This is a genomic window from Pontibacter coccineus, assembly GCF_030546575.1.
In the GTDB taxonomy this organism is placed as follows: Bacteria; Bacteroidota; Bacteroidia; order Cytophagales; family Hymenobacteraceae; genus Pontibacter; species Pontibacter coccineus.
The window spans coordinates 173,014-219,668 of record NZ_JAUOTN010000010.1; the positions used below are offsets into that span (position 1 = coordinate 173,014).

Annotated in this window: 41 protein-coding genes and 1 pseudogene (1 of these 42 running past the window's edge); 26 read left to right on the forward strand and 16 right to left on the reverse strand. The window is 53.1% G+C overall.

Features of this window, described 5'->3' with window-relative positions:
• Both Q4E40_RS19355 and Q4E40_RS19360 read right to left on the reverse strand, forming a co-directional pair.
• Positions 1-718 carry the 5' end (the start) of a M61 family metallopeptidase gene (locus Q4E40_RS19355; protein WP_303414643.1) on the reverse strand. It extends 1,085 nt beyond the left edge of the window, so 718 of the gene's 1,803 nt are visible here — the first part of the coding sequence; it begins with the start codon at positions 716-718; its stop codon lies beyond the left edge, outside the window.
• Positions 719-819: 101 nt separating this feature from the next.
• Positions 820-1,233, reverse strand: coding sequence for a hypothetical protein (locus tag Q4E40_RS19360; RefSeq protein ID WP_303414645.1), 414 nt, complete (start codon positions 1,231-1,233; stop codon positions 820-822).
• 267 nt (positions 1,234-1,500) lie between these two features.
• Here Q4E40_RS19360 and Q4E40_RS19365 point away from each other — a divergent pair, with 267 nt between their 5' ends.
• The 3 genes from Q4E40_RS19365 (at position 1,501) to Q4E40_RS19375 (ending at position 3,691) form a co-directional block, all read left to right on the forward strand.
• On the forward strand, positions 1,501-2,115 hold the full coding sequence (locus tag Q4E40_RS19365; RefSeq protein WP_303414648.1) for a C40 family peptidase: 615 nt from the start codon (positions 1,501-1,503) through the stop codon (positions 2,113-2,115).
• A gap of 100 nt (positions 2,116-2,215) precedes the next feature.
• Positions 2,216-2,590 carry a hypothetical protein gene (locus Q4E40_RS19370; protein WP_303414650.1) on the forward strand — a complete coding sequence of 125 codons (375 nt, stop codon included), beginning with the start codon at positions 2,216-2,218 and terminating at the stop codon, positions 2,588-2,590.
• Between the two features lie 669 nt (positions 2,591-3,259).
• Positions 3,260-3,691 (forward strand): DUF2147 domain-containing protein, encoded by a 432-nt coding sequence (locus Q4E40_RS19375; RefSeq protein WP_303414653.1) that lies wholly within the window; start codon positions 3,260-3,262, stop codon positions 3,689-3,691.
• Positions 3,692-3,816: 125 nt separating this feature from the next.
• On the opposite strand, the gene Q4E40_RS19380 is transcribed toward Q4E40_RS19375, so the two are convergent.
• Entirely contained in the window at positions 3,817-4,284 is a 468-nt protein-coding gene (locus tag Q4E40_RS19380) for a hypothetical protein (protein WP_303414655.1), read from the reverse strand.
• Positions 4,285-4,582: 298 nt separating this feature from the next.
• Here Q4E40_RS19380 and Q4E40_RS19385 point away from each other — a divergent pair, with 298 nt between their 5' ends.
• Complete coding sequence (locus tag Q4E40_RS19385; protein ID WP_303414658.1) at positions 4,583-6,772, forward strand: T9SS type B sorting domain-containing protein; 2,190 nt, start codon at positions 4,583-4,585, stop codon at positions 6,770-6,772.
• Between the two features lie 5 nt (positions 6,773-6,777).
• On the opposite strand, the gene Q4E40_RS19390 is transcribed toward Q4E40_RS19385, so the two are convergent.
• Positions 6,778-7,404: a cytochrome c oxidase subunit 3 gene (locus tag Q4E40_RS19390; protein ID WP_303414661.1), complete on the reverse strand. Its 627-nt coding sequence runs from the start codon at positions 7,402-7,404 to the stop codon at positions 6,778-6,780.
• A gap of 295 nt (positions 7,405-7,699) precedes the next feature.
• Here Q4E40_RS19390 and Q4E40_RS19395 point away from each other — a divergent pair, with 295 nt between their 5' ends.
• The 10 genes from Q4E40_RS19395 (at position 7,700) to Q4E40_RS19440 (ending at position 18,743) form a co-directional block, all read left to right on the forward strand.
• Positions 7,700-8,263, forward strand: a complete 564-nt coding sequence (locus tag Q4E40_RS19395; RefSeq protein ID WP_303414663.1) for a hypothetical protein — start codon at positions 7,700-7,702, stop codon at positions 8,261-8,263.
• A gap of 13 nt (positions 8,264-8,276) precedes the next feature.
• The gene (locus Q4E40_RS19400) at positions 8,277-10,628 is read left to right on the forward strand and encodes a patatin-like phospholipase family protein (RefSeq protein ID WP_303414666.1); all 2,352 of its coding nucleotides are present in this window, start codon (positions 8,277-8,279) and stop codon (positions 10,626-10,628) included.
• 124 nt (positions 10,629-10,752) lie between these two features.
• Entirely contained in the window at positions 10,753-11,247 is a 495-nt protein-coding gene (locus Q4E40_RS19405) for a DUF4920 domain-containing protein (RefSeq protein WP_303414670.1), read from the forward strand.
• Positions 11,248-11,490: 243 nt separating this feature from the next.
• On the forward strand, positions 11,491-13,503 hold the full coding sequence (gene ligA / locus Q4E40_RS19410) for an NAD-dependent DNA ligase LigA (protein WP_303414672.1): 2,013 nt from the start codon (positions 11,491-11,493) through the stop codon (positions 13,501-13,503).
• Between the two features lie 413 nt (positions 13,504-13,916).
• Positions 13,917-14,930 (forward strand): sensor histidine kinase, encoded by a 1,014-nt coding sequence (locus Q4E40_RS19415; RefSeq protein ID WP_303414674.1) that lies wholly within the window; start codon positions 13,917-13,919, stop codon positions 14,928-14,930.
• 4 nt (positions 14,931-14,934) lie between these two features.
• On the forward strand, positions 14,935-15,672 hold the full coding sequence (locus tag Q4E40_RS19420) for a LytR/AlgR family response regulator transcription factor (protein WP_303414676.1): 738 nt from the start codon (positions 14,935-14,937) through the stop codon (positions 15,670-15,672).
• Positions 15,673-15,853: 181 nt separating this feature from the next.
• Positions 15,854-16,723 (forward strand): 4-hydroxy-tetrahydrodipicolinate synthase, encoded by an 870-nt coding sequence (gene dapA, locus Q4E40_RS19425; RefSeq protein ID WP_303414679.1) that lies wholly within the window; start codon positions 15,854-15,856, stop codon positions 16,721-16,723.
• 124 nt (positions 16,724-16,847) lie between these two features.
• Positions 16,848-17,741 carry a hypothetical protein gene (locus Q4E40_RS19430; RefSeq protein WP_303414681.1) on the forward strand — a complete coding sequence of 298 codons (894 nt, stop codon included), beginning with the start codon at positions 16,848-16,850 and terminating at the stop codon, positions 17,739-17,741.
• A 42-nt stretch (positions 17,742-17,783) separates the two neighbouring features.
• A complete protein-coding gene (locus Q4E40_RS19435; RefSeq protein ID WP_303414683.1) occupies positions 17,784-18,287 on the forward strand; it encodes a hypothetical protein in 504 nt (167 codons plus the stop codon).
• A gap of 9 nt (positions 18,288-18,296) precedes the next feature.
• Complete coding sequence (locus Q4E40_RS19440) at positions 18,297-18,743, forward strand: DUF421 domain-containing protein (protein ID WP_303414685.1); 447 nt, start codon at positions 18,297-18,299, stop codon at positions 18,741-18,743.
• Between the two features lie 80 nt (positions 18,744-18,823).
• Here Q4E40_RS19440 and Q4E40_RS19445 read toward each other — a convergent pair whose 3' ends face one another.
• The 3 genes from Q4E40_RS19445 to Q4E40_RS19455 form a co-directional block, all read right to left on the reverse strand.
• The gene (locus Q4E40_RS19445; protein ID WP_303414687.1) at positions 18,824-19,369 is read right to left on the reverse strand and encodes an SRPBCC family protein; all 546 of its coding nucleotides are present in this window, start codon (positions 19,367-19,369) and stop codon (positions 18,824-18,826) included.
• A gap of 203 nt (positions 19,370-19,572) precedes the next feature.
• Complete coding sequence (locus tag Q4E40_RS19450; protein WP_303414689.1) at positions 19,573-20,103, reverse strand: hypothetical protein; 531 nt, start codon at positions 20,101-20,103, stop codon at positions 19,573-19,575.
• Between the two features lie 62 nt (positions 20,104-20,165).
• The gene (locus Q4E40_RS19455; RefSeq protein WP_303414691.1) at positions 20,166-20,849 is read right to left on the reverse strand and encodes a hypothetical protein; all 684 of its coding nucleotides are present in this window, start codon (positions 20,847-20,849) and stop codon (positions 20,166-20,168) included.
• Between the two features lie 131 nt (positions 20,850-20,980).
• Here Q4E40_RS19455 and Q4E40_RS19460 point away from each other — a divergent pair, with 131 nt between their 5' ends.
• The 4 genes from Q4E40_RS19460 to Q4E40_RS19475 all read left to right on the forward strand — a co-directional run bounded on the left by Q4E40_RS19460 (position 20,981) and on the right by Q4E40_RS19475 (position 24,855).
• Positions 20,981-21,649, forward strand: a complete 669-nt coding sequence (locus Q4E40_RS19460) for a hypothetical protein (RefSeq protein ID WP_303414694.1) — start codon at positions 20,981-20,983, stop codon at positions 21,647-21,649.
• 63 nt (positions 21,650-21,712) lie between these two features.
• A complete protein-coding gene (locus Q4E40_RS19465; RefSeq protein WP_303414696.1) occupies positions 21,713-21,958 on the forward strand; it encodes a hypothetical protein in 246 nt (81 codons plus the stop codon).
• A gap of 146 nt (positions 21,959-22,104) precedes the next feature.
• Complete coding sequence (locus tag Q4E40_RS19470; protein ID WP_303414698.1) at positions 22,105-23,484, forward strand: NAD(P)/FAD-dependent oxidoreductase; 1,380 nt, start codon at positions 22,105-22,107, stop codon at positions 23,482-23,484.
• 15 nt (positions 23,485-23,499) lie between these two features.
• A complete protein-coding gene (locus Q4E40_RS19475; RefSeq protein ID WP_303414701.1) occupies positions 23,500-24,855 on the forward strand; it encodes a 4Fe-4S binding protein in 1,356 nt (451 codons plus the stop codon).
• Between the two features lie 631 nt (positions 24,856-25,486).
• Here Q4E40_RS19475 and Q4E40_RS19480 read toward each other — a convergent pair.
• Both Q4E40_RS19480 and Q4E40_RS19485 read right to left on the reverse strand, forming a co-directional pair.
• Positions 25,487-25,732 (reverse strand): hypothetical protein, encoded by a 246-nt coding sequence (locus Q4E40_RS19480; RefSeq protein WP_007652719.1) that lies wholly within the window; start codon positions 25,730-25,732, stop codon positions 25,487-25,489.
• Between the two features lie 365 nt (positions 25,733-26,097).
• On the reverse strand, positions 26,098-31,908 hold the full coding sequence (locus Q4E40_RS19485) for a carboxypeptidase-like regulatory domain-containing protein (RefSeq protein ID WP_303414705.1): 5,811 nt from the start codon (positions 31,906-31,908) through the stop codon (positions 26,098-26,100).
• Between the two features lie 425 nt (positions 31,909-32,333).
• Here Q4E40_RS19485 and Q4E40_RS19490 point away from each other — a divergent pair, with 425 nt between their 5' ends.
• Positions 32,334-32,693, forward strand: a complete 360-nt coding sequence (locus Q4E40_RS19490; protein ID WP_303414707.1) for an STAS domain-containing protein — start codon at positions 32,334-32,336, stop codon at positions 32,691-32,693.
• An 83-nt stretch (positions 32,694-32,776) separates the two neighbouring features.
• Here Q4E40_RS19490 and Q4E40_RS19495 read toward each other — a convergent pair.
• From Q4E40_RS19495 to Q4E40_RS19515, 5 genes and pseudogenes are all read right to left on the reverse strand, one after another.
• A pseudogene (locus Q4E40_RS19495) lies at positions 32,777-33,929 on the reverse strand (iron-containing alcohol dehydrogenase).
• Positions 33,930-33,946: 17 nt separating this feature from the next.
• Positions 33,947-34,963 (reverse strand): NADP-dependent oxidoreductase, encoded by a 1,017-nt coding sequence (locus Q4E40_RS19500; RefSeq protein ID WP_303414709.1) that lies wholly within the window; start codon positions 34,961-34,963, stop codon positions 33,947-33,949.
• Between the two features lie 145 nt (positions 34,964-35,108).
• Entirely contained in the window at positions 35,109-35,789 is a 681-nt protein-coding gene (locus Q4E40_RS19505; protein WP_303414712.1) for a TetR/AcrR family transcriptional regulator, read from the reverse strand.
• Positions 35,764-36,435 (reverse strand): carbonic anhydrase family protein, encoded by a 672-nt coding sequence (locus Q4E40_RS19510; RefSeq protein ID WP_303414715.1) that lies wholly within the window; start codon positions 36,433-36,435, stop codon positions 35,764-35,766. Before Q4E40_RS19510 ends, Q4E40_RS19505 begins: the two co-directional genes overlap by 26 nt.
• Positions 36,436-36,586: 151 nt before the next feature.
• A complete protein-coding gene (locus tag Q4E40_RS19515) occupies positions 36,587-36,796 on the reverse strand; it encodes a hypothetical protein (RefSeq protein ID WP_303414716.1) in 210 nt (69 codons plus the stop codon).
• Between the two features lie 314 nt (positions 36,797-37,110).
• On the opposite strand from Q4E40_RS19515, the gene Q4E40_RS19520 reads away from it, so the two are divergent.
• Positions 37,111-38,361: a pyridoxal phosphate-dependent decarboxylase family protein gene (locus Q4E40_RS19520; RefSeq protein ID WP_303414718.1), complete on the forward strand. Its 1,251-nt coding sequence runs from the start codon at positions 37,111-37,113 to the stop codon at positions 38,359-38,361.
• A 129-nt stretch (positions 38,362-38,490) separates the two neighbouring features.
• Here the strand turns inward: Q4E40_RS19520 and Q4E40_RS19525 are convergent, their stop codons facing one another.
• A complete protein-coding gene (locus Q4E40_RS19525) occupies positions 38,491-39,738 on the reverse strand; it encodes a pyridoxal phosphate-dependent aminotransferase (protein WP_303414720.1) in 1,248 nt (415 codons plus the stop codon).
• A 185-nt stretch (positions 39,739-39,923) separates the two neighbouring features.
• Positions 39,924-40,712, reverse strand: coding sequence for a zinc metalloprotease (locus Q4E40_RS19530; protein ID WP_303414723.1), 789 nt, complete (start codon positions 40,710-40,712; stop codon positions 39,924-39,926).
• Between the two features lie 319 nt (positions 40,713-41,031).
• On the opposite strand from Q4E40_RS19530, the gene Q4E40_RS19535 reads away from it, so the two are divergent.
• From Q4E40_RS19535 to Q4E40_RS19560, 6 genes are all read left to right on the forward strand, one after another.
• Complete coding sequence (locus Q4E40_RS19535) at positions 41,032-41,502, forward strand: LexA family protein (protein ID WP_303414726.1); 471 nt, start codon at positions 41,032-41,034, stop codon at positions 41,500-41,502.
• Positions 41,495-42,769: a Y-family DNA polymerase gene (locus Q4E40_RS19540; RefSeq protein ID WP_303414729.1), complete on the forward strand. Its 1,275-nt coding sequence runs from the start codon at positions 41,495-41,497 to the stop codon at positions 42,767-42,769. The genes Q4E40_RS19535 and Q4E40_RS19540 overlap by 8 nt, the downstream gene beginning before the upstream one ends.
• Before the next feature lie 40 nt (positions 42,770-42,809).
• Entirely contained in the window at positions 42,810-43,871 is a 1,062-nt protein-coding gene (locus Q4E40_RS19545) for a PA0069 family radical SAM protein (RefSeq protein ID WP_303414732.1), read from the forward strand.
• 191 nt (positions 43,872-44,062) lie between these two features.
• Positions 44,063-44,854 (forward strand): FRG domain-containing protein, encoded by a 792-nt coding sequence (locus Q4E40_RS19550; protein WP_303414735.1) that lies wholly within the window; start codon positions 44,063-44,065, stop codon positions 44,852-44,854.
• 92 nt (positions 44,855-44,946) lie between these two features.
• Positions 44,947-46,056, forward strand: a complete 1,110-nt coding sequence (locus Q4E40_RS19555; RefSeq protein ID WP_303414737.1) for a hypothetical protein — start codon at positions 44,947-44,949, stop codon at positions 46,054-46,056.
• 39 nt (positions 46,057-46,095) lie between these two features.
• Positions 46,096-46,560: a hypothetical protein gene (locus Q4E40_RS19560; RefSeq protein WP_303414739.1), complete on the forward strand. Its 465-nt coding sequence runs from the start codon at positions 46,096-46,098 to the stop codon at positions 46,558-46,560.
• Positions 46,561-46,655 lie beyond the last annotated feature (95 nt).

Genomic DNA, 46,655 nt, shown 5'->3' on the forward strand with positions numbered 1-46,655 from the left:
CCATCATGCCGATGCACTCCTCCACTACCTTTTTCATGTCGGCCAGCAGGCGCTCCCGCTCGTAATTGCCTTCGCCGTACATGGCTACTTCATGGGGCACTCCACCCGCTTCAAAGCGAAGCACCTCGTGGTTGCCTATCTCCAGCGGAGAGTCGGCCAGTACGTCGTAGTCAGGGAAGGTATAGGTAAAGTTGCCGGTGCTTTTCAGGCCGGTAGATACCGTTTTCCAATCTTTATAAGGCTGCACCACAAGCGTGCCCTGCTGCTTTTGAAAGCCCTCCGGATACATGAACATGCTGGTACCGTTCACGTAGCCATGCGAGGCGTCCAGGAAGCTGGTACGCACGCTCATCTCGAAGGCGTATACCTTGTAGCGCACCCGCACGGCATCGGCCTTGTTGCTGTATACACGCCAGGTGTTCTTGTTGATCTTCTCGTGGCGCAGTTCCTTGCCCGATTTGTCAGTGGCCTGAAAGCCCTCCTCGTTTTTGGAGAATTCACGCACCAGGTATGAGCCCGGGGCCCACACAGGCATTTTATAATCGATGTATTTTTCCCGGTCACCGCTCAACTCTACCCCTACCTCAAAGTAATGGGTATGCGGCTCCGGCATCGACAAGGTATAGCGGAGGTCAGCGGCAAATGCCGGGAGAAGGGTCAGGAAAAAGAAGCAACTGGATAAGAGAAGGTATAGAATAGACTGCCTGGGGTGAAACATGCGGATTAGTTGGATTAATGATTAAAAGCTTGGCGGCATTTTACGACAAAAAGCCTGCTTTTCAAAATCCGCATGGTTCAGGTATAGCCTGGCAGTATGGCTTAGGCACACTCCGACTGGCGATGGTCGAGCCATTCGATGGCACCCTGCACGTCGCAAAAAGTATTCATGATGATGAAGGAATTATAGCTTTTGAGCCCCAGCAAGCCCGATTCTCTGATCATGTCGCCGTAACAGCGCTCGTCTACCACCAGGGCCACATGGTTTCCCGTACCCAGGTGCATCATGATCTGCGGAAAAATCTGTACCTGCAGCCAGGTTTCCTCTTCTTCGCTGAGCTTACCAATGCTGCGAAGGTCAAATAACCACAACTTGATCCGGTGATCTCTGGCAAATTGCAGTGCCTTAAGCAACCCTCCCCTAAAATCCTGTGCCTGCATGTTGCGGTCGAACCTCAACTCCAACCGGTCTGCTACAAAGCTTACTTCACAGGTACCCGCCTTAAACAATTCCATCCTTTCAAGCGTTAGATCTGTTGCAATATTATATATTTTGTGATAATTTTTAATATAATTATACCAAAATAATTTCATATAGAGGTAGTATTTAGACAAACGGCCCAAATCAGCTGATTAACGGCCACAAATTGCCTGTTAAATTTTTCCGGACTAGCTGACTATTATCAAGTTATGCAGCGTTTGCACGGCTGTTGTTATTAAGTATCCGGGAATTCTGGCACGATATTTCCATAGTAGTTGTTATTAAACCTAAGCCCTACCACTATGAAAAAGATATTTGCCTTAATGCTTGCCCCGGTCGTGTTGCTGTTGATGCTCATGTCAGCGGATGGCGAGCAGGCGGCTTCCCCTTCCGAAGATACAAACCAGGTACATTTTGCGAGCCTGAAAACAGATAATCCGGCATCTGAAAGTAAGTCTGCCAGACTTGACAAGCGCGGCGCAGTAGCTAAAGACGATGCTAAAAAAGGTTGGATAAACGCCAGTGGCACAACCTCAACAGACTCAATGATCGCCTATGCCCTGACACTGATGGGAACCCCTTATAAGTATGGCGGCACAAGCGATAGCGGTTTTGACTGCTCTGGTTTTACATCGCATGTGTTTCAGGAATTTGGTGTGCCTGTTTCACGCTCCTCCACCACACAGTCAGAGGATGGTATACCGGTAACGAGAGATGAGGCCCGGCCAGGAGACTTGGTTATATTTACGGGTACCAACCCACAGGTAAGGGAGCCAGGTCATGTCGGCATCGTTATTTCTGAGCCAGGGGACACCATCAGTTTTGTGCACTCCTCTTCCAATGGCGGCGTTAAGATCAGCCAGGTGGAAGGCACAGGCTATGAGGTTCGCTTTCTGGATATTAGACGTGTCCTGTAAGGTATAGGCCAAACATAAAGTCCCGGTACTTACGTAAGATACACTATATAGCCCGACTGGCATCTGCTGGTCGGGCAATTTTCCGCTAAAAGAAATGAATATGGTGCACCCTTACATAACCAACTCCATTAATGCCCTGGTATTGATCATCGCCGGTGTTGCAGCCTATTTTTTATCTCCCTCGCAGCCGCTCATGGCCTTGCTGGCTCCTATGTTAGGGATATTACTGCTTGCCACCACCTATCACCTAAAGCGCCATAATCGGTTTGTATTTCACACGGTTACAGCCCTGACCTTGTTGGCCGGCTTTCTGCTGATAGTGCAGATTGATCCAGAAAACTTTGTGTGGGATGCCAGGCACGTTCTCATCTTGCTGATGGGTATAAGCTGCTTTTTAGCCGTATTCTCCTATGTTGCTTCTTTCTTAAGGGAACGTCGTCTGCGCAACAATACCATCTACAAAGACGATCTGTAGGCCGTGTGGGCTTCTGGCAAACAGACTACGGAGGCGGGCAAAAAGAAAAAGCGCTTGGTGTAGCCCGTCAAGTTACACCAAGCGCCTTAAGAATCCTTCAAATCTTAACAAGCGGCGCCCTGTTTTGCAGCAGCACCATCACTCAAGACCAAAGGTAATATTTACTGCGTAAGCAGTAGATACTCACTGCTTACTAAGCCAGCTCACCGTTAAGGTGAACACTATTACCAAGGCTTACTAAGACGACTGATGGATTAGACATAGCACCTCCTTTCTCTTTAGTCCGACATAAACCATGTGCCGCTACTTGTAGTAGGCATAACACAAGGCCGCAGCACTCGCCGCTTTCACTGATTGTATAAAGTTAAAATAACGCCGATAAGTTCACAAGGTTCCGCACTTATTTTGTCATCTTTTCTTTTCGAAGCATACCTGGCAACACCTAAGCGCCATACGCTGTGAGTAAGTCGCTCAAAATAAAGCTAGTGCAGAATCAGCAAAGGCTACGATCAGGTATGGAAAATCTTAACACCTCCTGTCATTCCTGCTGATCAATAATGTATTGATGCACTGTCCTGGATTAAAAACCGACCCGGGCCGTATTTTAGTTGAAAAATGAATTATTTTAGCTATATTTCGTTACTAATCTTATCAAACAAAAACTAAATCATGAAAAAGCACCTGCTAACCCTTGTCGCCCTTATGCTGTTTTCTACTGTAGCGTGGGCACAGAAACTTTCTCCTGTTGGCATCTGGACCAATGAAGAGGGAAAAGCTCGTTTCGAGATTTACCAGTCAGGCAATAAACTGCATGGTAAGATCATACAATTGAAAGAGCCACTCAGAAATGGGAAACCAAAGCTGGACGAAAACAACCCGGACAAGAAGCTGCGCAACAGACCCCTGCAGGGCATGGTATTCATGAAGGACTTTAAGTACGACGACGGCAACAAATGGGACGACGGCACCATCTACGACCCGGAAAGCGGCAAAACTTACTCATGCTACATGAAAATGACGGGCAAAGACAAGATGGAAGTAAAAGGATACATCGGTATTTCCCTCATCGGCAGAACGCAGAACTGGACGCGTGTAGAATAAGCGCTACACCCTGGTATATAAAACAGAAAAGGTTGGCCCTAAAGCCAACCTTTTCTGTTTTCAACCCTTTACTGCTTTATTAAACTGTTTTTTGCGCAAAAGGTTTACTATACTGCTGGTTAGTATTAAAATACCTGCAGCACTTTGTAGGTTTTATCACGAAAATCAAAGCTTTCACCACTCGTTTTACCTTCCATCGCCTTGTAAAGCGGCGACAGACCTGAGATGGCGAAGAATGATTCCCCGTCGATTTTGATCTCGCCCAGGCTCACTCCGATGAAATAGTTCTGGAGCTCGGTCATCACCACCGCTCCAAACGACACTTCCTTGTTCTCCTTGGTAGAATTCACCCGTTTCAGTACCCCCATGGTGGTGATCAGTTCGTCCAGCTGCCGCGCATACATGTCGCGCTGTATCTGGCAGGCCTCCCTGAAGGATTCGAATTTGTCCTCAATGGCGCCGTGGTGCTCGTTGGCACTCTCCTGCGCCTCGTCCATGGCCTCTTTTGCTGCCTGAATTTGCATGTTCAAGAGTTTGGTCGACTCCTGCAGCAGTTTTTTCTTCAGTTCAAGTTCTTGTGTTAGCGTCATCATGGTATATACATTATCCGGTAAACGATCGATTTTGAAGGGTATTAAATAGCTCTCTGTCTGCTTAACTTCTTTGAGCTTGGAATGTTTTAGTCACGTATAAACAGCAATATTTTGACTCAGGATTGAAATATTTAGCCGATTCCCAGATGCCATATAACGGGAAACCTACCTGAATGTTGGATGCAAATCATATAAAATTTTGGGCTATATAGCGAAGTATCAAGATTTACTGTAACTTATACCCACTATCAGTGCTGTATTACCGGAATTTGAAGCAAATCCCTAAACGCTGCCTTACATGAAACACGCTTTACTTCTTTTGATATGCCTCCTGATGGTTTGCCTGCAGGCAAAAGCCACACATATTGTAGGTGGCGAACTGGAGATAGAGCATCGCTCAGGCTATACCTACCGCATCACGATGAACCTCTATTTTGATGACGTGAACGGCACACCCGGCGCACGGGACCCCTCAGCCAATATCCGGATCTTTGATAAGCAGACCAACCGCTTTATGATGGACGTGCAGCTGCCGCTGCGCAGCGATACCTTCGTCAACTACACCGATATCGCCTGCACGATCGGGGAGCTGCGCACCCGCCGCATTGTGTACTCCCAGGACGTTGTCTTGTCCCCCAACCTGTTCAATAACCCGCAAGGTTACTACATGGCCTGGGAGCGCTGCTGCCGCAACCGCACCATCAACAACATCGTGATGCCAGACGCGGCCGGCCAGGTCTTCTACATGGAGTTTCCACCTGTCACCAAAAACGGAACGCCCTTTGTCAATTCCTCACCCCGCCTGTTTCCGCCGCTGAGCGACTATGCCTGCGCCAACGAACTGTTCTACTACGACTTTAGCGGTACTGACGCCGACGGCGACTCGCTGGTGTATGACATGGTGACACCACTTAATGGTTATGCCACTCCAGACCCAACCAATGCCGCCCCGATTGCAAAACCTGCCCCCTACCCTGAGGTCAAGTGGCTACCTGGTTATAACCGCGATAATCAGATACAGGGCTCCCCGCCGATCATTATAGAAAAGCAGACGGGTCGCCTGACGGTCCGCCCGGATCGTGTAGGCCTCTTTGTGTTTGCTGTGCGCGTGCAGGAATTTCGCAAAGGCGTGAAGCTCGGGGAAGTGCGGCGCGATTTTCAGCTGCTCGTAAAGGATTGTCCGCGAAACGATAGTCCTGTCGTGCAGGCGAAAGTAAACGGCCAGACCACCAATTATAAACAAGGTGAGGTGATCCGGATCAACCCGACAGATGCCCGCTGCCTGAATGTGGAGTTCACAGACCCGGACCCTAACTCCAGAATTACGCTTTATGCACGTCCTGTTAACTTCAGCAGTGATCTGTATACCTTTACTGGTATAACCACAGGCATCGTAAATGGCCCTGGCGGACAGAAATCGCTGACGGCGAACGTCTGCTTTGATGAATGCTTTGACACCGAGGGGAAGGTTTTCAAACTAAACCTGATCGTGAGAGACAATGGCTGCAGCCTGCCAAGGCAGGACACGCTGCAGGTGAGTTTCGTCATTGACCCGATCCCCAACGAGCCACCCTCCATTCAGCTCTCACGCCCTGACAAAGTGTATACAGTGAGGGAAGGCGATGTGATTGACTTTAACGTGCTCGGATTTGACACCGACAACGACGAGGTAACCATTTCAGCCAGAGGGCTGAATTTCGATATCAACTCTGTTCCCATCAGCTTCCGGAGCAGCACCGGTATCGGTCGGGTGCAGTCCCCCTTCAAGTGGCCCATAGACTGCGAAACGCTCGCGCAAGACTCCTATCAAATAGAATTCACGGCCACGTCCATGGTATGCGGAAAGGAGTTGACAAAGACAGAAGTGATTGAGGTCAGGACGGACTACCCGAATCAAGTGCCGGTTTTGACAACCGACAAACAGGTACTGGTATTTGAGCTGGATCTGAACGAACCGTTTGAGGCCAACTTTACGGGCACTGACCTGGACAAGCACTTGCTGAGCATGCAGGCGCGCGGCCAGAATTTCGACCTGGCCAGCATGGGCATGGTCTTCACGTCCACCGGGGGAGCAGGCACTGCGACGGGCAAGTTTAATTGGACGGCTAACTGCGATGCTTTTCAGGAGGGTGTGCTACGGGTTGACTTCATATTAGAGGAGGATGCCTGTGCTCCTTCCCCAATGCAGCAGCTCACAATGGAGTTTAAAGTGAAGGTGCCGGAGTACAAGAATTTCACCCCGCCCAATATTTTTACGCCCAACGCGGATGGTCTGAATGATTTCTTTGAGATACCAGGTATGCCAGCCGATGTTTGCACAAGCTCTTTCCAGCACATTCGCATTTACAACCGCTGGGGCAAAGAGGTATTTTCAAGCACAGCGCACAACTTCAAATGGGATGGAAAGGACGTAAATGACGGCGTGTATTACTACGTGATCGATTACGGGGCTGACAAGTTCAAAGGCTCCGTGACGCTGGTGCGCTAGTGCGCTTAGGCCATGAAGAGGATCACCAGGTATAGCGTGAGCCAGAGCGCTCCCAGAAAGTGCCAGTAGGTGTTGAGCATGGCCAGTTGCAGGCGACGGTACGGGTCACGGATGAAGATCAGGCTGCGTACCCCGTCGTTGGCCATATGGGCCGTTTTGATCAGCAGGAAAGCCAAAAAGATCATACCACCCAGCAGGTGCAGCAGGTGCAGCGCTGTGATCAGGTATAGGTAACTACCTGAGGCTTTGCCGGTAAAGTAAGCGCCAGAAATTGTCAACTCTCGCCAGCCCAGAATCTGCGCCCCGATAAAGGCCACTCCCAGCATGAAAGTGAGGGCCAGGTAGCGGGTCATTTTACGGAGCTTGTCTTTTTTGTAAATGCGGGGGACCTTGCTGATCGTGTAACTGCTGAAAAGCAAGATCAGGGTGCTGACGCTGAAAAACTTTGGAAGGGAAAACTGTTCGCTACCGAAACCACCTGTCCGAACAAAAGCAACCATCAGCACAAAGAACAGCACACCTATACCGACCATGCTCAGGTATAGCAGCATCCGGATCGGGTGCAGATGCTCGATCTTGCCAAACGCTGAGCCCTGGCGTGCGCCTACCTTATTCTTTCTGTCCTGGTTCATGTCGAGTCATCTCCCCGAGCATTCCCGGCTTATGGCTGCGGGCCTCCTCTGTTCAAGTTGAATTGCGGGTAATTTATCTTATTCTGTATACCAACTCAGGGGGGTTATAGTTTTGTAAAAGCTTCACAAAAAATAAGATTTAGCGGTCTAATTTACTGTCCGGACCTGGTTTGGTCTGTGCGGGGTAGGGCGCCGCTTGTTTCAGGAAGGCTCCAAGTGATAAAAGCTTTGCAGCCGCTTTACCTTTCACTGCTGATTTGCGTTAGCAGGAGTACACGCAACGACAAGCCCTATTATGATTAAATTGCTACTGCCTGTACTTTGGTTTTTACTGATGGCCGCACCGGCGCACGCGCAGCAGTACCGCATACCTTATACAGCCAATAACAGTATGCAGATCAGCCTGGAGGGGGAGCGTAGTACGTACGATTTTCAATCAGCCAAGATGCTGGTGCGCTACAATCAGAATACCCGGAAAATCGAGTGCCTCCTGCCCATCGAGAACCTGCTGCCAGCCAACGACTCCAGCCCCGTATCCATGGTGCAGGACATCTTTTTTGCTTCCCGCTACCCGGAGCTGTATATTGAGATCGAAGCCCCGATCGAGCAGATAAATGCCGGCAGCCGCGGTAAGCAGACACTTAACAGCAGGGTTTTCATCACCATACAAGGTATCATCAAAGAAATGGTTGTCCCGGTCATTATCACGCCCGATCGTAACGCGATCACCTTTAGTACCAGCTTTGAGCTGATGCTGCAGGACATGCGCCTGCGGGTACCCGCCCGCTATACGCCCAGGCTGACAGGGCGCATGCTGTTTACCATACACAGCGCGCGCTGGGCTGACCTCAGAAACTGATAAAACACAAACTATGCGCCTATTGCAGGCTGCCCGCCTTTTATTACTGGTGCAGGTATACCGAAACGCCCTTCTATACCTGCTGCTTTTGGCCCTGCTGTTAGGTGGAGTCCAGGAAAGTTACGCCCAGAAAGTGGCGCTCGTGCTTAGCGGTGGCGGCGCCAAAGGGATAGCGCATGTGGGCGTGCTCAAGGCCCTGGAAGAGAACAACATCCCGATCGATTACATTGTGGGCACCTCCATGGGCGGCATCGTCGGGGCGCTGTACGCGGCCGGCTATTCTCCCGCCGAGATCGAATACCTGATCCACACCGAGGCGTTCCAGGCCTGGGCCACCGGCAAGCCGGAGCAGAACTATACCTACAACTTCGCCTCACCTGACCCCAACCCGGCCCTGCTCAAACTCCATGTGGCGCTGGACTCTGCTTTTCAGGCCAAGCTCACGTCGAACCTTGTGAACGACGCTTCGCTCAACTTTGCCCTGGCACAGCTCCTCTCCCAGCCTGCCGCCCACGCCGACTATGACTTCGACAAGCTGATGGTGCCCTACCGCTGCGTTGCCGCCGACATCTTCACCCAGCAACAGGTCATCCTGCGCAAAGGACAGCTGGCCGATGCCGTGCGGGCCACCCTCACCGTACCGCTCTTCTATAAACCCATCCGGATTGAGAAGCGCCTGTTGTTTGACGGTGGACTCTACAACAACTTCCCGGTGGATGTGGCCCGCAAAGACTTCAATCCGGACATCATCATCGGGGTAAACGTGTCGTCCAAAACCTACAGCGAGTACCCCTACGACAACGATGACTTTGACCTGGCTTATACCTTGCTCTATGCCATGATGTCGAACTCGGACTCCACGGCGCTTACAGAGAAGGACGTATACTTGCAGCCTGACCTGGGTAGCCTCAATTCACTGGATTTCAAAAACGTAGAGGATTTTTTCGCGGCTGGGTATAAGGTGACCAATGACAACATGGATCAGATCCAGGAGAAAATAAAGCGCAGGGTAAGTGCCGAAGCGCTTGGTGCCAAACGGGAGAAATTCAGAGGCGGCTTTCAGCCCCACGCTTTCCGCAGTGTGAAGATCCAGGGGTTGAAAAAAAATCAGCAGGACTTTGTACAGCGCTTCTTCAGGAGCTCAAAGGAAGAGGGCTATACCATGCAGGACGTCAAAACAGGCTACTACCGGCTGGCCGCCATCGACAACTTCCGCAGCCTGTACCCGACCATGCGCTACGATACCAAGGCCAAGTCCTATGACCTGCTCCTGAACGTGAAGAAAGAAGACGGCCTGAAAATAGCGTTGGGCGGTGTGATAGCCTCGCGCCCGATCGACAACATCTATGCCGGTGTGGAGTACAGTGTGCTCGGTCGGCAGCTCTATACCTTTGCCGGAAGTTTCCAGACAGGCCGGTTTTACCAGGGCGCGCAGCTGCGCACCCGCATCGACGTGCCCGCCAGTCTGCCCTATTACATCGAGCCCGCTTTCACATACAATCACTGGAATTTCCTTTCCACCACCGGTTTGCTGCTGGAGCGCAACAATCTGCCCTTACTCGAGCAGACCGACCGGAATTTTGGCCTCAACATGGGCTTTACCAACACTTACAAAGGCAGGCTGGTGCTCAGCGCGGCCTATGCGCAGCACATCGACAGGTATAGCAACCGCCTGGAGATACAGCGCTCTGACACCCTGGACCGCACCGCCACGAGTGGCCTAACAGTGGGCGCCATTTTCAGACGCGGTGGGCTCAACCGAAAACAGTATCCTTCCGGCGGGCGCTCATTTACAGCCACGGGCCGCATGGTAAACGCGACGGAAAGGTATAGACCCGGCTCAACGTCTAACGAATCGCAGAACCTTTCAACAGATCACAGCTGGTTTTATGGCCGGCTGCTTTTTGAGGACTTTCTGGGCAATGGCAGTCACCGTTTCGGCTACAGGCTGGAAGGCGTGATCTCGACACAGCCCTTTTTCAGCAACTATCGCTCTACGCTCACCATTGCTCCTGCCTTCTACCCCCTTTCCGATAGCCGCACCCTTTTTCTGGACCGCTTTCGGGCACACGAATTTGTGGCAGGAGGCCTGCAATACGTCTACCTGATCACGCCCCGGCTGGAGGCACGCACAGAGGGTTATCTGTTCCAGCCATACCGCCCGATCCTGCAGGATGACAGGCAGCAGGCCTACTATGGGAAACGGCTGACAGGTACCGGTGTGGCCGCCACAGCCGCGGTGGTTTACCATGGTATATTGGGCCCGGCGGCGCTGAGCCTGAACTATTACAACGACAAAACCAAAGAGTGGGGCGTGCTCTTTCACCTGGGTTTCCTGCTGTTTCAGAATAGAGCTTTGGAGTAGACCGGGACAAATAAGTTGCCTGTATAGCTTGGTATACCTGCTTTTTGGCGTTGTCCGATTGCAGCTCTTTTGCACCTGATTAATAATCTCTATATTTGGCTGACACAAAAAAGCCTATCCCTTCATGAAAAAACTATTCGCCTTGCTATTGACTGCTGCCGTGCTGCAGGCCTGCTCCCAGAACGACACCACATCTGAAGGTAAGGAAACCACAGAAACCGTTGCTGAGGCGAACGCGTACGGTGCTTCCTTCGAAGAACAAAACGTACTCTCAGCCGGCCAAATGCAGGAAGCCGTGAACGGAAGCGATTCCATACAGGCCACCGTAGCTGCCGAAATCGTGGAAAGTTGCCAGTCAAAGGGTTGCTGGATGGATGTGAAGCTGGAAGATGGCAGCACTATGAAAGTTACCTTCCGTGATTATGGTTTCTTCCTGCCGGTAGAGGATCTGTCAGGCAAGACGGCAGTGTTCACAGGTATGGCCAAACATGAAGTGATCTCAGTGGAAGACCAGCGTCACTTTGCCGAGGATGCCGGAAAATCAGGCGAAGAGATTGCCGCCATTACCCAGCCGAGAGAAGAATTGCGCTTTGTGGCCGACGGCGTGAAATTGAAGTAAGCATATACGTTATACCTTTACCTGAGCGGCTGTTCTTCCGGAACCGCCGCTTTTTTATTTTGCGCCGCCTATACCTATACCTAACCAAAACGCTTTGTCTCCTGCCAGGTGCTTTGAGCCGGATTATCTTCTACCTGAATCCTGCACTTGTAATTTATCAGACTCCGGCGCAGGTATATGCGCATTGTATCTTGGCAAGCTGCGGTCCGTTCTTTATTTTTACAGACCAAACAGAACTACCCTATGGACTTAGCATACGATCCGGCCACTGAGATTCAGGAGCTCACCCAACGCATCAACTACCTCAACTACCAATACTACCAGAACAGCGTTTCCGAAGTATCTGACTACGATTTTGATATGATGCTCGAGCGGCTGCAGCAACTGGAGCAGCAGCACCCGGAACTGCGCCAGCCGAACTCCCCAACGCAGCGCGTGGGCGGCACGGTGACCAAGAGCTTCAAGACGGTATACCACAAATTCCCGATGCTCTCGCTGAGCAACACGTACTCGGAGGAAGACCTGCGGGAATTTGACAAGCGTGTGCGGAAGATCGTGGGTGATGAAGTGGAGTATGTGTGTGAGCAGAAGTTCGACGGTGTGGCCATCAGCCTGACCTACGAGAACGGCGAGTTTGTGCAGGGCGCCACCCGCGGCGACGGTACCCGTGGCGATGATATCACCGCCAACGTGCGCACGATACGCGACATCCCGCTGCAGGTACACGGCAAAGATTTCCCGGAGAGTTTTGAGGTGCGGGGCGAGGTTTTCCTGCCCCTGCAGGTGTTTGAGCAGCTCAATGCCGACCGCGAAGAATCAGGCGAGCAATTGCTGGCCAACCCGCGTAACGCTGCCTCCGGCACGCTCAAGCAGCAGGACTCCGCTATTGTGGCCAGCCGCAAACTGGGCTGTTTCTCCTACGGTTTCATGAGTTCCTCCAGCCCTTTTGACACGCATTCCGAAAGTTTGCAGGCCATCCAGAAATGGGGCTTTAAGGTATCAGACACGTGGCGCAAATGCAACTCCATCGACACCGTGCTTGACTATATCAACGAGTGGGAACAAAAACGCCACGAGCTGCCGATTGCAACCGACGGTGTGGTGGTGAAAGTGAACAGCTATGTCCTGCAGGAAGAGCTCGGCTATACCTCCAAGAGTCCGCGCTGGGCGATTGCCTATAAGTACCCGGCCATGAGCGCCATGAGCCGTTTGCTTGAAATCCAGTACCAGATCGGCCGTACCGGGGCCGTTACGCCTGTGGCCATCATGGAGCCCGTGCTGTTGGCCGGAACCGTCGTAAAACGCGCCTCCGTGCACAATGCCAACGAGATCCAGCGCCTCGACCTGCGCCTGGGCGACATCGTGCACGTAGAGAAAGGCGGCGAAATCATACCCAAGATCACCGGCGTTGACGTCAGCCAGCGCCCTGCCGACTCGCTGCCGATCATTTACCCGACCCACTGCCCGGCTTGCGGCTCTGAACTGGTGCGCGCCGAAGGCGAGGCGAACTTCTACTGCCCGAACAAGGAAGGCTGCGCCCCGCAGATACAGGCCAAACTGGAGCACTTCATCTCCCGCAAAGCCATGAACATCGACGAGCTCGGCCCGAGAACCATTGAGCAGCTTTATAAAGCCGGTTTTGTGCACAACGTGGCCGACCTCTATGACATTACCTTTGAGCAACTGGTCAACCTGGAGCGAATGGGTGAGAAATCGGCCAACAACATCCTCAACAGCCTGGAAAAGTCGAAGCAGACGCCCTACGACCGTGTCCTGTTTGCGCTGGGCATACGCTACGTGGGCAGCACGGTGGCCAGGAAACTAGCCGAGCGGTTCACGGATATTGAAGCGCTGCGCGGCGCCATGTATGAGGAACTGATCGCCGTGAACGAGATCGGCGACCGTATTGCACAGTCGCTGATCCAGTACTTCAGCAGACCTGAGCACCAGGAACTGATCGAGCGTCTGAAAGCGGCCGGACTGCAATTTAAGGGTGAGAACACGGCACCTGAAATGGAAAGCGACAAGCTGGAAGGCAAGACTTTTGTGATATCGGGGGTGTTTGAGAGTGTGAGCCGCGACGAGTTGCAGCGCATTATTGTCAGCCACGGCGGCAAGGTGGTGAGCTCTATCTCCGCCAAGCTCTCCTACCTGGTGGCGGGCGATAAAATGGGGCCTTCCAAACTCGAGAAAGCCAACAAGCTCGGTATTGCCATCCTCTCCGAAGGCGAGTTCCTGGGCATGGTAAGTCACTAACCCGTAAATATTTACAAAAAATAAGCGCCGGTCTACAAGAGGCCGGCGCTTATTGATTTACAAACAAACAATAAAACAATTAAACTTGGGTATAGGCCGCAAGGCCCGGCTCCCCGACACAGCTATAAAGCCAGAAAGCATGCTGCAAATGGAGCCAATTAAATGGACAAAAAAAAATGAAATAGACGAACAGCCGAAAAGGATATACGAACAACCGTTTCTCTTCCTTTTCAGGTTTGATCTTTTAAAAAGCGTAATTGATGGGGCAGGTTTGCCCTTCCGTATAGTATAGGGCTGTGTTTATATGGAAGCGTCGTAATATTGCTTAACTTCAGCAAAAGACCGATCTTTAAAAGCTTTCACTACCCTTTCCCTGTACAGCCTTGAACTTGACAGCCCTACCACCATTTACCATGAAGAAGCGGTACAAATTAGCCATACACGTGGCAGCCTGGGCATTTTTCGGAGCCTGGGTCTTCTACATACAGTTTCAGCGCGGCCTTACTTTTAACAAGGCGGTTGACTCGCTGGTGGGCCTGAGTTTTGCCATGATGATCTTCTACCTCAACTGGTATGTGCTGATCCCCCGCTTTCTGGCCAGAAACCAGATATTCGGATATCTTGGCGTTGTGCTGCTCACCCTCACGGTGGTCGCGCTGGTCCGCTCTCCGCTCGACTTCTATGTATTCCGGGAGTTTAACCCGGGCATGACGGTGCTCTACTCTTCTGACCGCATCCTCAACTATGTGCTGGCCGGTTTGATCGTCGTGTTCATCAGTTCGGCCCTGAAAGTAACCGGCAACTACATCCGCAACGAGCGGCGCAACAAGGAACTTGAGAACCAGAAACTGGCCGCTGAGCTGAATTTTTTGAAGTCGCAGGTCAACCCGCATTTTCTCTTCAACACGCTCAACAACATCTACTCGCTGGCCTACAAGCAGTCGCCGGAAACGCCGGACGCCATCATGAAGCTCTCGCTCCTGATGCGCTACATGCTCTACGAAAGTAACGACACGCTGGTGAGTCTGGAACGGGAGGTGGAGCATATCCAGAACTTTATCGACCTGCAGAAACTGCGCCTGCGCGAGCAGACCAGCATCCGCCTGAACGTGGAAGGCAACCTGAGCGGAAAACAGATCGCCCCGATGCTGCTGATGACGCTGGTTGAGAATGCGTTTAAGCACGGCTTGGTGAGTCGCAACGAGGTGGGCATCACGCTCAACCTGGTGGTAACCGACGATTGGCTGCAATTCACGACGGTGAACAACAGCAGTACGCACAAAAAAAAGGACTTTGGCGGCATCGGTTTGCAAAATCTAAAGCAACGCCTTAACTTGCTCTACGCTCACCAACACGAACTGACCTTAGAAGATAAAGACGATACATTTTTCGCTTCGCTGAAACTGTATTTCCAACCAAAAAAATAACTCTATGACCATCCGCTGCCTTGCCGTTGACGACGAACCGCTTGCCCTCGACATCATCGAGAGCTATGTGAGCAAACTGCCTTTTCTACAACTCGTGAAAACATGCTCCAGCGCCACGGAGGCCATGCAGGTATTGCAACAAGAGCAGATCGATCTGATGTTCCTAGACATCGAAATGCCCGAGCTGACAGGTATACAGTTTCTGAACATCCTCAAGCACCAGCCGCTCATCATCTTCACGACAGCCTACCCCAACTATGCGCTCGAGGGTTTCAACCACGATGCCGTGGACTACCTCCTCAAACCCATCCCCTTCGACCGTTTCCTGAAAGCCGTTACAAAAGCGCAGGAGCGACTGCAGCGCAGCCAGAAAGCACCGGAAGCACCCACAGTAACAGCCCCTGCCCCGCAGGCACCTGAGCAGGATTTCATGTTCGTGAAGGCTGATTACAAAACCGTGCGCGTCGGCTTTGCCGATATCCTTTGGATTGAGGGGCTGAAAGATTACATCATCATCCAGACCAAAGACCAGAAAATCATCACGCTCCTGAGCATGAACAAGGCCATGGAAAAACTGCCGGAGTCAAAGTTCATGCGCGTGCACCGCTCCTTCATCGTGGCCCTGCACAAGATCGACAGCATCGAGAAAGGCCGCATCCGCATCGGCAACAAGGAAATCCCGATCGGTGAGGTATACAAAGACCACTTCCTGCACTGGGTGGAGGAGAATAACATACAGTAGCGCTTTTTTGCGTGGTACGATGCCTTCACAGAGAACTTGCCAAAGGTCTTTTTATAGCATCTATACCTGCACAAGAAGTTTTTTGTCGAAATATATTCCCGAAACTCGTGCTTCGTGCTACGCCACAACACTTGCAGATTCCGTTGGATAATTCGAACTTCGCGCATTAGAAAAACAGCGCATGATACAAGATAAATTAAAAGGAACGGGTGTTGCTCTGGTAACGCCTTTTGCCAGCAACCTGGAGGTGGATTACGACGGACTGCGCCAGTTGCTCGATTTCACCATAGAAGGTGGCGTGGAGTACCTGGTGGTGAACGGTACCACAGGTGAATCAGTGACCACGACAACCGAAGAGAAAGCCGCAATCCTGGCTTTTGTGAAGAAGCACGTGAACGGCCGTGTGCCGCTGGTATACGGTTTGGGCGGCAACAACACGCAGGACGTACTTAAAGCGATCCAGGAAACGGATCTGGAAGGTATAGCCGCTGTGCTTTCGGTGAGCCCCTATTACAACAAGCCCTCGCAGCAGGGCATCATCCAGCACTATACCCAGCTGGCCGACGCCTGCCCGTTGCCGGTGATCCTGTACAACGTGCCGGGCCGCACGGGTAGCAACATGGCCCCCGAGACCACCGTGAGACTGGCTGCACACCAAAACATCATTGGCATTAAAGAAGCTTCCGGCAGCCTGGAGCAGTGTATGTATATTGCCAAGCACAAGCCCGCTGACTTTCTGCTGATCAGCGGCGACGACATGCTCACTCTCCCGATGATCACCTTCGGTGCCGTAGGCGTGATCTCTGTGCTAGCCAATGCCTTCCCCGAAAAATTCAGCAACATGGTTCGCCTGGGCTTGTCTTATCAGTTCAAAGAAGCGTCTGACCTGCTTTTCGACTTCGTTGATATCAACCCGATGATGTACGAAGAAGGAAACCCGGTAGGCGTAAAGGCATTGCTGGAGCGCTTTGGCGTATGCGGCGGAGCCGTGCGTCTCCCGCTGGTGGAGGCGACAGCCGGTCTCAAAGACAGACTTTACAAGCAACTGTAACCGGTTACGCAAGGTATAGCAAACAAAGCGGGAAGGTTGGCAATGGTCGGCCTTCCTGTTTTTTTGTTTGCTCAAGAGATATTTTCGCTATATTCGTTTTCTTCTATCCCAATTCCTTACCACAATGCGTATACCTGCGATCCTGTTTTTAGCACTGAGTATGGCGGCTTGCAACAACTCCCCGGACCAGTCGCAGGCCAACAAAACGGATCATACGCACCTGTTGGAAACCGATACCAGCCTCGTGCAGGCACCCGACTCGGCTACCCTGCCTTCGGACGACGAGCTGCAGCACTACACCCCTGACACGACAGACCTGAGCCCGGAGTCCAAAACGGCCGCCAAGATCATGATCGAAGGACGCTTCCATAAGCAGGAGGTATGGCAGGGCGCGGAGCAAAAGCCCTGGATGGCGCTCGTGCAGGACGATAGCGTTTTCCGGCTAAAGCCCAGCCACCTGCAGGTCACCACTTACTTCGATCCGGTATATGACAAAGGCCGCCAGGTACGCTCCGGCCGCGAAGTGCGCGGCGAGCACCCGAATACGCTTTTCTTCTTGACAGGTATAGCCAAACTGCAGGCCAGTGAGGTGGATACGGTGGGCTACCCGAATCAGGTGATCCTGCCCAATACGTCCATCGACCTCAGGTATAAGGGCAAGACCTATACCCTGGCGGCCAGTGGCGACAGCATACAACAGGAAGGATCGGAGTCTTATTCGGTACAGAACTACAAATGGACGGTGACAGGCTTCAAAAACGGCCGCAGGATCTCGCAGGAGCTGGCTGCTGATGAGAACTTCGAGAGTGCGATCTACGTGCTCCTCTGGGTCGGCGACCTGGACCACGACGGTATACCGGATCTACTGGCCGATCTGTCTAACCATTTCAACACCTCCAAGGTCACGCTTTTCCTGTCTTCGGCCGCTGAAAAGGGCAAGCTTTACAAGAAAGTGGCCGATTTTAGAACAGACGCCTATCCTGAAACCGCCAGCCCCGACAGCCTGGCAAAACCATAAAGTTGCTCAATCGTTATATACCTGCAAAAGCAAGGTATAGCCGTGAAAAAACACAGGGGTGAACTCGAAATAGACGAAGACATTCAACTGGAAAGCACCAACTGGAAAGTCCAGCGGGTGGCCTGGGTCCTGATGGCCTTTGTAGTATTTGCCGCTCTGCTGGGTTTTACCGGCAATGGTGGAATTGGCAACCTGCAGCGCTTAAAGGCCGGCGACAGCGCGGAAGGGCTAGAAGTGGAGTACGAACGCTTCCTGCGACGCGGTGCCCCGGCCGAAATCAAAGTAAAGCTGGTCCCCTCCTCCGCTGATTCCCTCACCGACCTGCGCCTCAACAAAGATTTTTACGAGAAACTCCAGGTAGAGAAGATCCTTCCTGAACCCTCGGGGCAATACACCCATGAGCAGGGCATCACCTACCGTTTTGCTTCCGCCAACCAGCCATTCTTAGTCATCTTTTACGTGAAGCCTGAGGGCATGGGCTCCCTGCCTTTGCAATTCTCTACTTCTAAGAAAAAGGTAAACATCACACCATTCATATACCCTTAAGTCTACGCTATGGAAACCGTTATCAGAGGATTGCTTTTGTATGTGTTCCTGATGATTATTTTCAGGGTAAGCGGTAAAAGAACCTTGTATGAGGCCACGGTCTTCGACTTTGTGCTCTTGCTGATCATTGCCGAAACGGCAGAGCAGGCGCTCGGTGGCGAGGATAAGTCTGTCACCAATAGCTTTTTGCTGATCGTTACGCTTCTGCTGGCCGACATCAGCCTTTCGCTTCTCAAGCAGAAGTTCAGTTACTTTGGAAAGGTACTGGACGGGGTACCGGTCATTATCCTGGACGATGGCAAGGTGCTGCACGACCGGCTAAAGAAAGTGCGGGTAGATGAGTCGGATATCATGGAATCGGCCCGGGAGCTGCAGGGTCTGGAGCGGCTCGACCAGATCAAGTACGCCATTCTGGAAAAGGACGGCAAGATCACCATCATCCCGAAAGAGCAGTAGCGGCAGGAAATAAAAAAAGGTATAGCTTTTCAGGCTATACCTCGCGATCCCCATATGTGTCAGGCGTGCAGGCCGGATGCTTAATTGTCAGTCAATACATGCTTCGACTCCACTTCCTTTTTGATATTATCAAGGCCATCCTCAAACTCCTCCCCCACGGTACTGTCGATCAGCAGGCCTGAAAACTTCCGGATCGGGTTGTCTCCTATGTATTGTTCAAAATGCCAGGTTAGCTTTGTGCCTTCCTCTGTCTCCTCCAGTATAAATGTGCTGTGTGCTTTATCCTTTTTTTCGAATTCGAGGTTGGTAACAAGCCGGCTTGGTGGCTCTGCTTCTACTATCGTGACAACGCCCTGCCCGATACTCCCCCGTTCGCTCGTCCAGTTATAGCGCGCGCCTACTGTCGGGCCGGCATAGCTGATTGATTTATCCGGAGCAATACGGTGGCCTGGCAGCCATTTGGGCCAGTTGCGCAGATCGCTGAGCTGCTCATAAGCCACTTCGGCAGGTGCGTTGATAATGATGTCGCGCTGCAGATGGATCTGGCGAGGCAGACAAATGGAAATAACGCCCAGAATAGCGATTAAGGTGGCGGCTCCTAAAAGTAAAGATTTTAATACATGCATATAAGTTTATGGTAAACGTAAAATATCATCAATTCAAAACAATTTAATCCAATTTATGAATTATCATAAGAAATGAAAAAAACCACAGCTGTTACGCTGTGGCCTTTCTCAGATGGAAATTCAATACTAATGTATAGTGACTTATACGCAACAGTCGGAAAAAGTATACAAAGGCGTCTTATCATTTCTCCGAGTGAGTTCTATTAGTACCGGCCACTCTGGCCAGGGGAACCGTAATGGTCATCGCCGAAATCCCGGAACTCATCGGCTGTGCCGTAAGAAGCGTCGTGACGGTAACCGTGGTTGCCCCGGCTGTCGAAGTTGCGGTACAGGTCACCCTCCTCCGGGTTGTCGTAGTTCGGGTTATACCCACTGCTGTAGCGGTATCGGGTACGCTCGAAACTGTCGGGGTTGTAGAACTGCGGATTGCCCCGGCTCACCCTTCCCAAGTCATTCTCGGAGCCGTGCGGGAGTCCGTACTCTTCGTGCCGCGGCACACCACTGTAGTTGTTGGTTTCATAGGTGGTGTTGTAGTAATCCTCCCTGTCGCCGCGGTAATTACCTTCGCGCATGCCAGACTCTTCATACCTGGCGCGGTACTGCTGGCCGGCACCTTTATTTTCTGGTCGTCTCTCCCAGTCGTGGCGCTCGTTGCGGTAGTACTGTTGGCGCGGATCCCCCTGATCGTAGGGTCGACTAAAGTCATCGTAATGCTGATCTCTGTAATCTCTCATAGTTATATTTTTAAAAGGACAGCCGCAGAAGAGCACCCTCCTGCGGCTGTATGGTTTATAGGTTAGTGTCGGTTATGTCTGTCTTCTGAGCGACGCTTCGGACGGTTTTCCTGCCCCCAGCGGCTGAGGTTGCTGTAGTGAGTGTCCTCGCCAAAGTGATCGCGGCCCTCGGTGTGGTTACGGCCTGCAAAGCCACCGCTGTAGTCGTTGTCATAGGCTGGATTGTTCAGTTCGTAGCGGCGGTAAGACTCATAGTCACCCATAGAAGAATGCCCCTGGAAACTCTCTGAACCACGTCTGCGGCGCCCTACATCATGCCCAAAGGACTCGTCGTATTGTCCGGAACGCGTCCAGGTGTTGCCCTGACGACGTAGGTCGTCATAGTCGCGGTTGCTGTAGTCGGCCTGCGGATCGTAGTGGCGGCCTGAGTTCCGGTCGTCGTTCGGCACATAGCTCATCCCATAGGGGTTGTCGTTTCTCCTGCGTCTGTTCGAAGTATAATCTTCGCCGCTGTACTGTGCTCCGCCCGGCTGAAAGCGTCCCTGACGGGAACCGAATTCATGGTCTATGTTGGTGTTGAAAGATCTGGTATCATAGTAATCGTCTTCCTGCTCACCATAACCGCTGTTGAAGCGCGAATCCACGGTGTAGTTGCCGCGGTCTGAGTTTTCGCCATGGTGATGGTTGTGCACCCAGCGCGGCTCCATATTGCGATTATCACGGTTTTCTTCTCTGTTGTTTCTCATAGCGTTGTGGTTTAATTTCAACATAATCCAGCTACTGTTTACGGGCATGCCCCCGCTTTGGGTTAAGGACAAGCCCTAAACTCCCAACCGGATTGTGCGTTTATAGAGGGTGTACCAATCAAGATAAAACTATGGACAGCTATAATAATTGGCAGGACAGGCCAGAGGATCGTCACCGCGACAACCGTCTTCCGAATGAATCGCAGTACAGAGGCGCTTACCGCCTGGACGAAGACGGACACTACAGCACTTACAACCGCAACCGCCAGGGCGACATGGGCAATCATGACCGCCACAACGATAACCACGGAGGAGACTACGTGTACCGCCGAAGCCGCAACCTGCAGGACAACGACGGCTACACACAGCGCCAGTACCAGCAGAGCTACCGCGGCGACAGTTCACGGCAAGGAGTTGAAAATAACTTTGGTGGACGCTATGGTGGCAGCGCAGGTATGCGCGACAGCCGCTCAGACTACAACGAACGCAGCGGAAGCTCTCGTTTTGATAACCCGCATTATGGGGACGATTACGTACATCATGCTTCCAGCAATTTCGACATCAATTACGGCCCCGACCACCTCCCGTATAACCGTGGCGAGAACTATGGCAACATGGCCGGCTCCCTGAGCTATGGCTATGACGGCGGCTACAACTCCGATCCGGACTACAACCGCCGTTACAACCCGCTTACAGGGGAGCTACGATGGCGCGAGAGCGATTACCACCAGCAGCGTAAGCCGGGTCGCTACGGCCCACCGGACCTCACAGCCTCCAACCCGGATTATGACCGCTACTAAGGTATAGCCATAACCTTGGAGGCAATTCAGAGTAAAACTTAAGACAACTAAAACAGCTTGAAGATGAACACAGATAAGATTAAAGACCAGAACAAGGATCAAAATAAAAGCAATATAAACGAGGGCAACAAAGTGCCGAACATCCATCCGACCGCCAAGAAGGATTCATCAGAGCAAATTGCGCGCTCAGAGGAAAGTGACCAGGCCGGTCGCAGCACGGGCAACGAGCCACGTAGCAGCGGACGCCAGGGCGGTAAAAGCGTGGAAGACGGCGGACAGGATGCTGGCAGTAGCGCCGGCAGCCACTAGCATTTAAACAGATTTACAAAGAGGGAGGCTGGGAATGACCTGGTCTTCCTTTTTTTATGGCTGCCCTTATTTCGTATCTTTGGCTATACCTGCTCTGCTGCAGCAAGGTATAAGGTATAGTCGAAAAGTCGGCACAGGTGTTTTCAATGGAGAAGATCAAAGCACAGGAGCACTTAGTCATCATTGGCAACGGCATTGCGGGCGTTACCCTGGCGCAGCATGTGCGGCAAGGGAGCGACTGCCGCATTACGATGGTGTCGTCTGAGTCGCCGCTGCATTTTTCCCGCACCGCCCTGATGTATGTGTACATGGGCCACATGCGCTTTCAGGACATTGTGCCCTATGCCGACTGGTACTGGCAGGAGCAGAAGATCGAGCTGGTGCATGATTATGTGGAGCGGGTGGAGACGAACGACAAAAAGCTGGTGCTGCGTAATGGTGCTCCCCTGCACTACGACAAACTGGTACTGGCCACCGGCTCCAGCGCCGCCTACCACGACTGGCCCGGCCAAATGCTGAAAGGGGTACAGGGTCTTGTCTCGCTGCAGGACCTGGAACAGATGCAGGCCAACACAGCAGGTATACAAGCGGCTGTGATTGTTGGCGGCGGCCTGATTGGTGTGGAGATGGCCGAGATGCTCCGTAGCCGCGGCATTGCCGTGACCATGCTGATCCGGGACGAACTCTACTGGAACAATGTGCTCCCGAAAGAAGAGGCGCAGCTCGTGACCGACCACATCCAACAGCACGGCGTCGAACTGTTGTTGCAGGAAGAACTGCAGGAGATTCTGGCTGACGCATCTGGTCGGGTACGCGGTCTACGGACGCGCAGCGGCAAGGAGCTACCCTGCCAGTTTGTGGGCATCACCACCGGCGTAAAGCCGAACATAGATTTCCTCAAAGGTGCAGGTATAGACATCGACCGGGGCATCCTGGTAAACGAGTTTTTCGAGACCAACCAGCCCGGCGTATACGCTCTGAGCGACTGCGCCCAGTTCCGAAACCCCGCTCCGGGCGAGCCCAAGATGGAGCAGCTCTGGTATACAGGCCGGCTGCACGCCGAGGTGCTGGCTTCTACCCTGCTCGGCGATCGAAAGCCTTATGAGCGGGGGCCCTGGTTCAATTCAGCCAAGTTCTTCGACATCGAATACCAGACCTATGGCATTGTTCCTGCGCAATTCACAGAACAGCACGAATCGCTGTACTGGCAGAACGAGGCGGCGACCAAGGCCATCCGCTTCCTCTATGAAAAGGGGACAGCCAGGCTGCTAGGTATAAATTTGCTCGGCGTACGCTACCGTCACGACCTGTGCCACCACTGGCTCCAGCAAGGCTATACCTTGCATGAGGTGATGCAGGAGCTGCCGGCCGTCAACTTCGATCCCGAGTTTTTCCAGCGCTACGAAGAAGAGCTCCTGCACCAGTACTATACCCGTTTCCCGGACCGACAGCCACCCGTCAAACAAAACACGTGGTGGGAGCTGCGCAAGCGTTTCAGCCTGTTTTCTGACTCTACTTCTTGTTAATTACCGATCATACTCATGCATACTGCCGCTATTTCCCATCCTACTGCCTCCTCTTCTACTGTTTCGCAGGATACCATGAAAATGGCAGGCCTCATCCTTATCAGCATCGGGCTGTTGGGTATACTGGTAGCAGCTGTGGGAGCTGACTATATCTCTCCTGTCTTGACCGGGCTAGGTGGAACGATTGTCTTCACAATTGGCGCTTTGGTATACATCTGGCAAAGCCGCCTGCATAGATCATCCGCTGAACAAAACCACGGGCTTTGGCAACAGGATGCTACTTCCCGGGGGGCTTCGGCCTGGGTAATTGGTTTTGTACTCACCGGTTTTTACGTGTTGCTCTATTGGTTTCCGGACACACTGCAAGGATTGATACAGGCCATGGAGCCCCTGAGCCAGTGGCTGCGTGGCAGACCGAGCGACCAGTGGTTCTTGTACGGCACTTTCTATACCCTGGCCATTCTCGTGATGGGAGTACACGCCTTGCTCAAGTACCGTAACAGCCGCTACCACATTATCCGCACCATCTCGGTCATGTTTTTCCAGTTAGGTTTTGCCTTTCTGTTGCCGGGTCTGTTGCTGATGCTCAATAAGCCAGAGTACTATTTCACTTACTTCTGGCCACTCAAGTACGATTATCTGTTTCCGGGAACCATAGATTACCTGGTGCGTGACGGCGCAGCGTTGGGCGTGTTCATGGTGTTCTGGGGAGCCGTTTTCTCATTTCTGGCCACACCAGTGCTCACTTATTTCTATGGCAAGCGCTGGTACTGCTCCTGGGTGTGCGGCTGCGGCGGACTGGCCGAAACCGCCGGCGATCCGTACCGGCACCTTTCGGACAAAAGCCGCAAAGCCTGGCGCTGGGAAGTGGCCATCATCTACCCGATACTGGGATTCGTCATCCTCACGACGCTATTTCTTTGGATCAACTCCTGGAGCGAAGGACGTCTACTGGGTGATTTGTCGGGCGGCTTTGCCAGCACCTATGGCTTCTTTATCGGTGCGATGTTTTCGGGCGTAATCGGCGTGGGCTTCTATCCACTTTTGGGCAATAGGGTCTGGTGCCGTTTTGGCTGCCCGATGGCCGCTTACCTGGGCCTGCTGCAAAAGCATTTCTCCCGTTTCCGCATCACAACTAATGGGGCACAGTGTATCTCCTGCGGCAACTGCTCTACCTATTGCGAAATGGGCATCGATGTGCGCTGGTATGCGCAGCAGGGCGAGCCGATCATCCGGGCATCGTGCGTGGGCTGCGGCATTTGTGCGCATGTTTGTCCGCGTGGCGTACTGAAACTGGAGAACGGTCCGCGCGAAGACCGCTATGCAGGCTCTCCGATGATCAAGCGCGACGAGCTGCGGATTTTGAGCTAGAACCCATCGGGGGCTGCTAGCTTATACCTGAATTTGCATTTTCCGTCTCTATTGAAAGACAGAGGGCTTAGGGATTAATTGCTTCTTAATACCAACTCCTAAAGGTTAGAACTGTTTCATGCTAAGAAAATAAGCGCAATGCTTTCTGTTATTCTGTAAAGAAACCTGGGTAAAGGGAGGTTAAGCCATGTTATAGTCGGGAGCAGGCCCAGTTCCGTCAACTTAAGCAAAGGTTAACTTAAGCTGTCATCTCGAAAGAATTGAGAGATCCGGATTGTTCCAAAGCCTATGTACTAACTCAGATTTCTCCCGAAACAAGGCCCCCTACCCCAGCCGAAATGACTAAAAATTCCTTAAGCTAACGGCATTGGGGAGAAGACCCCTCTTTACCAGGATTTCTTCAGGATAACAAAAATGCCAACGCTCCCAAGGGGGCAATCCTTGCTAATAGAAAAGGCCTCAGTAGCCTTATCTGAGGCATTTGGCAGATTTCATACAATAGTAAACCCATCTCCCAATCGTTTAGCTCATATGCTTCAATAAAGCTTAAACGCATCGCGGGCACCTGCTTTTGACAAGTGCCCGCGATGCGTTTAAGCGAACAGGTTAGCCGGGGCTATACCTGTAGGTACTACTGCAATTCTTCCTGCTCCATGTATTCCCACATGGCATCTTCGCTGGCGCCGATCTTAGCCGCATAAAGCAACATCGTAGTATAAACGGCGATCAACAAAAAGCTAAGCGGGATAGAGAATACAAAAGACACAACCAGCGTCTTTACCGGATCGGGCTTCGTTTTCATTTTGGTAGATGCATACCAAAAAAAACAGATGTTAAAGATGCCGGCAAGCGCAATAAAATTGATGATATCTAACATTGGCTAAAAGTTAAATGTTGGTCTTGATTCTTCCCGAGGAGTGTAGCATTTAGGGTATAAAGCCGAAAAGTACACCTTTTAGTTCAAATCAGGTCGTGTGTTTTTGTTGTCAGGTATGAATTGACTATGTGCTTATACTTAAACACCATAGTGCAATTTAGGAGACATAAATTTAATTCACAATAATTGTTACAAATAATTTTAACAATATATTAACAGTGCCTCAAAAAGGCTTTTATAAAGCCCTAACAGCGCCCTTTCTATTTACAAGGACTTAAACCTTAGCCAGTTACCTTACAAGAGCGTCACACAGAACTTTACCCTTTCCCAAAATAAAACAAGCCATTGCAGCGTATTTGCCTGGCCTATTTAATGCTTATATCCCTCAGCCCGGTACGCCCATAAAACACCGGAAAATACATCAGCTCCGCCTTGGCCGGATTGAGCGTATAGGCTCCGTTGTAGCGTGGCAAAAGTTTGATGGTATAGGTATGCTTGCCTTTTGGCAGTCGGTCGGCAAAAATGGCGACTTTGTGCCGGAAATATTCCCGGTGCACTTCGTACGGTCCGCGGCCTGTTTTCTCATCGTAAGAGCAACCGGCAGGTATAGGCACTTCAATCAGCACGTAATCCGCATTAGCTTTGGCCTCTACTTCCACCACCAACTCAACCGGCTTGCCAGCTTTTAAAGTGGCCTGGTTCGCTATACCATTAAAGGAGGTCTTCACCACAAAGTCTTTCTGCACCGGCTCCGGGCTAGCGTTCCAATGGGTTTGGTAGGCGGTCAAGTATAGCGGAAGCTTACCGGTTTTACGAACCACCAAAGGCTGACCCGGCAGGAAGGTGGTATCTACAGGGAAATTGGTGGCCTCTAGACTCAAAGGCCCCGCCAGTTGCAGGCTGTTATGAAGCGGCGGCTGATCCCCATCTTTGGCACTTAGCAGATCGGGCAGCAGCGTTTCCAGTATACGGGCCGACTCGTAGGTATTGCGCCAGTGGCCGTTGCGACGTTCACTTAGTAAATAGGCGCGAATGCTGGCTAGCTCCTGTTCGTGGCCGCCCGTTGCTTTCAGAATGTTATAGGCGAGGAGCGTGTTGGAGATGTGGTTGTTAGAGAGGCTATACCTTCTTTCGCCCCAGTGCAAACCTCCGAGCGTCGTCACCTGCTTGTACTTCTGCAGCGTATCGAGCGGGGCCTCCAGCTTAAGCTTCTGGCGCATACGCGTCAGGCGCAGCTGTTCTTCTAAGGACAACCCTTCCCGTTTCGAGAGCTCTTGCACGTAGCGGGTATAATCGACCTTGGCCTGTAGCTTGTGCAGGGTCTCGAGCATCATCAGCTTGTCTGTGAAACGGGCCTGTTCCAGCCGGTAGACCATAAAATCCTGCAGCTTCTGCTCGTCATACCTCGGGGCGTAGCCTTCCGCTTTGGCCAGCGACAGCGCCTCTACCACGTGGCTGGTGATCCAGGTATAGGCTGGGCCGGACTGCCACCAGGTCCAGGCGCCTTCCGGCAGCTGGGTTTTTTCAAGGTGGCGCACCAGCCTTCGCACCATGCGTTCGTGCTCAAACTTCTCCCCTAGCTGCTCCCGTATGCGCTTTTCCAGCAGCAGCCCTTTCAACTTGGAGGCTGCCTGCTCGCTGCACCAGTATTCGTACTGATGCAGGTAGTCGATCTCCTCGAGCATCACCTCCAGCAGATTGCCTTTCGCGTGCAGCTTCACAGGGCCTTTGGCCGGGTCGAAGTCCAGAGTTACTGTCGTGTCGGCGTGCAAAGCCAGGAAGTGGCCGGTGGTTTCCTGGGTACCTTTCGGGTATACCGGGATGTGGCGCCGCTCGCCGTCGGCCATCCCGTCCGCTGATCGCAATGCAAAGAGCACCTCCACCGAGTCTGGCGCAACAGATGGAGCAGTGAATGTGAGGGTATCGGTAAAGGCACGCTTCAGCAATATCTGGCGTTCGCGGACCTGCTTGCCCGCCACTTCAAACCGGGTGCTGACGGTGGCGGAGTCTGGCAGGTAGTTGAGTGTCTTGCCTATGACCTGCGTCTTGTCACCCTCCACCAAAAAGCGCGGCATTGCCAACGTGGCCATCATGGCTTTAAATGATTTTATGCTGGTGCTGAAAATGCCCGTGCGCTTCTTGCCGTCCATGCCCAGCACATAGGTGTTCCAGCTGGTAATATCGCCTGGGAAGGTAACCGGGAAAGTAGCCTGGCCCTTGCGGTTGGTGAGCAGGCGTGGCTGCCAGAAGGCGAAGTCCGAGAAGTTCTCGCGGATGGCACCCGCCTCGTCTACCGGCAGCTCTGCAGTGAGCCCCTCGGGCCCGCTTTTGCCGCCGATGATGATCACACCGCCCGCCGCTACGGAACCATAGATCGCCATTCCGGCCTCAGCATCCAGCTTTTTCATGGAAGCGATCAAAGCCGGATCCAAATCCGACAGCTCGCCGCTGTAAGGTACTCCGTTCACAATAATAAGCGGCGAGCGGACGCTTTGGACAGAGGTATTGCCTCTGATGCGTATACCCGCTGCACGCCCCTCTACTACAGTGGCAGCAGCGTATGTCATACTTTTCCTCTCCTGCGCACCATAGCCTACCACCACCACTTCCGAAAGTTGTTTCATATCCACTTGCAGACTAGTATCTACCACCTTTCTGCCCTCTGCAGCTATTTCTGAAGTTACATACCCAATGTAGCGGAACACCAGCACGGCATTGGCAGGCACGCCAAGCTGATAAAAGCCGTTCGCATCGGTAGCCGTACCGATGCGCGTGCCCTTCACCAGCACAGCCACGCCCGGCAGCGGCTCGCCTGAGCCTGAATCAACGACTATACCTGATACGGTCGTGCTGTATTCGTTCAGACCGCTGGTATAATTATCATTGCGCATCTGTCGGATTAGCTGCTGTTGCACCTCTATACCTACTCCACGTTGGGCTTCCCTGATGCGTCTGTTGATCAGTTGCTGTAGCGCCTGGCTATACCTGTCCGATTGCTTCTGTGCATTTGGCTGCAGGTATAGCTGCACCTGCCCGTTTGCCTGCACACGCAGGTCGGTGGCTACATAGTTGCTGTCCGGAAACAGCAGCGCTAACCGGTAGTTGCCAACCGGTATACCTGTCACCAGCAGCGTATTGCCGCTGTAGAGACGGGCGGAGTCGGGGTGACCAGCCTTGTGCAGCACGGCAATGGCGGGCATCTGCGTAAAGGCGCTGTCCAGTCGCCAGCCAACCCGGCCTTTGGGGAGGTATTCTTCGTAGCGTGGATTATTGCCCAAAGCCTTCTGCAGCCAGAACTGCCTTTGCAGTTCGTCCCACTCCTTCTGCAGGTGCTGTTCGGTTAGTGCTTTGTCGTGAAGCGGCACCGGGTTTCGCACCTTTTTGTTCCAGGCTCCGAGGTGAACGTGCTCAGGCAAGAGTTTGCGCTCCCGCATTTTAAGGAGTTCCCGCTCAAAGGTATAGTTGTAGCCTGCCTCCAGTTCGAAGGTGGTGTTGAACTTGCTATACCTGGTAAATTGCAGATAGCCCGGTGAGAAGGGACCTGCCAGCAAAGCTCTTTTAGAGGAGTAATAATAGTTGTTTTGGGAAGGGTTATCCTGCATGTGCAGCACCCGCCGACCCTGCTTCAGGTAAGCCAGGTCGCTGCCGAAATTCTGCTCCACCTGCAGCAGGTAGCCGTGCAGGTTGTTGCGCTCCCGGGCCGAAAGGTAGTTTTCCCGTTCAGCTTCCTTTGCATAGGGCACAGCAGCCTGGGTAAGGTCAGCGCTCAGCACCAGTTTGTGGTAAGGCCGCAGGTATACGCTGTCGAGGGTGATCAGTTTGTCGGCTGTGCGCATCACGATGGCATGGTAGCCACTGTCGGCCGCAAAAGAGTAGGCCGGCACCACGTCCGTTCCGGAGAAGTACACCGGCACCCGGTCGAGGTAGATCACATGCACCGGCACCACCCTGCCGGAGTCCACCACAAAAGGCGAAAACTGCGTGAGGCTGTCGCGGGAAAGGCTGTACTCTGTAAAAATGCCCTGCTTAGGGTATAGGAAATCGTAGTAGGCGATACTGTCCAGCCCCATGCGGCGGCTCCATACCTGCCAGTCCATCAGCTGCGAGGCGGCTTTGGCTTCGTTTTTCAGCCGCAGCTTCTGGTACGGCTTGCGGCCTTTATACCTGTCCCAGGAGGGTAGCGTGGGCACACCCTGCGCCGTGAATTTGGAGGTGATGGCATAGGCGGTGAGGTCGGCGTTGGGCACCGGCTTGCCTTTGGCGTCGCGCACGGTCACGGTCAGGTCGCTCTGCTGACCCGGGTATACTACCTGGGGCGCTTCCACCTCTAGATTCAGGGTATACCTGCGGTGCGGTGCCACCTTTTCATCTGACCGGATCTCGCCACCCCACATGTAACGGAAGGTCACGAAATAAGGATCATCGCCGCGCAAGGCCTGGGTATAGCGAAGCTCCCGCTCCTGCCCTTTGCCCTGCTCCACCAGCTTGTCGCCCCGGTACACGAAGAACCAGTAAGGCAGCTTCCGCGGGTTGTCCAGCACAAAGTAGAGCGAGTCGTTGCTGCGTTCGGTATAGGCCTGCACCTGCGCATTCTCCGGGTTAAGGGCAAGGGATGCCTCCTGTTCGGGGGTTTGCAGAACGTAGCGGCGCACGTAGGGGTTCACCGGCATACGGTACGGCAGTTGCACCTGCTGTTCCAGCACTTTATTGCCTTTTGCGTCTACGGCGACCAGCTGCACCTTTTGCGGGATGGGCCTGTCACCTTCCAGATACCGGGCCAGCAGACTATCTCGCGAGAGCGTGAGTTTCAGCTGCCCCGGCATATAGGTATAGCTGGCCTCACTGGACTGGAAGCTGCGCTCGTTGCTGCTGTTCAGGAAATCAGCCCTGACCTGGTAGCGCAGAGAGGCCTTCGGGAAAGCCGAAGCTGGGATGGTAATGCTCGTTTCACCGGCAGACTCCAGCGGCTGACGGTGCTTCCAGAGTGTGTCCGGCACAAACACCTGCTGCTCCCGCGACCCGAATACCTGCCGGGTGAGCACCACTACCTCCACCCGGGCATCGAGCAGGTTGAGGCCGTTGGCATCCGTGCCGCGCACGTGCAGTTGGTTCTCCACACCGGCCTGGTGCTCTTCGCGCGCCAGCCGCAGGGTGTACTTGTTTTCCTTCAGTTCATAGTCTTCGTAGGTGAACGAGTGACGCACCAGCACATCCTCCCGCTTATTTTTTCTTTCTAAAAACAAGTTATAGGTGGCGTCCAGCCGCAGGTTCAGGCTGTCGTGCAGCACAAACCAGCCTTCGTAAGCTCCCTTGCGGTAAGGTTCGAGCTCCCCCAGTTTCTTGCGCCTGATATTATAGCCATTCAGCACCAGCTGCGCCTTGTACGGCACCGGCCTGCCGTTTTCGTTCACCACATAGGCCTTATACCGGACGGTGTCGCCCGGCCGGTAGAGCGGTTTGTTGGTGACCAGATACCCCTTGTACTTGTCAGGTTTCTCGCGACGAAGATCCTCATCAAAAACAGAGGCCACACTGCGGATCCACCCTTGCGGTTCTCCCCAGCTAATGGTTCTGTAAACATCCCGAAATGGGCGCCAGGTATAATAAATGGGCCAGGTGTTGATCAGCCGTTGCCACCACTTTGGTTTGTAAAGTTCGTGCTGCGGGGCAAGCTCCTCATAAAAAGTATGGCCCTGGTGGCTGACACTGACAATCCCCTTCTTGGGTCCATTCTTCAGTCTGTAAGTGTTTGTTTTGCTATCGAACGGCACACGCTTCTTGCCGGCCATCACCTGCGCATCCGTCACCAGTTGCCCCAGGCTGTCGTGCACCAGCAGGGCGAGTTCCGGTTGCAGGTGCAGGAGCTTCGCCTGCCATTTGCTTTTTGTCTCCAGCCAGTACACCAGGTCAGGTCCCTGGGCGTGCATGTACAGGTAGTGACCCTGTGGCAGCGGCTTTGTGTAGGTCTTGCCAAGCGCAAATGAATCAACCACGGTATGGAAAAAGCTGCTTTTCACCACCTCCGGTCCTTTTTCATACATCTTCAGGGCCTGCTCATCAGAGATTTGGTAGATGTAGGTATATGGGCTGCGCAGCTGGGACTTGGCAAGGCGCCCCTGCGGGAAAGCGGGCACTGAAAGCAGGAAGATGAATAGCAGCAGTAGTTGTTTTAGCATAGCGGCGGAATCAATTCCTTATCAATATACTAAAAATAGTATATTTCTGCTCCTTCCTGCTCATTCAGTCTTTGTAACACGAAGCGAAGATTTCACAAGCTCTTAAAAATCCCCGCAGCCAATGCATTCTCGCCATTATTTCACTTTAACAGCAAAGCTTATCTATGGGATAGTGTTGGTATAATTCAATTAAATGAATACCTTTTTATAAACACCAACGTGTGGACCAACAACAAAAATCATTATTCTAATGCATTAACTAATTTTATTGAAAACTAAATAACTATATACTAATTACCCCGTACTCTAAAAATACAATATTCATCCAGTAGTATATTTTTAGTTATATAGTATTTAATAAAGGGTACACCTGCTCTTAAAGCACCTGCCTTTATCTATGTTAAATCTTTTTTAGGGACGTCGCCATGGAAATTACCAACCACACCTCGCACCAGAATCGCCATATCATATTTGTAAAAGACCTTGTGAAACAGCAAGCGCTCGATCAAGTCCGCCAGGCTATCGCTGAGGCGCCAACTGATCATAAGAAAGAACTCTGGATTGACTGCTCGCACGTAGACCGCCTGCACCTGACCAATAGCAGCATCTGTTCTTTTGTAAGCGAACTGCTTAAGATCCGAAAACATGATGTAAAGGTGGTACTCTGCGACATGAATGCTACCACCGAGCGCCTATTCCGCCTTCTCCGCCTCGATTCACTTTTCGAAAAGGCTAAGTCTTTTGAGGAGGTAGAAAAAGAAACAAGGGCGCAACTCGCCGCCTAAGCCCACTCGCTTTGCTATAAAAAGAAAGAGCGCCGCTGCTAAACCAGTGGCGATCTTTCTTTTTGACTTTATACCTATACCTGCTACAGGCTCATGGTGAGGATCTGCTCTACATCCGGTATCTGAATGTCGGCCCGCTCGCCCAGGTTCTTCACGCCGCGCTCCTCAAAACGCTTCACAATCTCCTGTATCGTCGACTTGTCCACCTCGTAGTCCCGGAGCTTGGTGCGGATATCCAGCGACTCGAAGAAATTGACGGTGGCCTGCACGGTAGCTTCGAGGCGCTCCTCGTCACTGCCCTGCGTGATGCCCCATACCCGCTCACCGTACTGCAGCAGCTTTTCCCGCTTGGTGTCGCGCTTGTAGCGCAGCAGCGAGGGTAGCACAATGGCCAGGGTACGCGCATGGTCGATGCCGTGCAGTCAGCTCGTGGCCAATCATGTGGGTGGCCCAGTCGGTTGGCACGCCTACCCGGATCACACCGTTCAGCGCCATGGTCGCGCACCACATGATGTTGGCGGCCGTGTCGTAGTCGGTTGGGTTTTGCAAGGCTTTCGGTCCCTCTTCTTTTAGCGTGATCAGGATAGATTCTGCCAGTCGGTCCTGCAGCGGCGCATTGACCGGGTAGGTCAGGTACTGCTCCAACACATGCGTGAAGGCATCCACAACGCCATTGCTGAGCTGGCGCAAAGGCAGCGAAAAAGTAGTTTCCGGGTCGAGGATGGAAAACTTCGGGAACGTAAGCGGCGAGCCAAACGACAGCTTCTGTTTCGTTTCTTCCCGCGTGATCACAGAGCCGGAGTTCATCTCAGAGCCCGTGGCCGGCAAGGTTAGCACGGCACCAAAAGGGATGGCTTTGGTAACAGGCACCTTCTCGGAGCAGATTTTCCAGGGGTCGCCACCCTCGAAAGGGATAGCCGCCGCGATGAATTTAACGCCGTCGATGACAGAGCCACCGCCTACGGCCAGGATGTAATCGATTTGCTCGCGCCTGGCCAGGTCTACCGCCTTCATCAGGGTTTCGTAGCGCGGATTGGGTTCTATGCCGCCAAACTCTATCACGTGATGGCTCTTCAAGGCATCCATCACCTGTTCGTATACCCCGTTTTTCTTGATGCTCCCGCCCCCAAAGGCCATCAGCACACGCGTATTGGCCGGTACCTCGGTGGCCAGGGCCGCGATCTGTCCTTTACCGAACAGGACCTTGACCGGGTTATAGAAAGTGAAATTGTTCATAAACGTAATCTTGGTAATTAATTGGTCTTATAATCCGCCACTTTTACAAGCTGCTTGCCTGTGTTCTCACCTCTGAACAAGCCGAAGAAGGCCTGTGGCAGTTGATCGAAGCCTTCTACAATGTGCTCTTCGTACTGCAATTTACCAGCTTTTAGCCACTTTGTCAGATCTATGGCGGCTTCCGGGAAGCGGGCGGCGTAGTCGCTCACAATAAAGCCTTTCATCAAGGCCTTCTTTTTGAGCAGAATAGGCTCCACCCGCGGGCCGGTCGGAACTGAGGTGGCATTGTACAGTGCAATCTGTCCACAAACCGCTATGCGCGCAAAATTGTTTAACAAGCTATACACGGCATCCGAAATCTCGCCGCCCACATTGTCGAAGTAAATGTCTATCCCATTAGGACAGGCTCTTGCCAAAGCCTCCCGCATATCAGAAGTGGTTTTGTAGTTGATGGCCTCGTCAAAACCAAGCTCGTTTGTGAGATACGCTGTCTTGTCGTCAGAGCCGGCTATACCTACCACGCGGCAGCCTTTCAGTTTGGCGATCTGCCCGACCACGGTACCCACTGCCCCCGCCGCACCGGACACTACCACCGTTTCTCCCTCTTTCGGCTCTCCGATGTACAGCAGTCCGCAATAGGCCGTCATGCCCGGCATGCCCAGTATACCCAGGTGGTAACTCAGCGGTGCCAGTTCGGGGTCGAGCGGACTGAGGCCTTTGCCGTCGGAGATACTGTAGGTCTGCCAGGGAAGGTTGCCCAGCACGACGTTGCCGGTCTTATACCTGTCATGGCGGCTTTCCACTACTTCCGCCACCACGCCTCCCGCTATGGGCTCGTTCAGGTTATAGGGCGCCACATAGGATTTGGCATCGCTCATGCGGCCGCGCATGTAGGGGTCAACCGATACGTACAGCGACTTCAGCAATAGCTGTCCTTCCTGCAAATCGGGAAGATTTGCTTCTTTAAACTCGAAATTATCCTCCGTGGGCATGCCCTGCGGACGACTTTTCAATAAAATGCTCGTGGTTTTCATAGGCTCTGTTCGTTATACCTATAGTGTATGCAAAAACGTCCCCAGGGGTTATGGTTATGTTGACAGCAAGTGCCCTAAACGGAAAAAAGGATGGTACCGGCACCGTTAGCCAATAGCATCCTTCCTGGCAGCGTACTGCTGTTGCCTATTTTTCGATGGCCCTGAACGCCATGTGCGTCAGGAAATCTTCCAGCCCACCGCTGCCGTTTTCGTTAATGTTCGTTAACGAGGGCAGGTGGAGCGCAAAGAACTTCTGGTAATGCGCGCTCTCTGCTATGGTGGAGACCAGAGAGGCCGGGTACTTGTAATCCGGATTGATTTCGAGTATGATGTCGGCTATACGCTTGCAGAGGCGCTTGTAGCTCAGGTAGAATCCCTCCTTGTTGTTGGCGTCTACCGTCTTGGTGAGGTAGGCTTTGGCCGACTCCGCCACCACAATGCGCTGCAGCGTTGCCTCGTCGACATGCTCAAACTCCAAATCGTTCTCAATGCGCCCCGATAGAATGCTGATGGCGATGCGCAGGCGGTCTGCGGGCGAGCCGATGTTGTTGATGGCGAATACCAGCCGGTACTCCAACCAGTTCCAGTACCACGAGATCAGGTATGAGAGCAACATGTGCTTACTCTCAAAGTACCTGTAGATGGTTGCTTCCGTACTGCTGATGCGCTCGGCCAGCTTCTTGAAGGTAAAGGCCTCCAGCCCCAGTTCATCGATCAGGAGAATGCCGTGCTTGATGATGTCACGCCCTTTCTCCGACCCCTCCGGGTCTTTGAGGTATACCTTCTCCTCTACTTTGATCTTAATATTTGCCAGCAAGTTCTTCATGAAGGGTCTTCGTCAGGTTTTCAGCGTCATCGTAAAAGTTCACCACGCCGGTTTCCACGTTGTACATGCCGCCTACAATGCCAATCTCGCCTTTTCCGATCATTTCGCGTAGGATCGGGCTGTTTTTCTTTATCTCACCAATAGCCCACACTACGTTGGTTTCGGCCACTTTCTCTACAAATTCGGGGTTCTTAGAGCTTCTCTCACCCTCATATGCCACAGCGTCTACGGCTGGTGCTATTTTGTGCAGCAGTGTGCTCAGGTTGCCCATTTCTATGTGGTCGCAGGCTCCTTTTATGGCGCCGCACCTGCTATGCCCCAGCACCACGATTAGTTTGGAACCGGCCACTTTGCAGGCAAACTCCATGCTCCCCAGTATATCTTCGTTCACCACATTGCCGGCCACGCGGGTACTGAAGATGTCGCCCAGGCCCTGGTCGAAGATCAGTTCAGCCGAGGTGCGCGAGTCGATGCAGCTCAACACGATGGCAAACGGAAACTGATCTGCTGACGTTTCATTGACCTGCTGCAGCAGGTTGCGGTTCACTTTCAGGTTACTCACAAAGCGCTTGTTGCCTTCCAGCAGAATCTCTTTTGCGCGCTGCGGAGTCAGTTCTGCCTGTGTTTCTCTGTTTTGTGTTCTCATGGGTCTAAATGTTTTTTGAATCATTGGGTAATTTTTCTGGCAGCCTGCTCTGCAAAGTTCGGATGTTTTGAGAACTTCACTCCTTCCCCTCTTAGTTTTTCGTCTTTGGCCGCCTGCTTTATTTTCAGGTGGATGCCCTTGCTGCGGGCCACTACGCTATCGTTATCAGCCCGTTTGGGCGCATCCGGTTCTGCTGCGGCCGGGTGCGACCCGGCAATTTCCGGCTATACCTGCGGGCAGGTCCTTTATCACGAACCCACCACCCACAAATGCGGACTCCGGATGCCCGTGTCGACTGTACCCCGCGAAAGCCGCAATAGTGCCGGAAGACAGAGTTGCGCCGGGTGGTATCGTACATCATCTTTAACGGCAACCATAGCGCATCCTGCTGAAGGTATAGGTACGCAACCCACTGCAATAGCTTTACTTCAATACTACAAAGTAAAGCCACGATCGCTTCTGTTCCCAGCTTTTTTATTGATTTTTATTGTCCCGGCATGATTTATATCATTGTTTTCAGGGTATCACGCTCGTAACTCGCAGTCTGAAAGGGACAACCATCGCTGCCCCGCAGGGAGCATGTCCGTTGAAAGGCGTATATTTGCGTGCCTTTACGACAGGGCGCCGCCAGACCGGCGAAGTCCCGTTATGTACCATTAAACCCCGCTTAAGAGTATGCAACAGTGGAACAAACTCAGCAAGGACACGATCCAGACGATTGTTTTCAATGCCCTGGCTGAGAACGTGAATTTCTATGACGAGAACATACTGGGTATACCTGGCTCACACCTCGACAACAAAGTATTTTACCAGGATGCGCCTTTTCTGAAAGACGCCCCTTTCCTGACAGCGCTGATCCATAACCCCAACCACATCGGCTGCCATACCTTGGGCGCTTCCGAATCTTTTTTCAGGGGTACGCACCAGATCGAGCGCGAGCTGATCGGCCTGTGTGCTGAGCAGATCCTGAAGGCTGAACCCGATAGCTGCGACGGCTATGTGGCGGCCGGCGGCACCGAGGCCAACCTGCAGGCCATCTGGATTTACCGCAACTACTTCCGCAACCGCGACGGTGTGCACAACGAGAGCATCTGCATTCTGTGCTCCCGCGACAGCCACTATTCCATGAGCAAGGCCGCCAATGTGTTCGACCTCGACATCGCCACGGTGCAGGTCGATGACGATACCCGCGCTATTGACAAGAGCCACCTGCAGGAGGTGATCGCCGCTCAGAAAGCGAAAGGCAAAAGCCATTTTATTGTGATCGCCAACATGATGACAACGATGTTTGGCTCAGTGGATAACGCCGATGTATATGCAGCGGCACTTGAAGCCAACAACTGTCAGTTCATGATCCATGTGGATGCGGCTTTCGGTGGCTTCATTTACCCTTTCACCAACCCGGGCAACACGCTTAACTTCCAGAACAAGCACATCACTTCCGTGACGCTGGACGCACACAAGATGGTGCAGGCACCCTACGGCACGGGCATCTTTTTGATCCGGAAGGGCTTTATGCAGCACGCCAACACCAAGGAGGCCAGCTACGTGGAGGGAGAGGATTTTACGCTGATCGGCAGTCGCTCCGGCGCCAACGCCATTGCCGTCTGGATGATCCTGATGACCTACGGCCGCTACGGCTGGGAGGAGAAAACGACAATCCTGCTCAACCGCGCCGCCTGGCTGGCCGCTGAGCTCGACAAGGCAGGTATAGCCTACTACCGCAACCCGCACTCCAACATCATCACGATCCGAAGCCAGCACCTGAACAGGGGCATCGCCAGCAAGTATGGCCTGGTGCCGGATAATCACCACGACGCCAACTGGTATAAAGTGGTGGTGATGGACCACGTGACCATCGACCGCCTGATCCCGCTGCTCGCGGATTTGAAAGCGTACCAGCAGGAAGCCTGTTTGGTAGAGTAGGCGCTATACCTAACAAGTTAGCTTCGCGCTATACCTGCAGCGTGCGTGCGATACCTGACGGGTAACCCCATAAAGCAGAAAAGGCTCCCACTAAAGGAGCCTTTTCTGCTTTATACCAATCGGCTATACCTACAGCGACTCTGTTAGCTGTCGCGGAGCGGCTATACCTGTCCCCTTGTAGTGCTGTAGAAACAGCGCCAGCTTGTCCATGGTCTGGCTCAACTCCTGTAGCTCGGGCAGGTATACGATACGGAAGTGGTCGGGCTGGTGCCAGTTAAACCCGCTCCCCTGTACCAGCAGCACGTGCTGCTCCTGCAGAAAATCGAGCACGAAAGCCTGGTCGTCGGCAATGGCGTACTTCTTCACATCTATTTTCGGGAACAGGTAGAAGGCGCCTTTTGGCTTCACGCAGGTGATGCCAGGTATAGCGGTCAGTTTCTCGTAGCAGATGTCGCGCTGCTGCCTTAGCCTGCCGGTTGGCGATACCAGATCCTGCATCTCCTGATAGCCCTCCAGGGCCGCCTGTATACCGTACTGCGCCGGCACGTTGCTGCATACCCGCAGACTGGCCATCGTGTTCAGCCCATCGATGTAGCTTCTGGCTTTGGCTTTGTTGCCGCTCACCAGCATCCAGCCCGCCCGGAAACCGGCGGCCAGGTAGTTTTTGGAAAGTCCGCTGAAAGTAACCGTCAGCACCTCGTCTGAAAAAGTAGCCGTGGAGCGGTATTCCACTTCATCGTACAGGATCTTGTCGTAGATCTCGTCCGAGAAAAGAACCAGGTTGTGGGCGGCCGCCAGTTCTACCAGTTCCTGCAACAGCTCCGGAGCGTATACCGCGCCGGTCGGGTTGTTGGGGTTGATGACGACGATGGCTTTGGTGCGGCTCGTGATCTTGCTTTTGATATCGTTCAGGTCGGGGTTCCAGTCGGAGGCTTCGTCGCAAAGGTAGTGCACGGCTTTGCCGCCCGAGAAGCGCACGGCTGCCGTCCAGAGCGGATAGTCCGGCGAAGGCACCAGTACCTCGTCACCGTTGTTGAGCAGCGCCTGCACCGCCTGCAGGATCAGCTCGCTCACCCCGTTGCCAATCGAAATATCATCCGTATGGATGCCGGCTATACCTTTGGCGGCGTAGTAGTCCCGGATCGCTTCGCGGGCGGGCAGGATGCCTTTGTGATCGGAATAGCCCTGGGCATGGCGCAGGTTGTTTATGATGCTTTCGGTGACCACCCCGGGGGCGTCAAAGCCAAAGGGAGCCGGATTGCCGATGTTCAGCTTCGTGATCCGATGCCCCTCCAACTCCAGTTCCTTCGCCTTCTCGTATATGGGTCCGCACAGTTCGTAGTGAACCGCATCGAGCCGCGTGCTGCGCTGTATCATACTCGCTTAATTTTTCTCAAATTTAAGGGTTCGTCCGGTATTCCAAGCCAGGAGTTGCCTTAAAAAAACACTGGTACATTTACCAGCTGAACAACGCAGGGCGGGCAGGTTGCTATAGCCTTAAAACAGTGACGGCTCCTGTGCATAAGTCAGGAGCCGTCACTTAAAGGGATACTTCATAAAAATCACTTTCCACCATTGGCTTTCAGATCGTTGATACAGTTTTGATCCAACACCGGCGTATAACCGCCTAACAGATTCTGCACCACGCCACCCGTCTCCACGGTATAGTGCATCAGGCACTTGCTGTTGTCGCAGTGGCGGCCGTGTGGCGCATCCTGGTGGTTCTGCTGCATGGGTGTGCCGGCATTTACCAGGCCCAGGATATGTCCCAGTTCGTGCTGCATCACAACGCTCTCTAGCTTTGTTCTGTCTGGCTGCCCAATACCTCCTGACATGCTGCGAATCGTATGCTCAAACAGGGCCATGGACGTATTGCGGTAAGCCACCCCCAGCACCTTGCTGTTGTCGGTGTCTTCCGCGTACTTACTGTCGGCAAAGAAGAAATAGACCGCGATCGTATCGGGCCGGGTGTACTCTGTGCGGTACTTTTCCTCGATGCCCGCCAGGTCCTGGGCAGTGTAGGAGTTTTTGCCGGGCGCCGGAATAGCAGCCTGCCTCAGGATGATGCCACCAGGCTTGTTCAGGTATTTCTCCATCCAGCTACGCAGGTTGCTGACAGCGGCCGCCGTAGGCTCGAACCCCTGCGCGTACTGCAGTTCCACTATAATTTTACCGTATTTCTCAGCAGATAGCAGGTCGCGGGCACTCTCTCCCACTGCCTTCCGGTTAAGCACACGTCCGGGATTGGCTGTCTCATCCTCATCCTTGTCACAGGCAGTCAGAGCCAGGGCAGGCACAAGCGCCATCAGCAGGTACACTTTCTTGGTTTTTTCTAAAAGGGTTGTAAACATATAGGGTGAATTACTTAAGAAGTATGCAGCACTTAAACGCATAAATAGCAAAATGGCTATACCTTGAGCACATTTTCTTCGCAGAGCGCAACACTTCACCTAAATCATACAAAACAGAACGCACCTCATCAGACACTACCATGCTATTTGCCTGCCCACATACCGGCTGCTTCCCAGATCCCTACCGGCAGCCATTCCAGGTACCTAGCCTTGGAGCACAACCAAATACTAAAAATATTAGTACAAATGATAACCATATTAGCAAATCCTATATATATTTGAGCGATATTTCACAAGAGAGATTGAATGAGACAGCACTATGGAAAAAGCCTATACCTTGAACACCCTGCCCGACCACCTGGAGATAGTGCCCCTGGACTTACCCGATCTGTTGGAGCTCCCGATCAGCCAGAGCTACGTAGCAGCGGGGTTCCCCTCGCCAGCTGAGGATTATCTGGAAGACAAGATTAACCTGCAGCAGGTCCTGATCCGGAACCCGACCGCCACTTACCTGCTGCGGGTGCGGGGTGAGTCGATGCGCGACGCACGCCTGCACGACGGCGACATACTGGTAGTGGACCGCTCCCTCAAGCCTAGCCACGGGCACATCATCATCGGTGTGGTGGATGGCGAGTTCACGGTAAAGCGACTCCTACAGAAAGGACTTAAGAAATATCTGCAACCGGCCAATGAGTTGTTCCCACCCATGGAGATCACCGAAGAGATGGATTTTAAACCCTGGGGCGTGGTGGTGTGGTCGCTGCATAAAGTGAACGGCAGCCATGACTAGCCTTTTCGCCCTCGTGGACTGCAACAACTTCTACGCCTCCTGCGAGCGGGTCTTCGACCCAAAGCTGGAAGGCAAGCCGATTGTAGTGCTCTCCAACAACGACGGCTGCATCATCGCGCGGTCCAACGAAGCCAAGGCCCTGGGCATCAAAATGGGGGAGCCCGCCTTTCAAGTAAAAGATGTGATAGCGCAGCACAACGTGCACGTTTTCAGCAGCAACTACACCTTGTATGGCGACATGTCGGCACGGGTGATGCAGACGCTGGCGCAATTCACCCCCAACCTGGAGATATACTCCATTGACGAGGCTTTCCTGGATATGGGCAACTTCTACGCCCGCGACCTGAACCAGTATGCCGGGGAGATGCGCCATACCGTCAAAGCCTGGACAGGTATACCGGTATCGGTGGGTGTGGCGCCGACCAAGACGCTGGCCAAGCTGGCAAACCGGCTTTCCAAAAAATCGAAGAAGGCGGATGGGGTGCTGGTACTGACCGACGAGCGGCACATACAGGAGGCCCTGCGGCGCACCGAGGTGGGTGATGTATGGGGCGTGGGCCGGCGCTATGCCCGCAAGCTGGCCGGCTTCGGCATCCACACCGCCCTGGACCTGCGCAACGCTTCTGATGCCTTCGTGAAACAGCACCTGACCGTGGTGGGCCTGCGCACCGTGCGGGAGCTGCGCGGCGAGCCCTGCCAGGATCTGGAGCTGGTAGCACCCAATAAGCAGCACATCTGCACCTCCCGCTCCTTTGGCGCGCCCGTCACGACACTGTCCCAGTTGCAGGAAGCCACGGCCAACTATGCCTCGCGCTGCGCCGCCAAGCTGCGGCGTCAGAAAAGCTGCGCGGGCGCCATTACGGTGTTCCTGGAGACCAACCGTTTTCGGGAAGCAGATGCGCAGTACTTCAACAGCAAGACCATTGCGCTGCCCACGGCCACCAACAGCACGCTGGAGCTGCTGCACTACGCCAACCTGGCGCTACAGGCGCTCTACCGCGAAGGCTACCGCTACAAGAAGAGTGGCGTGATCGTGTCGGAGCTGCGGCCGCAAAACCAGGTACAGACCAGCCTGCTCGACACCGTGGACCGCGACAAGCACCAGCGCCTGATGCAAACGCTGGACAAACTCAACAGTGCCTTGGGCCGCGACACGGTCACCTGTGCCGCCCAGGGTACCACCCGCCCCTGGCAGCTCAAATGCGAGAAGAAGTCGCCCTGCTATACCACGCAGTTTGAGGGGCTCCTGTGGATTGAGACCAGGTAGCGAGCAAAGAAAAAAATAAAGCAATCGCAGAACAAAAGCTATGAAAGCAGAAGAGTTTTTAAAAGGCCGTGGTGCCCAGTACAACCCCGCCAATCCCTACCTGAAGCAGGAATACGTCGCCGCGCACATCGAGGGGCTGGACGAAGCTATGCTCTCCAACAGCAAAACCGAGTTTTTCGCAGAACACCCCAAGAAAATTGTGAACAAAGTAGAGAGTCCGGACCTGGGCCTGTCCTACTCTATGAACCCCTACCAGGGCTGTGAGCACGGCTGCGTGTACTGCTATGCCCGCAACAGCCACCAGTACTGGGGCTACGGCGCCGGCCTGGATTTCGAACGCAAGATCATCGTCAAGGAAAACGCCCCGGAGGTACTGGCCCGCCAGCTGGAGAACCAGAACTGGCAGGTGATGCCCATCATGCTGGCCGGCAACACCGACTGCTACCAGCCCATCGAGGCAAAGAAGCAACTCACCCGCCGTATGCTGGAGGTGCTGCTGGAATACCGCCACCCGGTCAGCATCATCACCAAAAACGCCCTCATCCTCCGTGACCTCGACCTGCTGCAAAAACTGAATAACCTGGATTTGGTGCATGTCAACATCAGCATCACGACCCTCGACGAGAAACTGCGCCAGAAACTGGAGCCCCGCACCGCCACAGGGGCCAGACGCCTGCAAGTGGTGAAGCAGCTAACGGACGCCGGTATACCTGTCAATGTGATGGTGGCGCCCATTATACCCGGCCTCAACGACTCCGAGATCCCCACCATTATCAAAAACGCTGCGGAGGCGGGCGCCAGCAGTGCGGCCTATACCATTGTGCGGCTCAACGGCAGCATTGGCCCCATCTTCGAAGACTGGATTCGGGAGGCCTTCCCCGACCGCGCCGACAAGGTGCTCAGCCAGATTGCTGACTGTCATGGCGGCCGGCTCAGCGACAGTCGCTTCGGCACACGCATGCGCGGCGAGGGAAAATTTGCGGAAGCCATTAACAAGCTTTTCCGGATGAGCCGCAACCGCTACATGGCCGACCGGAGCATGAAACCCTACAACTATAACCACTTCTGTACCAGAGCAGGTATACAGATGAACCTCTTTTAAAACTTAAAGATAACATCACCTGTAGCTGACCGGACAGACAGCTAAGCAAATTACCATAAAAGTATAGTCCGGGGTGCTTGCAATTATAATGCGTCCTCGCTATTATTGAGGGGTATAACATTTAAACCACCAGTCAGGTATACGCTTACGACACCCCGCCGCCTGCTATTTCAAGACAGCAAAACGATTGCATGGAACACGGAAACGAGATTATTGTAAACAGCTGGGCTGAGGTGCAGTCTGCTTTGTTCGACCATAGCTGGAACGAGAACATCAAGCGCTTTCGCTCCTCCTACGTATACCGCGGCAGCTGGAGCAAAGGGTATGACCTGAGCACCAGTCTGACCCGACTCGGGAGCCGCTACTACGAACTGGAGCCCCACATTTTGCGAAACTTCCGGAAGTACGCACACAGCAATGCCGCGCCCGGCGACTCCGTCTGGAACTGGTTGGCCGTGGCGCAGCACCACGGTCTCCCAACCCGCCTGCTGGACTGGACCTACTCCCCCTACGTAGCGCTGCACTTCGCCACCCAAAACCTGGACAGCTACCACGAAGATGGCGCTATCTGGTGCGTGGACTATGTCAAGGCCAACGACTTCTTGCCGCTCAAACTCCAGACTGCCATCAAGGAGGAAGGTTCCAATGTGTTTACGCCCGAGATACTGCAACCTGTCTGTTCATCCCTCAAAGAACTGTCTTTGCTGCAGCCCGAGGAATTTGTGGTGTTTCTGGAGCCGCCGTCGCTGGATGAGCGCATTGTGCACCAGTATGCCCTCTTTTCGCTGATGTCGAATGCGCAGGCCAACATGAGCCAATGGCTGGAGCAGCATCCAGAACTGTACTTCAAGGTCATCATTCCGGCCGGGCTGAAATGGGAGATCCGGGACAAGCTGGACCAGGCCAATATCACGGAGCGGGTGCTCTTCCCGGGACTGCAGGGCCTGAGCCAATGGCTGAAGCGCCACTACACCCACGAATAAGTTTTTTACTAAAAAAGGAGGCTCAAGCGGTGAATTCTCACGAAATATCTATACTTTAATAGACTATTTACAAAGAATACCTATACCTGATCATGACCTTCTTTTTACCCCGTACACATGAAGCGATCAAACGCTTTATGCTGAACCACTTACCTTCTCACTATCTAAAAAAACGCCTGAAACCCGCCGCTGCCGTACTGGCGGCTACGCTGCTGCTCGGCACCACTTCCTGCACCCAGGACAAAGAAGTTCGCTCAGCCCCCTTGCCTGCCACTACGGAAGACTATACTATAACGGCACAGCCAACCGATAGCACGAGCACGGCCTCTTCGGACACGCTGGCCGCGCAGTCACCAACTGTTGCTCCTGCCGCAGTTCCTGAAGCACCCGCCGTATACCCGGGCCCTGAACCACTGCCAGGCGCCATCCTGCCGCACAAGCGTATACTGGCCTATTATGGCAACCCGCTGTCGAAGCGTATGGGCATACTGGGCGAGTATCCGGTTGAGGAAATGCTCAGTCGCCTGGACGAGGAAGTCGCGAACTGGACAAAGGCTGACTCGCTGACACCGGTGCAGCCTGCCCTGCACGCCATCGTGGTGACCGCACAGGGCCACCCGGGCCGTGGCGACAAATACCGCCTGCGCATGACCGACAAAATGATTGAGGATGTGCTGGAGATGGCCAGTAAGCGGGATGCTATTGTGTTTCTGGATGTGCAGGTGGGTCGCAGCACGCTACCTGAGGAACTCCCCCGCCTAACGCAATTTCTGAAGCTACCGAACGTGCACCTGGGCATAGACGCCGAGTTTGCCATGAAGGACGGCGAAGTGCCCGGCAAAAAGATCGGCAGCTTCGATGCCGAGGACATCAACTACGCCACCGGACTGCTGGCTGACATTACCAAAGAGCATAACCTGCCACCTAAACTGCTGATCGTGCACCGCTTCACGCAGCGCATGATCCAGAACTCGCAGGACATTGAGTTAAGACCGGAAGTGCAGGTGGTGATGCACATGGATGGCTGGGGGCCGCCGGCGCTTAAAAGAGACACGTATCGCCGCTTTATTGTCAAGGAGCCGGTGCAGTTCACGGGCTTCAAGGTGTTTTACAAGAACGACACCCGCAACAACTCCCGCTTGATGACACCTGAGGAGATTCTCAAGCTAGACCCGAAACCGCTGTATATTCAGTATCAGTAGGGTATAGCCGACAGGTAAGTGGTGATAAAAGTGAAGTAAATGGTGTACCAAATTGACTTACAGGATTTAGAAAGCCTAAACCACCTAATCTTCGACGCTAGCGTTGAGTATAATGACCTTAAAAAGCTGAATATACATAGTCCTATTGAGCTTAAACTGGAGAGACGGTGCTTTGAGAATGTAAAAAGAAAGAGATTCTTATTTTGGTCAAGCACCACCCTTGGTGGCAAAACATCCTTAATCAGGTTACACGGAGTAAAAGAAATTGTATTAACAGGAATAGACGATACATTTAAGGACAATCATTTCATCAATGAGGTTGTCCTTAACTCCCCTAATAATTCTTTGGAGATTAGAACAGTCTTTGGATTGAGAGTCATATTTATTATTGGAAGTGACTTTCGAGGAGAATTAGTAGATATTGGGGATAGTAATTTTGGGGCTGGTAGTTTATTCGGCACTAAAGGGTTTACCAAAAAGGAGTGGGAAAATTGCAACAAATAACAACTACCCAGCTTTTGTGTATAGCCGACAGGTATAGCCGACAGGTATAGCCGACAGGTATAGCCGACAGGTATAGCCGACAGGTATAGCCGACA

Coding starts and splice junctions, on each gene's coding strand:
- Q4E40_RS19445 (WP_303414687.1), bottom strand. CDS start 19,369: ATGCATGTATTAAAATCTTTACTTTTAGGAGCCGCCACCTTAATCGCT.
- Q4E40_RS19500 (WP_303414709.1), bottom strand. CDS start 34,963: ATGAAAACCACGAGCATTTTATTGAAAAGTCGTCCGCAGGGCATGCCC.
- Q4E40_RS19395 (WP_303414663.1), top strand. CDS start 7,700: ATGATTAAATTGCTACTGCCTGTACTTTGGTTTTTACTGATGGCCGCA.
- Q4E40_RS19505 (WP_303414712.1), bottom strand. CDS start 35,789: ATGAAGAACTTGCTGGCAAATATTAAGATCAAAGTAGAGGAGAAGGTA.
- Q4E40_RS19490 (WP_303414707.1), top strand. CDS start 32,334: ATGGAAATTACCAACCACACCTCGCACCAGAATCGCCATATCATATTT.
- Q4E40_RS19520 (WP_303414718.1), top strand. CDS start 37,111: ATGCAACAGTGGAACAAACTCAGCAAGGACACGATCCAGACGATTGTT.
- Q4E40_RS19360 (WP_303414645.1), bottom strand. CDS start 1,233: ATGGAATTGTTTAAGGCGGGTACCTGTGAAGTAAGCTTTGTAGCAGAC.
- Q4E40_RS19375 (WP_303414653.1), top strand. CDS start 3,260: ATGAAAAAGCACCTGCTAACCCTTGTCGCCCTTATGCTGTTTTCTACT.
- ligA (WP_303414672.1), top strand. CDS start 11,491: ATGGACTTAGCATACGATCCGGCCACTGAGATTCAGGAGCTCACCCAA.
- Q4E40_RS19420 (WP_303414676.1), top strand. CDS start 14,935: ATGACCATCCGCTGCCTTGCCGTTGACGACGAACCGCTTGCCCTCGAC.
- Q4E40_RS19440 (WP_303414685.1), top strand. CDS start 18,297: ATGGAAACCGTTATCAGAGGATTGCTTTTGTATGTGTTCCTGATGATT.
- Q4E40_RS19540 (WP_303414729.1), top strand. CDS start 41,495: ATGACTAGCCTTTTCGCCCTCGTGGACTGCAACAACTTCTACGCCTCC.
- Q4E40_RS19415 (WP_303414674.1), top strand. CDS start 13,917: ATGAAGAAGCGGTACAAATTAGCCATACACGTGGCAGCCTGGGCATTT.
- Q4E40_RS19460 (WP_303414694.1), top strand. CDS start 20,981: ATGGACAGCTATAATAATTGGCAGGACAGGCCAGAGGATCGTCACCGC.
- Q4E40_RS19530 (WP_303414723.1), bottom strand. CDS start 40,712: ATGTTTACAACCCTTTTAGAAAAAACCAAGAAAGTGTACCTGCTGATG.
- Q4E40_RS19455 (WP_303414691.1), bottom strand. CDS start 20,849: ATGAGAAACAACAGAGAAGAAAACCGTGATAATCGCAATATGGAGCCG.
- Q4E40_RS19510 (WP_303414715.1), bottom strand. CDS start 36,435: ATGAGAACACAAAACAGAGAAACACAGGCAGAACTGACTCCGCAGCGC.
- Q4E40_RS19450 (WP_303414689.1), bottom strand. CDS start 20,103: ATGAGAGATTACAGAGATCAGCATTACGATGACTTTAGTCGACCCTAC.
- Q4E40_RS19365 (WP_303414648.1), top strand. CDS start 1,501: ATGAAAAAGATATTTGCCTTAATGCTTGCCCCGGTCGTGTTGCTGTTG.
- dapA (WP_303414679.1), top strand. CDS start 15,854: ATGATACAAGATAAATTAAAAGGAACGGGTGTTGCTCTGGTAACGCCT.
- Q4E40_RS19400 (WP_303414666.1), top strand. CDS start 8,277: ATGCGCCTATTGCAGGCTGCCCGCCTTTTATTACTGGTGCAGGTATAC.
- Q4E40_RS19380 (WP_303414655.1), bottom strand. CDS start 4,284: ATGATGACGCTAACACAAGAACTTGAACTGAAGAAAAAACTGCTGCAG.
- Q4E40_RS19385 (WP_303414658.1), top strand. CDS start 4,583: ATGAAACACGCTTTACTTCTTTTGATATGCCTCCTGATGGTTTGCCTG.
- Q4E40_RS19525 (WP_303414720.1), bottom strand. CDS start 39,738: ATGATACAGCGCAGCACGCGGCTCGATGCGGTTCACTACGAACTGTGC.
- Q4E40_RS19405 (WP_303414670.1), top strand. CDS start 10,753: ATGAAAAAACTATTCGCCTTGCTATTGACTGCTGCCGTGCTGCAGGCC.
- Q4E40_RS19430 (WP_303414681.1), top strand. CDS start 16,848: ATGCGTATACCTGCGATCCTGTTTTTAGCACTGAGTATGGCGGCTTGC.
- Q4E40_RS19480 (WP_007652719.1), bottom strand. CDS start 25,732: ATGTTAGATATCATCAATTTTATTGCGCTTGCCGGCATCTTTAACATC.
- Q4E40_RS19390 (WP_303414661.1), bottom strand. CDS start 7,404: ATGAACCAGGACAGAAAGAATAAGGTAGGCGCACGCCAGGGCTCAGCG.
- Q4E40_RS19475 (WP_303414701.1), top strand. CDS start 23,500: ATGCATACTGCCGCTATTTCCCATCCTACTGCCTCCTCTTCTACTGTT.
- Q4E40_RS19370 (WP_303414650.1), top strand. CDS start 2,216: ATGGTGCACCCTTACATAACCAACTCCATTAATGCCCTGGTATTGATC.
- Q4E40_RS19515 (WP_303414716.1), bottom strand. CDS start 36,796: ATGATGTACGATACCACCCGGCGCAACTCTGTCTTCCGGCACTATTGC.
- Q4E40_RS19550 (WP_303414735.1), top strand. CDS start 44,063: ATGGAACACGGAAACGAGATTATTGTAAACAGCTGGGCTGAGGTGCAG.
- Q4E40_RS19555 (WP_303414737.1), top strand. CDS start 44,947: ATGACCTTCTTTTTACCCCGTACACATGAAGCGATCAAACGCTTTATG.
- Q4E40_RS19535 (WP_303414726.1), top strand. CDS start 41,032: ATGGAAAAAGCCTATACCTTGAACACCCTGCCCGACCACCTGGAGATA.
- Q4E40_RS19545 (WP_303414732.1), top strand. CDS start 42,810: ATGAAAGCAGAAGAGTTTTTAAAAGGCCGTGGTGCCCAGTACAACCCC.
- Q4E40_RS19485 (WP_303414705.1), bottom strand. CDS start 31,908: ATGCTAAAACAACTACTGCTGCTATTCATCTTCCTGCTTTCAGTGCCC.
- Q4E40_RS19470 (WP_303414698.1), top strand. CDS start 22,105: ATGGAGAAGATCAAAGCACAGGAGCACTTAGTCATCATTGGCAACGGC.
- Q4E40_RS19560 (WP_303414739.1), top strand. CDS start 46,096: ATGGTGTACCAAATTGACTTACAGGATTTAGAAAGCCTAAACCACCTA.
- Q4E40_RS19465 (WP_303414696.1), top strand. CDS start 21,713: ATGAACACAGATAAGATTAAAGACCAGAACAAGGATCAAAATAAAAGC.